The organism is Actinokineospora inagensis DSM 44258 (assembly GCF_000482865.1).
In the GTDB taxonomy this organism is placed as follows: Bacteria; Actinomycetota; Actinomycetes; order Mycobacteriales; family Pseudonocardiaceae; genus Actinokineospora; species Actinokineospora inagensis.
Genome location: NZ_AXWW01000007.1, coordinates 113,779 through 156,925 on the forward strand (window position 1 = coordinate 113,779; position 43,147 = coordinate 156,925).

General features: G+C 70.3%; 35 protein-coding genes and 1 pseudogene (1 of these 36 cut by a window edge). 21 read left to right on the plus strand and 15 right to left on the minus strand.

Annotated features, from left to right (window positions below):
• On the plus strand, positions 1 to 1,808 hold the 3' portion of the coding sequence (locus H504_RS0102695; protein WP_026421506.1) for a fumarate reductase/succinate dehydrogenase flavoprotein subunit. Its footprint begins 103 nt before the window's first position; the window shows 1,808 of its 1,911 coding nt (coding positions 104-1,911); its start codon lies beyond the left edge, outside the window; the stop codon is at positions 1,806 to 1,808.
• A gap of 4 nt (positions 1,809 to 1,812) precedes the next feature.
• Entirely contained in the window at positions 1,813 to 2,565 is a 753-nt protein-coding gene (locus H504_RS0102700) for a succinate dehydrogenase/fumarate reductase iron-sulfur subunit (RefSeq protein WP_026421507.1), read from the plus strand.
• Between the two features lie 69 nt (positions 2,566 to 2,634).
• Here the strand turns inward: H504_RS0102700 and H504_RS0102705 are convergent, their stop codons facing one another.
• From H504_RS0102705 to H504_RS0102720, 4 genes are all read right to left on the minus strand, one after another.
• On the minus strand, positions 2,635 to 3,513 hold the full coding sequence (locus tag H504_RS0102705) for an amino acid ABC transporter permease (protein ID WP_026421508.1): 879 nt from the start codon (positions 3,511 to 3,513) through the stop codon (positions 2,635 to 2,637).
• The gene (locus tag H504_RS0102710; protein ID WP_026421509.1) at positions 3,510 to 4,160 is read right to left on the minus strand and encodes an amino acid ABC transporter permease; all 651 of its coding nucleotides are present in this window, start codon (positions 4,158 to 4,160) and stop codon (positions 3,510 to 3,512) included. Before H504_RS0102710 ends, H504_RS0102705 begins: the two co-directional genes overlap by 4 nt.
• A gap of 70 nt (positions 4,161 to 4,230) precedes the next feature.
• The gene (locus H504_RS0102715; RefSeq protein WP_026421510.1) at positions 4,231 to 5,115 is read right to left on the minus strand and encodes a glutamate ABC transporter substrate-binding protein; all 885 of its coding nucleotides are present in this window, start codon (positions 5,113 to 5,115) and stop codon (positions 4,231 to 4,233) included.
• Positions 5,116 to 5,180: 65 nt separating this feature from the next.
• Positions 5,181 to 5,909: an amino acid ABC transporter ATP-binding protein gene (locus H504_RS0102720; protein ID WP_157440170.1), complete on the minus strand. Its 729-nt coding sequence runs from the start codon at positions 5,907 to 5,909 to the stop codon at positions 5,181 to 5,183.
• A 187-nt stretch (positions 5,910 to 6,096) separates the two neighbouring features.
• Here H504_RS0102720 and H504_RS0102725 point away from each other — a divergent pair, with 187 nt between their 5' ends.
• Together H504_RS0102725 and H504_RS0102730 are read left to right on the plus strand one after the other, a co-directional pair.
• Positions 6,097 to 6,774, plus strand: coding sequence for a response regulator transcription factor (locus H504_RS0102725; protein WP_026421512.1), 678 nt, complete (start codon positions 6,097 to 6,099; stop codon positions 6,772 to 6,774).
• Between the two features lie 39 nt (positions 6,775 to 6,813).
• Positions 6,814 to 8,223 (plus strand): sensor histidine kinase, encoded by a 1,410-nt coding sequence (locus tag H504_RS0102730; protein ID WP_026421513.1) that lies wholly within the window; start codon positions 6,814 to 6,816, stop codon positions 8,221 to 8,223.
• Here H504_RS0102730 and H504_RS0102735 read toward each other — a convergent pair.
• Positions 8,220 to 9,179 (minus strand): TAXI family TRAP transporter solute-binding subunit, encoded by a 960-nt coding sequence (locus tag H504_RS0102735; RefSeq protein ID WP_035303107.1) that lies wholly within the window; start codon positions 9,177 to 9,179, stop codon positions 8,220 to 8,222. The genes H504_RS0102730 and H504_RS0102735 overlap by 4 nt on opposite strands.
• Before the next feature lie 114 nt (positions 9,180 to 9,293).
• On the opposite strand from H504_RS0102735, the gene miaB reads away from it, so the two are divergent.
• Together miaB and H504_RS0102745 are read left to right on the plus strand one after the other, a co-directional pair.
• Complete coding sequence (gene miaB / locus H504_RS0102740) at positions 9,294 to 10,754, plus strand: tRNA (N6-isopentenyl adenosine(37)-C2)-methylthiotransferase MiaB (protein ID WP_026421515.1); 1,461 nt, start codon at positions 9,294 to 9,296, stop codon at positions 10,752 to 10,754.
• On the plus strand, positions 10,751 to 11,233 hold the full coding sequence (locus tag H504_RS0102745; protein WP_026421516.1) for an Rv2732c family membrane protein: 483 nt from the start codon (positions 10,751 to 10,753) through the stop codon (positions 11,231 to 11,233). The genes miaB and H504_RS0102745 overlap by 4 nt, the downstream gene beginning before the upstream one ends.
• A 695-nt stretch (positions 11,234 to 11,928) precedes the next feature.
• Here H504_RS0102745 and H504_RS32985 read toward each other — a convergent pair.
• The gene (locus H504_RS32985) at positions 11,929 to 13,242 is read right to left on the minus strand and encodes a DUF349 domain-containing protein (protein WP_084467329.1); all 1,314 of its coding nucleotides are present in this window, start codon (positions 13,240 to 13,242) and stop codon (positions 11,929 to 11,931) included.
• 594 nt (positions 13,243 to 13,836) lie between these two features.
• On the opposite strand from H504_RS32985, the gene H504_RS0102755 reads away from it, so the two are divergent.
• The 6 genes from H504_RS0102755 to H504_RS0102780 all read left to right on the plus strand — a co-directional run bounded on the left by H504_RS0102755 (position 13,837) and on the right by H504_RS0102780 (position 20,009).
• The gene (locus tag H504_RS0102755; protein WP_026421517.1) at positions 13,837 to 14,559 is read left to right on the plus strand and encodes a class III extradiol ring-cleavage dioxygenase family protein; all 723 of its coding nucleotides are present in this window, start codon (positions 13,837 to 13,839) and stop codon (positions 14,557 to 14,559) included.
• The gene (miaA, locus tag H504_RS0102760) at positions 14,556 to 15,677 is read left to right on the plus strand and encodes a tRNA (adenosine(37)-N6)-dimethylallyltransferase MiaA (protein WP_026421518.1); all 1,122 of its coding nucleotides are present in this window, start codon (positions 14,556 to 14,558) and stop codon (positions 15,675 to 15,677) included. Before H504_RS0102755 ends, miaA begins: the two co-directional genes overlap by 4 nt.
• Positions 15,678 to 15,855: 178 nt before the next feature.
• Entirely contained in the window at positions 15,856 to 16,686 is an 831-nt protein-coding gene (gene dapF / locus H504_RS0102765; protein WP_211239242.1) for a diaminopimelate epimerase, read from the plus strand.
• 114 nt (positions 16,687 to 16,800) lie between these two features.
• Positions 16,801 to 17,304 carry an ArsR/SmtB family transcription factor gene (locus H504_RS0102770; protein WP_026421520.1) on the plus strand — a complete coding sequence of 168 codons (504 nt, stop codon included), beginning with the start codon at positions 16,801 to 16,803 and terminating at the stop codon, positions 17,302 to 17,304.
• 97 nt (positions 17,305 to 17,401) lie between these two features.
• Positions 17,402 to 18,853, plus strand: a complete 1,452-nt coding sequence (gene hflX / locus H504_RS0102775; RefSeq protein WP_026421521.1) for a GTPase HflX — start codon at positions 17,402 to 17,404, stop codon at positions 18,851 to 18,853.
• 136 nt (positions 18,854 to 18,989) lie between these two features.
• Positions 18,990 to 20,009: a hypothetical protein gene (locus H504_RS0102780; protein WP_157440165.1), complete on the plus strand. Its 1,020-nt coding sequence runs from the start codon at positions 18,990 to 18,992 to the stop codon at positions 20,007 to 20,009.
• A 6-nt stretch (positions 20,010 to 20,015) separates the two neighbouring features.
• Here the strand turns inward: H504_RS0102780 and lexA are convergent, their stop codons facing one another.
• Positions 20,016 to 20,708 carry a transcriptional repressor LexA gene (gene lexA, locus H504_RS0102785; protein WP_026421523.1) on the minus strand — a complete coding sequence of 231 codons (693 nt, stop codon included), beginning with the start codon at positions 20,706 to 20,708 and terminating at the stop codon, positions 20,016 to 20,018.
• Positions 20,709 to 21,025: 317 nt separating this feature from the next.
• Between lexA and H504_RS38320 the strand changes: the two genes are divergently transcribed.
• From H504_RS38320 to H504_RS0102800, 3 genes are all read left to right on the plus strand, one after another.
• Positions 21,026 to 21,517, plus strand: coding sequence for a LysM peptidoglycan-binding domain-containing protein (locus H504_RS38320; protein ID WP_051385423.1), 492 nt, complete (start codon positions 21,026 to 21,028; stop codon positions 21,515 to 21,517).
• Between the two features lie 661 nt (positions 21,518 to 22,178).
• Positions 22,179 to 22,655, plus strand: a complete 477-nt coding sequence (gene nrdR, locus H504_RS0102795; protein ID WP_026421524.1) for a transcriptional regulator NrdR — start codon at positions 22,179 to 22,181, stop codon at positions 22,653 to 22,655.
• 121 nt (positions 22,656 to 22,776) lie between these two features.
• On the plus strand, positions 22,777 to 25,581 hold the full coding sequence (locus H504_RS0102800) for a vitamin B12-dependent ribonucleotide reductase (RefSeq protein WP_026421525.1): 2,805 nt from the start codon (positions 22,777 to 22,779) through the stop codon (positions 25,579 to 25,581).
• A gap of 60 nt (positions 25,582 to 25,641) precedes the next feature.
• Here H504_RS0102800 and H504_RS42785 read toward each other — a convergent pair whose 3' ends face one another.
• Positions 25,642 to 25,968, minus strand: coding sequence for a hypothetical protein (locus tag H504_RS42785; protein ID WP_245614043.1), 327 nt, complete (start codon positions 25,966 to 25,968; stop codon positions 25,642 to 25,644).
• Between the two features lie 39 nt (positions 25,969 to 26,007).
• Positions 26,008 to 26,307: pseudogene (locus H504_RS43945) on the minus strand (HNH endonuclease); the annotation flags it as partial.
• A gap of 247 nt (positions 26,308 to 26,554) precedes the next feature.
• On the opposite strand from H504_RS43945, the gene H504_RS42790 reads away from it, so the two are divergent.
• The 3 genes from H504_RS42790 to H504_RS33000 all read left to right on the plus strand — a co-directional run bounded on the left by H504_RS42790 (position 26,555) and on the right by H504_RS33000 (position 28,868).
• Positions 26,555 to 27,010 (plus strand): hypothetical protein, encoded by a 456-nt coding sequence (locus H504_RS42790; RefSeq protein WP_245614044.1) that lies wholly within the window; start codon positions 26,555 to 26,557, stop codon positions 27,008 to 27,010.
• A gap of 22 nt (positions 27,011 to 27,032) precedes the next feature.
• Positions 27,033 to 27,734 (plus strand): SDR family oxidoreductase, encoded by a 702-nt coding sequence (locus H504_RS0102815; RefSeq protein ID WP_026421527.1) that lies wholly within the window; start codon positions 27,033 to 27,035, stop codon positions 27,732 to 27,734.
• Positions 27,735 to 27,959: 225 nt separating this feature from the next.
• Positions 27,960 to 28,868: a neutral zinc metallopeptidase gene (locus tag H504_RS33000; RefSeq protein ID WP_051385424.1), complete on the plus strand. Its 909-nt coding sequence runs from the start codon at positions 27,960 to 27,962 to the stop codon at positions 28,866 to 28,868.
• Here the strand turns inward: H504_RS33000 and H504_RS0102825 are convergent.
• The 4 genes from H504_RS0102825 to H504_RS0102840 form a co-directional block, all read right to left on the minus strand.
• Entirely contained in the window at positions 28,861 to 29,913 is a 1,053-nt protein-coding gene (locus H504_RS0102825) for a DUF2293 domain-containing protein (RefSeq protein ID WP_026421528.1), read from the minus strand. The genes H504_RS33000 and H504_RS0102825 overlap by 8 nt on opposite strands.
• A gap of 12 nt (positions 29,914 to 29,925) precedes the next feature.
• Entirely contained in the window at positions 29,926 to 30,732 is an 807-nt protein-coding gene (locus H504_RS0102830; protein WP_035303112.1) for an SWIM zinc finger family protein, read from the minus strand.
• Positions 30,725 to 33,694 (minus strand): DEAD/DEAH box helicase, encoded by a 2,970-nt coding sequence (locus H504_RS0102835; RefSeq protein ID WP_245614045.1) that lies wholly within the window; start codon positions 33,692 to 33,694, stop codon positions 30,725 to 30,727. The genes H504_RS0102830 and H504_RS0102835 overlap by 8 nt, the downstream gene beginning before the upstream one ends.
• A gap of 198 nt (positions 33,695 to 33,892) precedes the next feature.
• Positions 33,893 to 35,947, minus strand: coding sequence for a prolyl oligopeptidase family serine peptidase (locus tag H504_RS0102840; RefSeq protein WP_026421531.1), 2,055 nt, complete (start codon positions 35,945 to 35,947; stop codon positions 33,893 to 33,895).
• Here H504_RS0102840 and H504_RS0102845 point away from each other — a divergent pair.
• Positions 35,946 to 36,914, plus strand: a complete 969-nt coding sequence (locus H504_RS0102845) for an LLM class flavin-dependent oxidoreductase (protein ID WP_281173583.1) — start codon at positions 35,946 to 35,948, stop codon at positions 36,912 to 36,914. The genes H504_RS0102840 and H504_RS0102845 overlap by 2 nt on opposite strands.
• Before the next feature lie 22 nt (positions 36,915 to 36,936).
• On the opposite strand, the gene H504_RS0102850 is transcribed toward H504_RS0102845, so the two are convergent.
• Together H504_RS0102850 and add are read right to left on the minus strand one after the other, a co-directional pair.
• Entirely contained in the window at positions 36,937 to 38,529 is a 1,593-nt protein-coding gene (locus tag H504_RS0102850) for a mucoidy inhibitor MuiA family protein (protein ID WP_026421533.1), read from the minus strand.
• 9 nt (positions 38,530 to 38,538) lie between these two features.
• Positions 38,539 to 39,591 carry an adenosine deaminase gene (add, locus tag H504_RS0102855; RefSeq protein ID WP_084467324.1) on the minus strand — a complete coding sequence of 351 codons (1,053 nt, stop codon included), beginning with the start codon at positions 39,589 to 39,591 and terminating at the stop codon, positions 38,539 to 38,541.
• A gap of 273 nt (positions 39,592 to 39,864) precedes the next feature.
• Here add and H504_RS0102865 point away from each other — a divergent pair, with 273 nt between their 5' ends.
• Both H504_RS0102865 and H504_RS33005 read left to right on the plus strand, forming a co-directional pair.
• Positions 39,865 to 41,682, plus strand: coding sequence for a Xaa-Pro dipeptidyl-peptidase (locus H504_RS0102865; RefSeq protein ID WP_026421535.1), 1,818 nt, complete (start codon positions 39,865 to 39,867; stop codon positions 41,680 to 41,682).
• A 298-nt stretch (positions 41,683 to 41,980) separates the two neighbouring features.
• Entirely contained in the window at positions 41,981 to 42,979 is a 999-nt protein-coding gene (locus tag H504_RS33005) for a DUF4192 domain-containing protein (protein WP_035303116.1), read from the plus strand.
• The last annotated feature ends 168 nt before the right edge of the window (positions 42,980 to 43,147 follow it).

Genomic DNA, 43,147 nt, shown 5'->3' on the forward strand with positions numbered 1-43,147 from the left:
CCGTGGTGTGCAAGTCGCTGTTCGGCAAGGCGCACACGGTGATGGCCGAGGGCGGCTGCGCCGCGTCGATGGGCAACGCGAACTCCAACGACAACTGGCAGGTCCACTTCCGCGACACGATGCGCGGCGGGAAGTTCCTGAACAACTGGCGGATGGCCGAGCTGCACGCCAAGGAAGCCCCGGACCGGGTGTGGGAGCTGGAGACCTACGGCGCGTTGTTCGACCGGACCGCGGACGGCCGGATCAGCCAGCGCAACTTCGGCGGGCACACGTACCCGCGGCTGGCGCACGTCGGTGACCGCACCGGTCTGGAACTGATCCGCACCATGCAGCAGAAGATCGTGTCGCTGCAGCAGGAGGACTTCCGCGAGTCCGGCGACTACGAGGCCCGGATCAAGGTCTTCGCCGAGTGCACGATCACCGAGCTCGTCAAGGACGGCAACCGGATCGCGGGTGCGTTCGGGTACTGGCGGGAGTCGGGTCGGTTCATCCTGTTCGAGGCGCCCGCGGTCGTGCTGGCCACCGGTGGCATCGGCAAGTCGTTCAAGGTCACCTCGAACTCCTGGGAGTACACCGGTGACGGGCACGCGCTGGCGCTGCGCGCGGGCGCGACCCTGATCAACATGGAGTTCGTCCAGTTCCACCCGACCGGCATGGTGTGGCCGCCCAGCGTGAAGGGCATCCTGGTCACCGAGGGCGTGCGCGGCGACGGCGGGGTGCTGAAGAACTCCGACAACAAGCGGTTCATGTTCAACTACATCCCGGACGTGTTCAAGGGCCAGTACGCCGACGGCGAGCAGGAGGCCGACCGCTGGTACACCGACCAGGAGACCAACCGCCGCACCCCGGACCTGTTGCCCCGCGACGAGGTGGCCCGCGCGATCAACTCCGAGGTCAAGGCCGGTCGCGGCTCACCGCACGGCGGCGTGTTCCTGGACATCGCCAGCAGGCTGCCCGCCGAGGAGATCAAGAACCGGCTGCCGTCGATGTACCACCAGTTCAAGGAGCTGGCCGATGTCGACATCACCGCCGAGCCGATGGAGGTCGGCCCGACCTGCCACTACGTGATGGGTGGCATCGAGGTCGACCCGGACACCGCCGCGGCGACCGTGCCCGGCCTGTTCGCCGCCGGTGAGTGCTCGGGCGGTATGCACGGCTCGAACCGGTTGGGCGGCAACTCGCTGTCGGACCTGTTGGTGTTCGGCCGCCGCGCGGGTCTGGGCGCCGCGTCCTACGTGGAGTCGCTGACCGAGCGCCCTGCGGTTGCCCAGTCCGATGTGGACACCGCGGCGGAGTTCGCGCTGGCGCCGTTCGAGCCGCCCGCCAACGGCGTCGAGGAGAACCCGTACACGCTGCACAACGAGCTGCAGCAGTCGATGAACGACCTGGTCGGCATCATCCGCAAGGCGTCGGAGGTCGAGCAGGCGCTGGCGAAGCTGGCCGAGATCCGCTCCCGCATCGGCCAGGTCGTCGTCGAGGGCCACCGCCAGTACAACCCCGGCTGGCACCTGGCCGTCGACCTGCGGAACATGCTGCTGGTCAGCGAGTGCGTTGCGCGCGCCGCGTTGACCCGCACGGAGAGCCGCGGCGGCCACACCCGCGACGACTACCCGATGATGGACGCCCAGTGGCGCAACACGCTGCTGGTCTGCTCGACCGAGGGTGACGCGCTGGTCCCGGACGTCGCGGTCACCCGCAAGGAGCAGGAGCCGTTGCGCCAAGACCTGCTGGAGCTGTTCGAGCTGACCGAGCTGGAGAAGTACTACACCGACGGTGAGCTGAACACCCACCCGGCACGAAAGGACTGAGGAGTTGCCGTACAAGGCGAAGTTCAAGGTCTGGCGCGGCGACGTCGAGGGCGGTGAGCTGCGGGACTTCCTGGTGGAGGTCAACGAGGGCGAGGTCGTGCTCGACATCATCCACCGCCTGCAGGCCACCCAGGCGCCCGACCTGGCGGTCCGGTGGAACTGCAAGGCGGGCAAGTGCGGCTCCTGTTCGGCCGAGGTCAACGGCAGGCCCCGGTTGCTGTGCATGACCCGCATGTCGACCTTCACCGAGGAGGAGACCGTCACGGTCACCCCCATGCGCACCTTCCCGGTGATCCGCGACCTGGTGACGGACGTGTCGTTCAACTACACCAAGGCCCGCGAGATCCCGTCGTTCACCCCACCCGCCGACCTCGCCCCCGGCGATTACCGCATGCAGCAGGTCGACGTCCAGCGCTCGCAAGAGTTCCGCAAGTGCATCGAGTGCTTCCTCTGCCAGAACACCTGCCACGTCGTCCGCGACCACGAGGACAACAAGGACGCCTTCTCCGGTCCCCGCTTCCTCATGCGCGCCGCCGAGTTGGAGTTCCACCCGCTCGACACGGCCGACCGCGTCCCCGCCGCGCAGGAGGCCAACGGGCTCGGCCTGTGCAACATCACCAAGTGCTGCACCGAGGTCTGCCCCGAGCACATCCGCATCACCGACAACGCCCTCATCCCCATGAAGGAACGCGTCGCCGACCGCAAGTACGACCCGATCGTGTGGCTCGGTTCGAAACTCTTCCGCCGCACCAAGTAGGCGGTCTTCAACGTGATGCCCGCAGACCCCAGGGGTCTGCGGGCATCACGTCGAGTACGACCGTGCGGGTCAACCGCCCCCACCCGCTCCGGCACCCGCCGGATCTGTGGCCGACAACGTCGCCGCGGCCTTCTTACCCCGGCTCAGCCGCCGCTCGACGTACACCGCCAAGCGGCTTACCCCGTAGTTCACCGCGATGAACAACGCGGCCACGACCAGGTACACCTGGATCGGGTTGCCCAGGTTCTGGATGATGATGCCCGCGGTCCGCACCGTCTCCTCGTAGCTGATGATGAACCCGAGCGAGGTGTCCTTCAGCACCACCACCAGTTGGCTGATCAGCGCGGGCAGCATCGCCCGGAACGCCTGCGGCAGCAGGACCAGCCCCAGCACCTGCGCCCGGCGCAGGCCGAGGGACTCCGCGGCCTCCCGCTGCCCGGTCGGCAGCGAGTTCACCCCGGCGCGCACGATCTCCGCGATGATCACCGAGTTGTACACGGTCAGCCCGATGACCAGGAACCACAGGTTGTCCAGGTCGACGCCGAGGGTCGGCAGCACCCGGGCGGCGAAGAAGATCGAGATGACCACCGGGACACCGCGGAACAGCTCGATGAACCCGACCACCAGCCAGCGGTACCACCGGGACGCCGTGATCCGCAGCACCGCCAGCAGGGTCCCGATCACCAGCGAGAACGCCATCGCCAGCGCGGCCGCCACCAGCGTGTTGACCAGCGCGCCGCCCAGCAGGTTCCACACCTGGTCGAACGTGTCGGACGACGGGTTGACCAGCGGGTCCCACTTCTCGGCGCTGAACTGGCCCTTCTCGTCGAGCCGGGAGCCGACGACGGCCAGCACGGCGACGACCAGCAGCCCGGCCAGCACGCTGCCGACCAGCGTCCGCCGCCGCGTGCGCGGTCCGGGGGCGTCGTAGAGCACGGACGTGGTCATCGCGCGATCGCCACCTTCCGCTCCAGCAGGCCGAGCAGCAGGCCACCGGGGATGGTGATGGCCAGGTACCCGAGGACGACCCCGGTCAGCACCGGCAGCGCCGCCTCACCGCGGGCGGAGGTGAGCGTGTCGCCGACGGCGAACAGGTCGCCGCCGACGCCGAACGCGCCGACGATGGCCGAGTTCTTGATCATCGCGATGATCACGCTGCCCAGCGGCGGCACCACCGTGCGCAGCGCCTGCGGCAGCACGACCGACGTCAGCGACTGGCCGAACGTCAGCCCGACCGCGCGCGCCGCCTCCGCCTGCCCGGCGGGCACCGAGTTGACACCGGCGCGGACCGCCTCGCAGACGAACGCCGAGGTGTACAGCACCAAACCGGTGACACCGAACCAGAAGTAGGCGCCGTTGACGCCGATCTCCGGCAGCCCGAACGCGCAGAAGAACAGCACCACGGTCAGCGGGCAGTTGCGGAACACGGTGACCCAGGCGGTGCCGACCCAGCGCAGCGGCGGGACCGGTGATACCCGGAACCCGGCGACGACCGTGCCGAGCACCAGTGCGCCGACCGCGGCGAGCGCGCAGATCTTCAAGGTCTGCAGGAACCCGTCGCGGTAGAGCGAGAAGTTGTCGAGGATGACGTTCACGGGGTCTCCCAGCCCGGTAGGGCGGCGGGGTGCCCGCCACGGACCGCGGCGGGCACCCCGAGTGCGCCGATCAGCTACAGGTGTCCAGGTCCGGCAGCTTCGGCGCGTCCGGCGCCACCTTGCCCGCCGTGTCCTGCCACGCCTTCTCGTAGCTGCCGTCGCCCGCCGCCGCCTTGAGCGTGTCGTCGATGAACTGGCAGAACTTCGTGTCGCCCTTCTTGATGCCGATGCCGTAGGGCTCGGTGGTGAACGGCTTGCCCACCAGCTTGAACGCGCCCGCGGACTTGTCGACCAGGCCGAGCAGGATGACGTTGTCCGTGGTGACCACGTCGACCTGGTTGTTCTTCAACGCGTCCGCGCACTTGGAGTACACGTCGAACAGGACCACGTTCGCCGGGTCGACGTACTTCTTGATGGTCTCGGCGGGGGTGGACCCGGTCACCGAGCACACCCGCGCGTTGGCCGCCTTCAGCGACTCCGGGCCGGTGATCGCGGAGTTGTCCTTCTTCACCATCAGGTCCTGACCCGCCTCGTAGTACGGGCCCGCGAAGGAGATCCGCTCCTTGCGCTTGTCGTTGATGGTGTAGGTCGCCACGATCAGGTCGACCTTGCCCTGCTCGATGTACTCCTCGCGGACCTTGGACTGGGTCTCCACCCACTCGATCTTGTCCGCGCCGACGCCGAGCTTGGCCGCGACCAGCTTGGCGATCTCCACGTCGAACCCGGTCGGCTTGTTGTCCAGGCCCTTCAGGCCGAACAGCGGCTGGTCGAACTTGGTGCCGATGCGGATCTTCCCCGCGTCCTTGAGCTTGGCCATGGTGGTCCCGGCGTCGAACGTGGCCGAGGTGTTCACCGGCGGGTTCGACGAGCCGGTGTCCTTGCCGCCACCGCAGGCGGCCACCGTGCAGGCCAGTGCGGCGGCCGCGGTGCCGAACATCAGGCGCCGGAGTCGCATGTGTGCTCCCTCGTGTCGCAGGCTGGGCACGCCAGCCCGTTCGGTTGTCGGTACGGGCGAACGCGTCAGTGGGTGAGGATCTTGCCCAGGAAGTCCTTGGCGCGCGCGGACTTCGGGGCGGTGAAGAACTCGGCGGGTGTGCCGTCCTCGACGACCTCGCCGTCGGACATGAAGATCACCCGATGGGCGGCCTTGCGCGCGAAGCCCATCTCGTGCGTGACCACCAGCATGGTCATCCCGTCGGCGGCCAGCGCGGTCATCACGTCCAGCACCTCTTGGACCATCTCGGGGTCCAGCGCCGAGGTCGGCTCGTCGAACAGCATCACCTTGGGGCGCATGGCCAACGCGCGGGCGATCGCGGCGCGTTGCTGTTGCCCACCGGACAACTGCGCCGGGTACTTGTCGGCTTGGTCGGCGATTCCCACGCGCTCAAGCAATTCCAGCCCGGTCTTGCGCGCGTCCGGCACGGCCTGCCCGCGCACCTTGACCGGTGCCAGCGTGACGTTCTCCAGGATCGTCTTGTGCGCGAACAGGTTGAACGACTGGAACACCATGCCCACCTCGGCGCGCAGCCGGGCCAGGTCGCGGCCCTCCGACGGCAGCGGGCGCCCGTCCACCTCGATCACCCCGGAGTCGATGGGCTCCAACCGGTTCACCGCCCGGCACAGCGTCGACTTCCCGGAGCCGGAGGGCCCCAACACCACCACGACCTGGCCCTTCGGCACGTCCAGGCTGATCTTCTTGAGCACGTGCAGTTGACCGAAGAACTTGTCGACCGCGGCCATCCGGATCATCGGCCGATCGGTGGTCTCCTCGCTCATGGTCTCCTCCGTGCGCGGTGCTCTCGCGGTGCGCGTCAGGGGTCTGCGGGTGCGCGTTGGCGGAAACCTACCCCGCGGGGCCACCACTCCCCCCGGCCTTGAGCAACACTTAGGGTCTCAACTCTGTCACACGGGAGCCCTGGGGACCATGGAGGTGCGCGTGCGGGTGCTGCTGGTGGAGGACGACGACCGGGTCGCGGACGCGTTGATCCCGGCCCTGGCGCGGCGGGGTCTCGCGGTGCGCAGACTCGCTTCCGGCGCGGGCGTGCTGGGCCTGGTACCGGAGGTCGACGTCGTGCTGCTCGACCTCGGGCTGCCGGACGTGGACGGGGTGGTCCTGTGTCGACAGATCAGGGCGGCCAGCGACGTCGCCGTCATCGTGGTGTCCGCGCGCGGCGAGGTCGACGACCGCATCATGGGATTGCGTGCGGGCGCCGACGACTACCTGGTGAAGCCCTATGACGTGGACGAGTTGGTGGCGCGCGTGCACGCCGTGCGCAGACGCCGGTCCGACCGCGGCGGCGCGCCCGCGGGCGTGGTGGAACTCGACGGTGTGCGGGTGGACTTCGACCGGCACGAGGTCACTGTGGACGGTGAGCCGGTGCCGCTGTCCCGCAAGGAGTTCCAGGTGTTCGCGCTCATCGTCGACGCGCGGGGCGCGGTGTGCGGGCGGGAACAGATCCTCGGCGAGGTGTGGGGACAGCCGGGCGCGGCGGAAAACCGCTCGCTGGACGTGCACGTGGCCACGCTGCGCACCAAACTCGGCAGGCCCGCTCTTATCGAGACCGTTCGGGGGGTCGGTTACCGCCTGTCGGGGCAACCGGGCAGACTCGCGTAAGAGACCTGCCAGTCCCACCGGCATCGCGGGGGAGGTGTGATGCGCACTCGGCTGCTCGGCATGGTGCTGTTCCTGGTGGCGTTGCTCGTGTTCGGGCTCGGCCTGCCGTTGGCGCTGTCGGTGGCCGGTTCAGAGCAGCAGAAGATGTTCCTGGACCGCCTTGCGGACACCAACCGCTTCGCGTCGATGGCTCAGACACCGCTGACAGACGGCACTCCCGACTTGCTGCAAGAGGAACTAGGCCGTTACTACGACCTTTACGGCATCCGTGTGCTCATCGTCGACCAAGACGGTTCGCCACAAGTGAGTTCCGGGCCGCGCAACCAGCCCGCCCCGGTAAACCTCACCGACGACGACGTGCGCCAGCAGATGCAGCGCGCGCTCGCGGGCAGGCGACCGGAACCGGGGTCGTTGCTGCTGCCGTGGGACGACCGGCCGATGGTGCTGGCCGGTCCGGTGCTGGTCGACGGCGAGGTGCGCGGCGCGGTCATCACCGTCTCACCCACCGACAGCGGCCGCACCCGGGTCACCTGGTGGTGGCTGGGCATCGTGGTCGGCGGGGTGGTGGCGTTCGGCATCGCGCTGTTGCTGGCGGTACCGGTGGTGCAGTGGATCCTGCGGCCGGTGCGCAGGCTGGACGAGGCCACCGGGTCGCTGGTCGCCGCCGTGGTCAGCGGCAGGCAGGCGGACCGGGTCGGCGACGAGCACGGGCCGCCGGAGCTGCGGAAACTGGTGCGCTCGTTCGACCAGATGGCGTCCAGCGTCGGCGACGCCCTGGCCGCCCAGCGCGCCTTCGTCGCCGACGCGTCGCACCAACTGCGCAACCCGCTGACCGCGCTCAAGCTGCGGCTGGTCAACCTGGAGGGCCACGTCGACGTCGAGGCCGAGGACCACCGGGTCGCCGCCGCCGCCGAGGCCAACCGGCTCAACCAGATCCTCGACGAGCTGCTCGCCATGGCCAGGGCGGAGAACGCGGGCGGCGAGCTGCTGCCGGTCGACGTGGACGAGGTCGTCGCCGAGCGGGTCGCCGACTGGCGCGTGGTCGCCGCGTCCCGCGACATCACCCTCGACACCGAGGGGTCCGCAGGCACGGTCCGTGCACTGGCACCGGCGCGTGGTCTGGACGGAATCCTGGATGCCTTGCTGGACAACGCCCTCAAGTTCACCGAACGCGGTAGCGCTGTCCGCGTCTCTATCTACGTCGATCGGTCTAGCGGTTCCGTTGTGCGCGTAAGCGTGCGGGACCACGGACCGGGCCTACGGGCAGACGAGTTGGAACGCGCCACGGACCGGTTTTGGCGCAGCAACAGCCATCAGAACGTGCCCGGCTCCGGGCTGGGTCTCGCGATCGTCAGCCGGGTTGTCGCGCGCGCGGGGGGCCACCTGCGCCTAGACCTACCCGAAGACGGCGGCCTCCGCGTCTCGGTAGACCTACCGGCGCAGGACTAAACTTTCTCGCCCCTATAGAACTTCTCCGCTCCAGGGTGGAGCCTCACCGGGTCGGTCTCGATCGCGGACTGCATGTCTATCGCCAACGCCGCCGGGGTCTGCTTGGCCAGGTCCGGCAGCGCGGCGAACAACTCCCGCACCAAACCCTCCGCCAAGTCGTCGGACATCTGGTCGGTCACCAGCAGGAAGTTCGGCACCGCCAGCGTGTTCACCGGCGCGCCCGCCAGGTGGTACACCGACGCCGGGATCGACGCCGTGTTGTACACCGGGAACTGCTTGCGCAGTCGCGGGATCTCCGCCGCCAAGTCCAACAGCCGGAGTGGCAGCACCTGCTCCAACGTCGAGATCGACGGGGTGGGCAGCCCACCGGACCAGAAGAACGCGTCGATCTGGCGGTTCTTCAACGCCTCGATCGACTGCCCCAGGTCCATCGACCGCTCGGTCAGCAGCCCCGGCCCGTCCAACCCGGTCAGCGCCAGCAGCCGCTTGGCGATCAACTCCACCCCGGAGTCCTTCGCGCCGACCGCCACCCGCATCCCGCGCAGGTCGGCGATGTCCTGGATGGGGCCGTCGTCGCGCACCACCACGTGCAGGTAGTCGTCGTAGATGCGGGCCAGCGCGCGCGGCGACCGCGGTCCGGACGTCGGCTGCGCGGCCACGTCCGCGGCGCTGAACGCGATGTCCACGTCGCCGGAGAGCAGCCGCTTCACGTTGTCCGGCGACCCGCCGGTCTCCAGTACCACCGGCTTGCTGTCCATCCCCAGCCGGTTCTGCCACGTGCCCGCCATGAACTGGGCGATCGTGCTGTACACCCCGGACTTGTTGCCCGCCGCGATCCGCAGCCGCGCCGTCGGGAACTGGGCGTCGCAGCCCGCCACCGTGACCAGCGGGACCAGCGCGACGAGGACCGCGACCACGGCCGCGAACACCCTGCCGGTCGACCTGCCGCGCGCCATTGCACGATGGTGCCAGAGCCCAGCCGCGCGCCGTGCGGTCAACCGGGAAACCGCCACCGGGTGGCCGGGCAGTATCGGCCGGGTGCCCGGCCGGGCGTACCCTCGGACACCGAGATGAGCGCGCGCACCTACCAAGTCCGCACCTACGGGTGCCAGATGAACGTCCACGACTCCGAGCGGCTGTCCGGCCTGCTGGAGGACGCGGGCTACGTCGCCGCGCCCGAGGGCGCCACCGCCGACGTCGTCGTGTTCAACACCTGCGCGGTCCGGGAGAACGCCGACAACAAGCTGTACGGCAACCTCGGCCACCTCGCCCCGGCGAAGACGGCCAACCCGGACATGCAGATCGCCGTCGGCGGCTGCCTCGCCCAGAAGGACCGCGGCGAGATCGTCCGCCGGGCGCCCTGGGTGGACGTCGTGTTCGGCACGCACAACATCGGCTCGCTGCCGACCCTGCTCGACCGCGCCCGGCACAACCAGCGCGCCGAGGTCGAGATCCTGGAGTCGCTCGAGGTCTTCCCGTCCACGCTGCCCGCCCGCCGCGACTCCGCGCACTCCGGCTGGGTGTCGATCTCGGTCGGCTGCAACAACACGTGCACCTTCTGCATCGTCCCCGCGCTGCGCGGCCGCGAACGCGACCGCCGCCCCGGCGACGTGCTGGCCGAGGTGTCCGCCCTGGTCGCCGAGGGTGTCCTTGAGGTCACCCTGCTCGGCCAGAACGTCAACTCGTACGGCGTGGAGTTCGGCGACCGTTTCGCCTTCGGCAAGCTCCTGCGCGCCTGCGGCGACGTCGACGGCCTGGAGCGGGTCCGATTCACCTCCCCGCACCCGAAGGACTTCACCGACGACGTCATCGCCGCCATGGCGGAGACGCCGAACGTGTGCCACCAGTTGCACATGCCGCTGCAGTCCGGGTCGGACCGGGTGCTGCGCGAGATGCGCCGCTCGTACCGCACCCAGCGCTACCTGTCGATCATCGACAACGTGCGCGCCGCCATGCCGGACGCCGCCATCACCACCGACATCATCGTCGGCTTCCCCGGCGAGACCGAGGCGGACTTCCAGGCCACCCTGGACGTCGTCGAACGCTGCCGGTTCACCAACGCGTTCACCTTCCAGTACTCCAAGCGCCCCGGCACCCCGGCCGCCACGATGCCCGACCAACTGCCGAAGGAGGTCGTGCAGGAACGCTACGACCGCCTCATCGCGCTGCAGAACGACATCGCCTGGCAGTTGAACAAAGAACAGGTCGGGCGGACCGTCGAGGTCGTCGTCGCCACCGGCGAGGGCCGCAAGGACGCCGACACCCACCGCCTCAGCGGCCGCGCCCGCGACCACCGCCTGGTCCACTTCGCCCCCGGCGACACCCCCGCGATCCGCCCCGGCGACGTCGTCGAGACCGTGATCACCTACGCCGCCCCGCACCACCTGGTCGCCGACGGCGCACTCGTCAGCCACCGCCGCACCCGGGCGGGCGACAACCACGAGGCGGGCATCCGCCCCAAAACCGCGGGTGTCAGCCTCGGCCTCCCCGCCTTCGGCCAACCCCCCACCACCGCCGGAGGCTGCGGATGACCGAAGACCAGGACCTCGCCACCCTCAAACGCGACATCGACGCCGTCGAACGCGCCGCCCCGGTGGACCTGGGTCTGCGCGCCATCATCCTGGCCATCGCCGTCTTCGTCCTGATCGTCGGCTACGTCCTCCCCTGGATGGGCTCCGCCGCGGGCTGGCAGGTCCTCCTCGCCGCGGGCGACGCCACCGGCAAGGCGGGCGCCGTCCCCCGCCTGTTCGCGGGCACCTCGCTGGCTTTCGGCATCCTCGCCTCCGCCATCGCCCTGATCCTGCGCCGCTGGACCCTCACCTGGATCGCCGCCCTCGGCGGCTGGTTCGCCGCCGTCGACGGCCTCCTCGCCATCTGGACCCGCCAATCCACCTCGGGCACCCACTCGCCCGGCCCCGGCATCGGCTTGATCATCAGCGAGATCGCCATCATCACCCTCGCCGCCCTCTGGTTCAAGACGACCTGGTCCCGCCCCTACCAGAAGCGGTAACCCCTCCCGTTCCCAGCAGCCCCCGAATCAATCCTGCCTGCTCGCACCCACATTCCCCGGCAATCACCCGTCCCCTGTGGACAACTCGCGCCTGTGTGCACCCTCAATCGCCCCTTTGTGCACCCCCATCGCTCTCTTCTACACCCCGAGCCATCCACATTCCCCACAGCCATCCCCCGTCGCCCAATCAGACTCCCCACCCAACCCCACCACCCCCTAGGCTTGATTCGGGGGCTGCTCACCACGCCCATCCACCGCCGCGGCGGCCCGTTGTTCGCCGATCCCGAGTCGCACCAAATGATCGCCGACGCGCACCAGGCCTTGGCGTCAGCAGCAGTGGCACTCGCCCCTGACGTTATCCACATCCCTCACCGCCATTCCCAACCAACAAGTGCTGCTCGCCGCCGCCTGCGCCGACCACCTAGGCTCGGATTCGGGGGCTCTTCAACCCGGCCACGACTGTTTCCCCTGGTCGCGTGAATCCCACTGTGCCAACCGCGCAATCCGAGTTGTCCACATGTCGCTCGGTGGCCCCCAACCCGCTATCGGCGCCGGTCGTGTATCGCCTACGAGGTCCAGGCTTGATTCGGGGGCTGCTCGATTCGAAGATCTTTTGTCCGAAACCAATAGCGGGTGGGAAAAGCGAACGACCCCCGAGCCGCGAGCGCGGACGGGGGTCGTTCGAGGGTGACGCGTCAGCGGGTGGCGACGGCCTGTTCGGCGGCGGCGAGCCATTCGCGCCACTGGGCGGCCTGGGCCTCGGCCTGGTCGGCGCGGCGGTTGTCGCCCGAGGCGCGGGCCTTGGCGGCCTGCGCCTCGAACTGCTCGACGCGTTCGCGGAACTGGGCCGCGCGGGCCTCGGCCTCGGGGTCGGTGCGGCGCCACTGGGCGTCGGCGGCCGTGCGGACCCGGTCCTCGATGGCGCGGAGCTTGCCCTCCAGGTCGCGGATGCGTTCGCGCGGGACCTTGCCGATCGCCTCCCAGCGTTCCTGGATGCGGTGCAGGGCCGCGCGGGCCCCGTCCAGGTCGGAGCCGGGGTTGATCTTGTCGGCCTCCTGGAGGAGCTCCTCCTTCTTGCGCGCGTTGTCGGCGAACTCGGCGTCGCGTTCGTCGAAGACGGCGGAGCGGCGGGAGAAGAACGCGTCCTGGGCGGCGCGGAACCGCTGCCACAGGGCGTCGTCGGCGTCCTTGGGGGCCCGGCCCGCTGCCTTCCACTCCACCATCAGGTCCTTGTACCGACCGGCGGTGGCGCCCCAGTCGTCCGACTCGGCGATGCGCTCGGCCTCGTCGACGATCTCCTGCTTGCGGGTCTTGGCGGTGGCGCGCTGGCGGTCCAGGTCGGCGAAGTGCGAGCCGCGCCTGCGGTTGAACGTGTCGCGCGCCTTGGAGAACCGGCGCCACAACTGCTCGTCGGTCTTGCGGTCGACGCCCTTGATCGTCTTCCACTCGTCCAGGACGGCGCGCAGCCGGTCACCGGCGACCTTCCACTGGGTCGACTCCTCGGCCAGCTTCTCGACCTCGTCGACCAACTCCTGCTTGCGCGCGACCGACCCGGCCCTGGCCTCTTCGCGGGCGTGCTTGGCCGCCTCGACCGCGACCGACGCGTTGCCGAGCACGTAGTCGATCCGCGCCTCAAGCGCCACCAGGTCACCGACCACGTGCGCCTCGGCGAGGCTGTCCTTGATGTGCCGGGCGTTGGTCGCCGCCTGCTTCGGGTCACCCGACCCGGACGCCAACCGGGTCGCGAGCAACTCGACCTCGGTCCGGATGTCGTCGAACCGGCGGGCGTAGTGCGCCAGCCCCTCCTCGGGCTCACCGGCCTGCCACGACCCCACCGGGCGCTCGCCGTCGGCGGTGCGCACGTAGACCGTGCCCTCCTCGTCGACCCGGCCCCACTTGCCCGGCTCAGCCGACGCCACCGCGACCTGGGGCGCCCCCGCGTCCTGCACGGGCACCACCGCGGCGGACTGGCGCGACACGACCTGGCTGGGCGGCGGAACCGCGTCCATGGGCGTCACGTCCGTGACCGTGACCACCAGTCTCGGCGCGTCCGTGGCGGACGAGGTGTTGGCGGTCGAGTCCTGCTCCTGGGTGTCTGCCGCGGACGGCGTTTCGCTGGTCTGGGCCGCGTCCTGGTCCGGAGTGCTCGCCACCGGAGGCGTTCCACCGGTTGGGGTCGGGGCCGGTTCCGGGGTGGCCGCGGTGGGCGGCGTGGTGGCGGTCAGGTCCGGGTTCTGCTCCGGGGTCTCCCCAGCGGACGGCGTTTCGGGGGCGGTCGGGTCCGGGTCGGTCTGGGCGGCCGGTGCCTGTTCCGGCTCACCCGCCTGCCCCGCCACCGCCGCGACGCTCTCGTCCTTGTCCGTCATCGCCGACTCCTCCTGCCTGCGTGCCCGCGTCTGGCGCGGACGCCCCGCTCACGCGGGGCCCAGCACTGTGCGAACGGCCCTCGGGCCGTGCGGCATCTCCATACCCGCGCGCATTCAAACAGGTCATGAGGCGCCTGGGTACTCCGGAGGGCCGCAGTGGTCATCATGGTGCCGCAAAAGGTGCTGTCCGTGGGCCGTCAGCGCCAACTTTGTTCGACGGACAGTAACCTCGGCGCCGTGATCCGCCGTGTTGCTGTGTTGCCGCATCCGCCCCTGATCGTGCCGGAACTGACCGGGGGCGGCGACCGGGACGCGTCGGCCCTGCGCGCCGACTGCCTGGCCGTGGCCCGTTCGCTCGCCGCCGCCGCCCCGCGCTGGCTGGTGGTCGGCGCCGGAGACCGGCCGGGGCGGTACGGACCCGAGGCGGCGGGCACGTTCCGCGGCTACGGCGTGGACGTCCGGGTCGGACTCGGCCCCGCCGCCGACCTCGCCTTCGCCGACCCGATGCTGCCGCTGCCCGCCCTGGTCGCGGGCTGGCTGCGCGGGCAGGTGGCCGCGGGCGACGTAACCGTCCACGTTGTGCCGGTCGGCCTCCCGCCCGCCGCGTGCGCCGCCGAGGGGACGCGGTTGGCCGCCGAGCCGGCCGGGCCGGACCCGGTCGGCCTGCTCGTCCTCGGCGACGGCTCACACCGGCACGGCGAGCGGTCCGTGGGCAAGCCGGACGACCGCGCCACGGCGTTCGACGCGGACGTCGCCCAGGCGCTGGCCACCGCCGACCTGGACGCCCTCGACCGGCTCGACCCGGCGGTCGCGACCGAACTCGGCGCCGTCGGCCGCGCCCCGTGGCAGGTGCTGGCGGGCGTGGCCCGCGCCGACGGCAGGCAGTGGCGTCCGGTCGAGTCCAGCGTGTCCACCCCGTTCGGCGTGGCCTACCACCTGGCCGTGTGGGACCCCGCGTGACGCTCGCCGTCGCCGTCGTCGGCCCCACCGCCACCGGCAAGTCCGACCTGGGCATCGCCATCGCCGAACGCCTCGGCGGCGAGGTCGTCAACGCCGACGCCATGCAGCTCTACCGGGGCATGGACATCGGCACCGCCAAGGTCACCCCAGCCGAACGCCGCGGCGTCCCACACCACCTGCTCGACGTGCTCGACGTCACCGAGACCGCGTCCGTCGCCGCCTACCAGCGGCACGCCCGCGCCGTGGTCGAGGACCTGTTGGCCCGCGACCGGGTCCCGGTCCTGGTCGGCGGCTCCGGCCTGTACGTCCAGGCCGTCGTCGACGACCTGGAGTTCCCCGGTACCGACCCGGCCATCCGGGCCCGCCTGGAGTCCGAACTGGCCGAGGTCGGCACCGGCCCGCTGCACGCCCGCCTGACCGAGCTCGACCCGATCGCCGCGACCGCTGTGCTCCCCGGCAACGGCCGCCGGATCGTGCGCGCCCTGGAGGTCATCGAACTGACCGGCCGCCCGTTCTCCGCGACCATGCCCAAACCCGGCCCCGCCCGCTACGACATGGTCATGATCGGCCTCGACCGCGACCCCGCCGCCCTCGACACCCGCGTCGACCTCCGCGTCGACCGCATGTTCGCCACCGGCCTGGTCGACGAGGTCCGCGCCCTGGAACGCCTCGGCCTCCGCGACGGCAAGACCGCCCCCCGCGCCCTCGGCTACCAGCAGGTCCTGGCCGCCCTCGGCACTCTCGACAACCTCGACGCCCTCGACAACCTCGGCACCCTGGACCCCAAGGGCTCTCCACCGGGCGCCGCCGACATGGCAGGCCACCTGGACACCGCGCACCACGGTGCCCGGGAAACCGCCTCGGCCAGTGCCCTCGACCCCGTCCTCGATCCTGCCTTCGCCGCTGCTGCTGCCGGGACCGCTCTCGACCCCGCTCTCGCCGCTGTCGGGACCGCCCTCGACTCCGTGCTCGCCGCTGCCGCCGCCGAGACCGCTCGCGCCACCCGCCGCTTCGTCCGTCGCCAACGCTCCTGGTTCCGCCGCGACGCCCGCATCACCTGGCTCGACGCTGCCCGCCCAGACCTGCTGGACGCCGCCCTCGCCCTGCTGCGCCGGTAACTCGCGCCGCCGCGCGGTAACTCGCGCTGCCGCGCCGGTACAACGGTCAGGGTGCGCACGAGGTCGCCGACAGGCCCGACCGTCCACTCAGGTCGTGGTGCGCTGTATTCAGTTGTGGGTGAGGGTTCCTCCGCTACCTCCGTCTTGGTGGGGTGTGTGGTCGCCGTAGGCTGGTGGGGTGGCTATTCCGTTCCTCAAGGGGCACGGCACGGAGAACGACTTCGTGCTGCTGCCCGATCCCGACGGCGAACTCGATCTGACCGCGGCGCGGGTGCGGGCCCTGTGCGACCGCCGCCGGGGACTGGGCGCGGACGGCGTTCTCCGCGTGGTTCGGACGAAAGCGCTGCCGGACGCACCTCCTGGGATCGACGGGGACGTGTGGTTCATGGACTACCGGAACGCGGACGGGTCCGTGGCTGAGATGTGCGGTAACGGTGTTCGCGTGTTCGCCCGGTACCTCAAGGACGCGGGCCTGGTGGACTCCGCTGAGTTCCCGGTCGGGTCGCGGGCCGGTTTGCGGCCTGCGACGGTCCACGCCGACGGTGCGGTGACCGTGGACATGGGCGCGGTCCGGCGGCTCGGCCGTTCGTCAACAACCGTGGCCGGGGTGACGTTCACCGGGTTGGGCATCGATGTGGGCAACCCCCACCTGGCGTGTGTGGTGGACTCGGTGGACGCGTTGGACCTGACCGTGCAGCCCGGGTTCGACCCCGGGTTCTTCCCCAACGGGGTGAACCTGGAGTTCATCCAGCCCACAGCCCCCGGCGAGATCCGGATGCGGGTGCACGAACGCGGCGTTGGCGAGACGCGGTCCTGCGGCACTGGCACGGTGGCCGCCGCTGCCGCCGCCCTGGCCGCTCGCGACCAGGAGACCGGCGCCGTGACCGTGCACATCCCCGGTGGCACCGTGCTGGTCACGATCTCGGCGGTGACCAGCACCCTCACCGGTCCCGTGGCGTTCGTCGCCGAGGGAACCCTCACCGGGAGTTGGTGGGCTGCCCTGGCCTGAGTCTGGTCGGCACGCTGTTTCGTCGTCATGGGACCAGGATCCCGAAGTGGTTGGAAACGGTCAATCGGTTGTCCACAGGGCCGCGTTTACGCTGGTGTGGTGAGCGACGACCCGATACCGACCCGCCGGGTGGCGACGGCGGCCGAACTGGAGACGCTGGGGTCGGCCGTCCGGCTGCGGATCATCCGGTTGACCTACCAGCGGCCGCTGACCAACAAGGAGATCGCCGAGAGGCTGGACAAGGACCCGGCGACCACGCTGCACCACGTCCGCAAGCTGGTCGCGGCCGGTTTCCTGGAGCCGCAGCCCGCCCGGCGGGGCAACCGGGGCGCCAAGGAGATCCCCTACGTGTCCTCGGGGGTGATCTGGCAGTTGGGTTACGACCACGGCGACAAGGTGGGGCTCGCCGAGGCCATGCTGCAGGCCTACCTGGCCGAGGTCGCGGGCACGGACCTGGGCGAGTTGACCCAGACCCGGCTGGTCGTGCAGGTCGACGCGGCCGAGCGGACCGAGTTCATGGACCGGCTCGGCGCCCTGCTCGACGAGTACCGGTGTAGGCCGCCGCGACCGGGGGCCGAACGCACCGCCGTCTACGTCGCGTGGTATCCGGGGGAATAACTGGGTCGAATCCGCCGCTGCACCGTGCGACGATAGACGTACCGCGACACCGGAGGGGTGCCGTATTTCGCAACAAACCGAAGGATGGGTTCACCAGGTGACAGAGGAAATCACTCAGCACGGTTTTGACGGCGCGTTGTCCGACCCGGCTGACCTCTCCCTGGGCGAACTCGAACTCGAGGAACGGTCGTCGCTGCGGCGCGTCGCCGGGCTCTCCACCGAACTCGAGGACATCACCGAGGTCGAGTACCGGCAGCTCCGCCTGGAGCGGGTCGTGCTGGTCGGCGTGTGGACCGAGGGGACGGCGCTGGAGTCGGACGCCTCGCTGGCGGAGCTGGCCCGGCTGGCCGAGACGGCGGGCTCGGAGGTCCTGGAAGGGCTCGTCCAGCGGCGGGACCGACCGGACCCGGCCACCTACGTCGGTTCCGGCAAGGTCTTGGAGCTGGCCGAGGTCGTGCGCGCCACCGGCGCGGACACGGTCATCTGCGACGGCGAGCTCTCACCCTCGCAGTTGCAGCAGTTGGAAGCCCGGCTCAAGGTCAAGGTCATCGACCGCACGGCGCTGATCCTGGACATCTTCGCCCAGCACGCCCGGTCCCGGGAGGGCAAGTCCCAGGTCGAGCTGGCGCAACTGCAGTACCTGCTGCCCAGGTTGCGCGGCTGGGGCCAGACGCTGTCCCGGCAGGCCGGTGGTCGAGCGGGTGGTGCCAACGGCGGCGTGGGTCTGCGCGGCCCCGGTGAGACCAAGCTGGAGACCGACCGCAGGCGCATCCGGGCCAAGATCTCCAAGCTGCGCAAGGAGATCACGGCCATGGGCACGGTCCGCGACACCAAGCGGGGTCGGCGCACGGCCAACGAGGTGCCCAGCGTCGCGATCGCCGGTTACACCAACGCGGGCAAGTCCAGCCTGCTCAACGCCCTCACCGGGGCGGGTGTGTTGGTCGAGGACGCGCTGTTCGCCACCTTGGACGCGACGACCCGGCGGACGCGAACCCCGGAAGGCCACACGTACACGCTGACCGACACGGTCGGGTTCGTCCGGCACCTGCCGCACCAGCTCGTCGAGGCGTTCCGGTCCACGCTGGACGAGGTCGCCGACGCCGACCTGGTGCTGCACGTGGTCGACGGCGCCGACCCGATGCCGGAGTGGCAGGTCAACGCGGTCCGCGAGGTGCTGCACGAGATCGGCGACCGGCGCGGCACGGCGATGCCACCGGAGCTGGTGGTGGTCAACAAGGTCGACGCGACCTCCGAGTTCGCCCTGGCCCGGCTCCGGCACCTGCTGCCCGGCGCGGTGTTCGTCTCCGCGCACGCCGGGACCGGCATCGAGGAGCTGCGCGAGCGGGTCGCCGGGCTGCTGCCCCGGCCGGAGCGGGAGGTCGACGTGCTCGTGCCGTACGTGCGCGGCGAGCTGGTCGCCCGGGTGCACCGGGAGGGCGAGGTGCTCTCCGAGGAGCACACCGAGGCGGGCACGCAGTTGCGGGCCAAGGTCAAGCCGGACCTGGCGGGGGTGCTGGAGGCCTTCGCGGTCGACCACACCACCGTCTGAGACACGTCTGAACGGGCCCCGGGCGAGACAGCCGTCTCACCCGGGGCCCTTCGCGTGAACGCGCCGGTGCCCACGCGCGTCCGCACCTGTGGCGCCGCGACGCGGCTACGGTGGATGTGACAGGGGGAGGTGGCCGGTGCGGCGGTTGGCGACGACGGCGTTGGTCGTGTGGTTGTGCACGGTGGGGATTCCCAACGCGTCTGCCGACCCGCAGGCGCCCACGGAAGCGTGCGTGCAGAACGACAAGCGGCTCAACGAGCTGTCCGGCCTCGCCACCGACGGGGAACACTGGTTCGCCATCAACGACGGCGGCACCAAGTCGACCGTGTTCGTCCTCGGCCACGACTGCAAGGTGCAGAAGGTCATCAACGGCCCGATCGACCCGTACGACGTGGAAGACGTCGCCCGAGCGGCCGATGGCACGTTCTGGTTGGCCGACACCGGTGACAACAACAAGAAGCGCGACACGATCGCGCTCATCGAACTGACCCCCGCGGGCAAGACGACCCTGCACCGGTTGACCTACCCGGACGGTCCACATGACACCGAAACCCTCTTGCTGGACAAGAAGGGTGTCCCCTACCTGGTGACCAAGAGCCCGTTCGGGGTATCCGAGGTCTACCGACCGAAGGGGCCGCTCGGCACCCCCGGTCCGACCGCGCTGGAGAAGGTCGGCGAGGTGCAGATCACCAGCACCGACACCCAGGGCGGCCCGATCAACCAGCTCATCGGCTCGATGATGGTCACCGGTGGCACCGTCAGCGCCGACGGCACCACCATCGCCCTGCGCACCTACACCGACGCCTACCTCTACCCCGCGCCGGACGGCGACATCATGGCCGCCCTCAAGCGCAAACCCACTCGGGTGCCACTACCGGGTGAGCGCCAAGGCGAGGCGATCGCGCTGGAGGCCGACGGCACCATCGTCTCCGGCTCGGAAGGCGTCGGCACCCCGATCCGCCTGGTCAAGGGCGCCACGGCGCAACTGCCCGCGACGACGGCACCGGCCGAGCCCGGCACCGCGTCCGCCACCTCGGGCGGCGGGGGCGGCGACGAGTCCGGCGGCATGTCCACCGTGCCCGCCATCGGCCTCGCCGCCGTCGCGGTCGGCGGCGCGTTGTTCCTCATGCACCGCCGATCCGCCAAGCGGTCCTAGCGCCCCTCAGAGCCTGCGCAGGACCGCGACCACCTTGCCCAGGATGGTCGCCTCGTCACCCGGGATCGGGCTGTACGCGTCGTTGTGCGGCATCAGCCAGACGTGCCCGTCGCGCCGCTTGAACGTCTTCACCGTGGCCTCGCCATCGATCATCGCGGCCACGATGTCGCCGTTGTCCGCGGTCGGCTGCTGGCGCACCACCACCCAGTCGTCGTTGGCGATCGCCGCGTCGATCATCGAATCGCCCGCGACCTTCAGCATGAACAACGCGCCCTCGCCGACCAGCTCCTTGGGCAGCGGGAACACGTCCTCCACCGCCTGCTCGGCCAGGATCGGCCCACCGGCGGCGATCCGGCCGACCACCGGGACGTACGTCGGGGTGGGACCCGCCTCGGCCGGTTCGATCAGCACCGGTGCCACCTGCTCGCCGCGCAACTGCGCCTGCGACGCGTCCGCCGGGAGCACCCCGATCGCGCGCGGCCGGTTCGGGTCGCGGCGCAGGTACCCCTTCTCCTCCAGCGCGCGTAGCTGGTAGGCCACCGACGACGTCGACGTCAGCCCGACCGCCTCGCCGATCTCCCGGACGCTCGGCGGGTAACCGTGCCGCTGCACCCAGGACCGGATCACCTCGAGCACCTGCCGCTGCCGCTGCGGCAGGTCGGCGGGGTCCACGTGCGCCGACTGCGGGAAGCTGCGCACGTTGTCACCCGGCGCGGGCTTCTTCTTCTGCGGCCCCGCGGGCTTGCGACCACTCGTGCCTGCCACTTGCCTGCCTCCCTGCGGTGCCGGGCGGACCCGGTGCACCTCGATGCCGACTCGGAAGCCGGGCCGAGCCGACTTCGATCTTCTGCGGATTCCGACGTTAGCCCGCCGACCAGCGCAGATCAAACACCTGTTCGAGCGACACGCCGAACGGGTCTCGATTTTGTCGGTGCGGGGTGGTAGACACCTCTCGCACGGGCGTTCGATCGAACGGAAGTTCGAACGCAAGCGGTTCGGTGGTACTTGGAGGCGCCATGGCAGCGCGGACGGCGGTCCGGTCAGCGGTGTGGTCGGCGGAGACCCTGCCAGCGGAAACAGCGGTCGACCGGCGGTTGCGGCTGGTCCCCGACGCCCCGGCGCGCACCGGGCGGGTGGTGGGCCAGGGCAGGCTCCGGCCGCCGACCCGGCGGCGGGACCCGGCGGCGGCGCACGTGGTCGCCGCGGCCGAGTGCGGGCCGCGGAAGGCGCCGATGCCGGTCCTGGTGATGATCGCGGTCGCGGTCGCCGTCGCGGCCGTCGTGTACGGGATCGGGCTGGCGGCGAGCTCGATGGCGGGGCGGCCGGAGATCCCGTCGACGACGACCGTGGTGCGGGTGGCGCCGGGGGAGTCGCTCTCGGAGATCGCGGTGCGGATGGTGCCGGACGGCGACCCGGGGGACGTGGTGCGGCGGATCCAGGACCTGAATGGACTGTCCGACCCGACCGTCCGACCTGGGCAGGCGTTGACGGTGCCGACCTCGGGTTGATCAACCGTCTGGAGTGGACGGTGTCGCGCGACCGCCGACGGGACGTGGCCGCGCTCGTGGTGGGTCTGCTCCCGAGGGGTGCTCGGGCCGCTGAACGCGGTCCGCGTGGTGTCGACGGCCTTGTCGAGTAGCGCTTGGGTCGCGTCGGGTGACGATGCGTGTTCCCGGGGTGTTGACCACCCCCGGGTGTAGCCAAGATCAACTGCCGGTGTTCATGATCACTCGGCTGGGTGAGGTCCGCGTGTGCGGCGGGTGAGGTTCGCGCCGGGTGAGTTCGGCGGGGTGCGCGGCCGGGTGGTTTGCCGGGGAGCGCCGGTGGGGACCGCCGGGGTATGGGGGAACCGCCGCGTTGGACCGGATGGCTGAATGCCGGTTCGGACGGACGAGTGACGCGGGCCGTTCACCCGGTGGTTGGAATCGGACGGTGCGGCGGTGACCGCGTTGCGTGGTTGTCGAGTCGATTCGGCGTGTCCGAGTTGCGTCCATGTAGGGTCTCGACATACGGTCCACCCCAACATCTAGTGGTCACACCGTTGTAAGTTGTCCACAGGTTGGGGTGGGTTGTCCACCGACCAACCACCAGTTGTCCACAGATTGATCACCAAGCGTGCCTGACCGGCTCCGCCGGACGGAGGACACGCGGGCGTCCGGGGAGAAGGCAATGCGCTGTCCGTTCTGTCGGAACTCCGATTCGCGGGTCGTCGACTCGCGGGAGGTCGACGACGGCCAGGTGATCCGCCGCAGGCGGGCCTGCGCGCAGTGCAGCCGCCGGTTCACCACGGTCGAGGAGGCGGTGCTCGCCGTCGTCAAGCGCTCCGGGGTGACCGAGCCGTTCAGCCGGGACAAGGTCGTGCGCGGGGTGCGCCGGGCCTGCCAGGGGCGACCGGTCGAGGAGGACCGGCTGCAACTGCTCGCCCAGCAGGTCGAGGACGCGGTCCGGGCGACCGGCAGCGCCGAGGTACCCAGCCACGAGGTCGGGTTGGCCATCCTCGGCCCGCTGCGCGAGCTCGACGAGGTCGCTTACCTGCGGTTCGCCAGCGTGTACCGGTCCTTCTCCTCGGTGGCCGACTTCGAGAAGGAGATAGCCGACCTCCGGGCGGTCACCGCCAGGGAGGCGGCGCACGAGGATGGGCAGTAGGCGTCAGACCAGGCGTCCCCGGGGCGGGGAACGCCGATTCCGACTTGGGCCGCATCGGACGGGGAGCCCGGACGTGGCCACACCAGCACAAGGCGTAGTTGACGAGGGAGAGGGAGCGGTCATGACCGAGACCGTGGAGACCGCGGCGGACGGACCGACGGACACACCGCGGCGCGGCCTGCGGGTGCAGCGCGTCTACACCACCGAGGGGGTGCACCCGTACGACGAGGTCACCTGGGAACACCGCGACGTGGTGATGACCAACTGGCGCGACGGCTCGGTGAACTTCGAGCAGCGCGGCGTGGAGTTCCCCGACTTCTGGTCGGTCAACGCCACCAACATCGTCACCAGCAAGTACTTCCGCGGCGCGGTCGGCACCACCATCCGGGAAAGCTCGCTGCGGCAGCTCATCGACCGGGTCGTCCGCTCCTACGTCGCGGGCGGCGTCGAACACGGCTACTTCGCCACCACCACCGACGCCGAGGTCTTCGAGCACGAGCTGACCTGGATGCTGCTGCACCAGGTGTTCAGCTTCAACTCACCGGTCTGGTTCAACGTCGGCACCAGCTCCCCCCAGCAAGTCTCGGCGTGTTTCATCCTGGCCGTCGACGACACGATGGACTCGATTCTCAACTGGTACAAGGAAGAGGGGCTGATCTTCAAGGGCGGGTCCGGGGCGGGGTTGAACCTGTCGCGCATTCGGTCGTCGAAGGAGTTGCTTTCCTCCGGTGGTACCGCGTCCGGGCCGGTGTCGTTCATGCGGGGGGCGGACGCGTCGGCGGGGACCATCAAGTCCGGGGGGGCTACTCGGCGGGCGGCGAAGATGGTCGTGCTCGATGTGGACCACCCGGACGTGGAGGAGTTCATCGAGACGAAGGCGCGGGAGGAAGCCAAGATCCGCGTGCTGCGCGACGCGGGTTTTGACATGGACCTCGGGGGCGCCGACATCACCTCGGTGCAGTACCAGAACGCCAACAACTCGATCCGGGTGTCCGACGAGTTCATGCACGCCGTGGAGTCCGCGGGCCAGTTCGGGCTGCGGTCGCGCACCAGCGGCGAGGTCATCGAGCGGGTCGGCGCCAAGGACCTGTTCGGCAAGCTCGCCAAGGCCGCCTGGGAGTGCGCCGACCCGGGCATCCAGTACGACGACACGATCAACGCCTGGCACACCTGCCCCGAGTCGGGCCGGATCACCGCGTCCAACCCGTGCAGCGAGTACATGCACCTGGACAACTCCAGTTGCAACCTGGCGTCGCTGAACCTGATGAAGTTCCTCGCCGACGACGGGTCGTTCGACGCGCCGACCTTCGTCAAGGCCGTCGAGCTGGTCATCACCGCGATGGACATCTCCATCTGCTTCGCAGACTTCCCGACCGAGCCGATCGCCGACACGACCCGCCGGTTCCGCCAGCTCGGCATCGGCTACGCCAACATCGGCGCGCTGCTGATGGCCACCGGCCACGCCTACGACTCCGAGGGCGGCCGCGCGCTGGCCGCCGCCATCACCTCGCTGATGACCGGCACCGCCTACCGCCGCTCCGCCGAGCTCGCGGGCATCGTCGGCCCGTTCGACGGGTACGCCCGCAACGCCGAGGCGCACCAGCGGGTCATGCGCAGGCACGCCGCCGCGAACGACCTCGTCCGCACCTACCACGCCAACGACGCCGCGGTGCAGCGCGTCGCGACCCGGGAGTGGCAGTCCGCGCTGGAGGTCGGCGGCCGCAACGGGTGGCGCAACGCGCAGGCCAGCGTGCTCGCCCCCACCGGCACCATCGGCCTGATGATGGACTGCGACACGACCGGCATCGAACCCGACCTCGCGCTGGTCAAGTTCAAGAAGCTGGTCGGCGGCGGCTCCATGCAGATCGTCAACCAGACCGTGCCGCGCGCCCTGACCGCGCTGGGCTACCAGGGCGAGCAGGTCGAGGCCATCGTCGAGTACATCGCCGAGCACGGCCACGTCATCGACGCCCCCGGCCTGCGCCCGGAGCACTACGAGGTGTTCGACTGCGCCATGGGTGAGCGGTCCATCGCCCCCATGGGCCACGTGCGGATGATGGCCGCGGTGCAGCCGTTCATCTCCGGCGCGATCTCCAAGACGGTCAACATGCCGGAGTCCGCCACCGTCGCCGAGGTTGAGGAGATCTACTTCCAGGGCTGGAAGCTGGGCCTCAAGGCGCTCGCCATCTACCGGGACAACTGCAAGGTCGGCCAGCCGCTGTCCGCGGGCAAGGGCGCCAAGGAGACCGCCAAGGCCGAGACGGTCGTCGAGTACCGCCCGGTCCGCAAGCGCCTCCCCAAGAAGCGCCCGTCGCAGACCGTCTCCTTCACCGTCGGCGGCGCCGAGGGCTACCTGCACGCGGGCTCTTACCCCGACGACGGCCTCGGCGAGATCTTCGTCAAGCTCGGCAAGCAGGGCTCCACCCTCGCCGGTGTGATGGACGCCTTCTCCATGTCCATCTCGGTCGGCCTGCAGTACGGGATCCCGCTGGAGTTCTACGTCTCCAAGTTCCAGAACCTGCGCTTCGAGCCCGCGGGCATGACCGACGACCCGGACGTCCGCATCGCCACCAGCGTCCTGGACTACCTGTTCCGCAGGCTGGCCCTGGACTACCTCCCGTACGACAAGCGCGCCCAACTCGGCATCTTCACCGCCGACGAACGCTCCGCCCAGGTCGCCGCCGACTACGGCCCACCGTCCGATGTGGACCTCGAAGGCATGCGTTCCTCCGTCGAGGCGACCCCACGCACCTCGGTCGCGGCGTCCCCGGCACCGGTCGCGGCGCACAGCTCGACGGAACTGCTCGAACTCCACCTCGGCAAGGCCGCCGACGCGCCGCTGTGCATGACCTGCGGCACCAAGATGCGCCCGGCAGGCTCGTGCTACGTGTGCGAGGGCTGCGGATCGACGTCCGGTTGTAGCTGATCAAGGCCCTTTGACGGGGTGTCCGCCGACCTGGCGGACACCCCGTCGTGGTTTCTCGTCTCAGATCCCCCACGGTCCGGTGCGCGCCCTGGTCGCGGGCGGGTCGGGAAGGGTGATGCCGAGGCGGGTGGCCAGCTTCTGCTCCAGTTCGGCGATCATGCAGGCGATGGTGGCCGGGTTCCGGCGGCCCTCGCCGAAGTGGATGATGGTCTGGTCGAACTCCGCCGCCAACAGGCTGCGGTAGTCGCTCGCCGGGGAATCCTCGCCGGCGTCGGCGAAGGTGGCGAAGGGCTTGCGCCCGAACATCACCTCGAACTCCTCCCAGCCCCGGACGGTCCAGTAGGTGTCGTAGAGCGGCACGCAGGTCGCTCGGAGCCACTGCCACATGTATTGGAGGTTGGAGTGGTTCGGCGCTTCGCGGTGGCAGCGACTACAGAGCAGAACCAGGTTGTCGGGGGTGGCGGTTCCGCCGAGGGACGCGGGCACGATGTGGCACTTCTCCAGGCGGGCGCGGTAGGCGCAGCGCCGGCACCGTTCGTGGGCTTCTTCCCAGTCGACGGCCAGGCTGGATTCGTCTTCGCGGTCTGACCAGTGGGCAACGACTTGCTTGGCGGTTGGTGGCATGGGGTCTCCGAACGTCGAGATTCGTGGTGGGTGGTGGAGGTGTGCGCTCGGACTGGTGAGAGAACGGTGAAGCGCGCGTCGGAACGGGTCTGGGCGGGGCATGGTGGGTGGTGTGGATGATGAGCGGTGGTTGCGGGAGTTTCGGGAAGAGGCGGTTCGGCGGGGGAAGCGGGTGGAGCCGGATTGGGGGGTGGGCGCCGAGTTGGATCCGGTGGTTGTTCGGAGTGTGCAGAAGTTCCAGGTCGGGGAAGACGGTGATGGGGCGAATCTGATTGAGAAAGCCGGGGGCGGCGCGTATGGGGAGGCCGTCAGGTTGTTCGTCAAAGAGGAGCAGAATCACGCTCGGATGTTGGGGAAGTTGCTCGCGGCTGCCGGGGCGGGGACGGTGGCGTCGCACTGGAGTGATGAGGTGTTCGTCCGGTTGCGGCGGGCGTTGGGGCTGCACCTTGAGTTGATGGTGTTGATGATCGCCGAGGTGGTGGCGTTGGGGTATTACCGGGTGTTGCGGGACGGGGCCGGTGATCCGCTGACGGCGGTGGTGGCGGGGCGGATCTTGGCTGATGAGCGGCGGCACGTGCCGTTTCACATGGATCGGTTGGCCGGGGTGCTGTCGGGGGTGGGGCTGGCCGCCTGGCGGGTTTTGTTCCTCGCTGTTGTACTCGTGGTGGCGGTGGACCACGGGGCGGCGTTGCGGGCGTTGGGGGTGACGCGGGTCGGGTTCGTCCGGGAGGTCGTGGCGGAGTTCACAGCGGCGACCCGGCGGCGGGGTGTCACGGTTCGGGAGGCTGCCTCGTCTTCCGCGTGACCTGACGAAACCGGGAGGCGTTGTGTCCGTTCTTGTGACTGGTGGTACCGGCACGCTCGGTCGGGATGTGGTGCGGCTGCTGCCCGGTTCGCGGGTCTTGACGCGGTCCGGTGACGGGGTGCGCGGTGATCTGCTCACGGGTGCGGGGTTGACGGAGGCTCTTACCGGTGTCGACACCGTCGTGCACTGCGCCACGACGCTCGGTCGCAGGGACGTGGACGCCACCGCGAAGCTCATCGAGGCCGCGAAGGACAACCAGCACCTGGTTTACATCTCGATCGTCGGGGTTGATCGGGTTCCGCTGCCGTACTACCGGGCGAAGTTGGCGGCCGAGCGGCTGGTCGAAGGGTCGGGGCTGCCGTACACGATCTTGCGGGCCACCCAGTTCCACCAGTTGATCGCCAAGTTGTTCTCCGCTCAGCGGTTCCTGCTGTTCTACCCGGCGTTGCGGTTCCAGCCGGTGGACACGGGGACGGTGGCGGGGCGGTTGGCCGAGTTGGCGGGTGGGCAGGCGCGTGGGCGGGTCCCGGACCTCGGTGGGCCGACGGTGTGGTCGGCGCGTGAGCTCGCCGGGCAGTACCTGGCCGCGACGGGGCGCAGGGCGGCGCGGGTGCCGGTCAGCCTGCCGGGCAAGACGTTCGCGGCGTACCGGAGTGGCCACCACCTGGCCCCGGAGCACGCCGAGGGCACCGTCGAGTTCGCCGATTTCCTCGCGGGGGCTTGACCTCCACCAAGGTCAAGGTCGCAGGCAGGTACGCGCTCGGTCGCGCTGGGTGACCAGTCGGGTGCTGGGTGGTCTCGGCAGGCTGGGGGTCGGTCGAGATCGGGCCGCCCGCGCGGAAGCACTGGATGTCAAGGGTGCTGCGGACGGCTCAGCCGCTCTATGATGGTGGTACGCGTGGCTCGGGGGGCCGGTCGCCCCGCGGTTCTTCGGGTACTGGGGGCAGTTGTGCACGGGCAGGATCCGCGGTTCGGCGGCATGTCGCCGATCGCCGTCGCGACCATCGGGCCGCCGCGTGGGCGCGCGGGCAACCGGCCGGTGGTGGTGTTCGCGGTCCTGGGCCTGGTGGTGTTGGCGATGCTCGGGTTGAGCGTGGTCAACCGGGCCGTGCGCGGGCCGAAGACGGTCTCCGGCCACGCGTACGCCGTCGGCGACGACCAGCCGCAACCATCCACTGTGGTCGGTATTTCGTCGAACCGGTTGCTCAACCCGGGGCGGGCACTCACCGCCGTTCCGTGCGCACTCCCCGTGGTCGGCCGGACCGCGGCGCAGGTGGAGGCGTTCTACCGGGCCGCGCTGACCTGCCTGGGCCAGGCGTGGCAGCCCGCGCTCGAAGCCGCGGCCAAGCCGTTCAACTCGCCGAAGCTGTCCGTGGTGGACGATCCGAAGGCCAAGTGCGGCAAGTCGCCCGGCGAGGACGAGGCGATCGCCTTCTACTGCTACCGCGACCGCACCATCTACATGCCACACTCCCGTTTAGCCAGGGCGGCGGGGGAGTCCGCGCCGTACCACCTCGCCGTTCTCGCGCACGAATACGGTCACCATGTGCAGGCCCTGAGTGGGATCCTCACGGCGTCCGCGACGCAGGAGTCGAAAGCCGGGGAACCGGAGGCGATGGAGTTGTCCCGTCGCACCGAGTTGCAGGCGAACTGCTTCGCGGGGTTGTTCCTGAAGACCGAGACCGCGGCGCTCACGCAGCGGTTCGTCACCCAGGCCATCACCAGCTTCGGCGACACCGAGGACTCCGACTCGCACGGCACCGCCAAGAACCAGACCGCCTGGGCAGAGCGCGGGGTCACCGGTGCCTCGACCGCCGCGTGCGACACGTGGTCGGCGGACACCGACGACGTCAAGTAGCGGGCCGCCGCCACCGGGCCAGCACGCGGTCGATGTCGTCGCGGATGCGTTCGCGGGCGGTGGCCCGGGGGACGCCCGCCATCAGCATGGCGTCGTAGTCGGTTTCCTCGTGCCGGATGGCGGCGACCACGGCCAGGGTCACCGCGTTCTCGTCGAACGCCCGGCCCGCGGCGGAGCGGCCCACCCGGCCGCTGCTGCGGGTCCCGGCGTGCTCGGCGATCGCCAGGGCGCGCTCGGTCGCCAGACCGGGGAACAGCACCCGGATGTGCTCGGCGAACTCGGCCTGGAACTCGACGTCCTGGGCGGCCCGCCGCACCCGGTCTCGGGCTTTGCGCCGCTCGCGCAGTTCCCCGTCGGCGAGGCACTGCTCCTCGGCGGCCTCCAGCGCGGCTTGCTCGACCAGGATGCCGCGCCGGTCGAAGCGTTTGCGCGACTTGCTCCACCGCGCCACCACGGCCGCCAACCCGCTGGCCTTGCGGGCCCGGCGGGTGAGCGCGGCGTCCCCGGCGGGCAGGTACACCAGGTGCCCCATGTCGGCGCAGTCGAGGCAGAGCGGCTTGTCGTCCTCCAGGAAGTGGAACTCGCCGGTCGCGCCGCACAGCGAACAGGTCCACCGCTTGTCGGAGCTGATCACGACCAGGTCCGGCGCCTTGGCCTGCCGCTGGGTCAGCTTGGCGCGTCGTTCCGGGGTCAGCGCCGGATCGGTCCACTGGGTGCGGAAGGCCAGTTCGACGGCCGGGTCACCGGTGCGGCTGAACCGCAGCGCTCGCCGGTCCCTGGTGGCCGCCACGTAGTCCACTTCGGACCGGAGCAGGCCGTTCGCGGCGGCCCACTCGTGCAGCAGGGTCAGTGCCTCGGCGAGCCGGTCCGGGGCGACCGAGGCGAGGCTGTCCAGTTGCGGCTCACGGCCCAGCTCCCACGACTGCACCGAACGGCTGCCCAGCCAACCCAGACCGGTGAGCACGTCCAGCGGGGCGACGACCCGCTTGCGGCGCAGCAGGTCTTCCGCCACGGTCGTCACCCGCCGGTCCAACCGTCCGCTCACCCGAACTCCCGCTCACTCGGTGTCTGTGTCGACCAGCGCCCGGTAGGCGGGTCGCAACCATTCCACCAGAGGGCGTCCGGCGACCGTCAGCGGTAAGGGGCCAAGTTGGTCGAGCACGGCGTCCGGCGCCGTCTGCGTGGTTGACACGACCGGCACGGTCACCGCGGTTCCCCAGTACTCGGACAACAAGTCGGTAAGAGGCTCCTCGTGGGTGGTTTCCGCGGGTTGTGCACCGCGTAGTCCGTCCAGCAGTTGCTGTCTGGTCCTACCGCGCCAGGTAAGGATGTCGAACGGGTCCGCGTCGAACCTCTCCGCGAGCAGGTAGCACGCTGCGGCAAGGTGTTTGCACGGCACCTGCCAGTCTGGGCACGTGCAGTCCATCGACAGCTCTTTGGTGCTGTCGGGGAAAAGCCGCAGACCCGCGGCGGCGAACACGTCCTCGATGTCGCGCGGCAGCTCACCAGCGAGCAGCTTGGCGAGGTACAACGCTTGTCCGGCAAGCGCTTTCTCCACCTCTTGCCACTCATCGGCGGTGAACGCCTTGATGCCTATCCGCACGCGGTAGGGCTCCGGGTGCGATCCCTGGACGGTGGCTACGACGATGCTGGTCGACAGGGACATGCTCAATATCTGCCCCGCGCGCGCGTAGCGCCTACCGCGCTCCAACCGGCCACCGAGCCCCAGGACCTCCAGCGCCTCTATGAAGCGACGAGACCACCACGTGCGCGCTATGTCACCGCGTTGACTACGTGTCCGCAGTCCATCTTCCACCGGGATCGTCTTGGCGGTGGCGTCCCGCCACCACTCGTCGTCACTCACCGACGGCCTCCGACGACAGCGTCACCAGTTCACGCAGTTCGTTGTTCGACAGCTCGGTCAGCCAACTCTCGCCGGTGCCGACCACCAGCTTCGACAGCGCCCGCTTGTCCTCGATCATCGTGTCCACGCGCTCCTCCAGCGTGCCGATGCAGACGAACTTGCGCACCTGCACGTTCTTGCGCTGCCCGATCCGGAACGCCCGGTCGGTCGCCTGGTCCTCCACCGCCGGGTTCCACCACCGGTCCAGGTGGATGACGTGGTTGGCCGCGGTCAGGGTCAGCCCGGTGCCGCCCGCCTTGAGCGAGAGCAGGAAAATCCCCGGGCCGTCGCCGGACTGGAACCGCTCGACCATGGCGTCGCGCTGCCGCTTCGGGGTGCCGCCCTGCAGGAACAGCACGTCCGTGTCGAACCGGGCGGCCAGGTGCGGCACCAGCAGCGCCCCGAACTCGGTGTACTGGGTGAAGCACAGCGCCCGCTCACCCTCGGCCAGCACCTGCTCCAGGGTCTCCTCCAGCCGGGCCAGCTTGCCGGAGCGACCGGGCACCCGGGACCCGTCGCCGAGGAAGTGCGCGGGGTGGTTGCAGACCTGCTTGAGCTTGGTCATGGTGGCCAGCACCAACCCCTTGCGCTGCACGCCCTCCGCCTCGTCGACCTTGGCGAGCATGTCGTCGACCACGGCCCGGTACAGCGAGGCCTGTTCGGTGGTCAGGTTGCAGAGCTGGCGCATCTCGAACTTCTCCGGCAGGTCGTCGACGATGGCCGGGTCGGTCTTCAGCCTGCGCAGTACGAACGGTCCGGTCACCCGCCGCAGCCGGGTCGCCGCGCCCTCGTCGCCGTGCCGCTCGATCGGCACCGCGTAGCGGGCGCGGAACCGGGCCAGCGGGCCGAGCAGGCCGGGGTTGGCGAAGTCGAGCACCGACCACAGCTCGGCCAGCCGGTTCTCCACCGGGGTGCCGGTTAGCGCGACCCGGTGCCTGGCGGGCAGCGACCGCACCGCCCTGGACTGCAGGGACGCGCTGTTCTTGATGTTCTGCGCCTCGTCGAGGACGATCCGGTCCCAGGTCAGCGCACCGAGCAGCGGGGCGTCGCGGGTGGCGATGGCGTAGGTCGTGACCACCAGGTCGGCGTCGCCAACGGCGTCGGCGAGGTCGATCCCGGCGAGCCGGTCGGCGCCGTGGTGCACGTGGACCCGGAGCGACGGCGCGAACCGTTCGGCCTCACGCTGCCAGTTGCCCACCAACGACATCGGGCAGACCAACAGCGTCGGCGGCTTCTTGTCCCGCGCGCGCGATATCGCTTCAAGCGCCAAGAGCTGAACTGTCTTACCGAGGCCCATGTCGTCGGCGAGGCAGGCTCCCAGGCCGACCCTGTCGAGGAAGGCGAGCCAGGCGACACCTCGTCGCTGATAGGGCCGTAGCTCGGCGGTGAAGTCCTCGGGCGTGTCCACCGGCTCCAGGTGCCCGTCGACCGCTCCGTTGAGCATGTCGGCCAGCCAGCCCGTGCCGCCCAGGCCGACGATCGGCACCGGCAGGCGCTCGATCTCGTCCTCCGGGGTCCAGGCCAGCTCGAGCACCTCGCCGACCGTCATCTCCCCGGACCGGCTCCGCTCCAGGAACGCCAGCCCCTCGGCCAGGCGCCGCTGGTCGACCTGCACCCACTTGCCGCGCACCCGGACCAGCGGCACCTTCGCCTCGGCCAGCTCGCGCAGCTCCGCCTCGGTGAGGGTTTCCTCGCCCAGCGCCAAGTCCCACCGGTAGGCCACCAACTCGTCCTTGCCCAACTGCGAGGTGCGGCTGACCACACCAGCCGCCCCCTGGCTGCTGGTGCTCAGCCGCAGCCCGATCTCGGCGGACCGCCAGCCCGACGGCAGCAGCACCCCGAAACCGGCCTGGTCGAGTCCGGCGGCGCCGGTGAGGAAGCGGTACGCGCCCTCGGCGTCCAGCCGCAGCCCACTCGGGGTCGACTCGCGCAGGCAGGCGTCCAGCTCGGGGTACACCCGCGCCGCGCGGCCCAGCTCGGCCAGCAGCAGCTCACTCGGCCGGGGCACCCAGCGGCGCAGTACCAGGCCGCCGTCGCCCCGCCACACCTGCTTGGCCGGGACCAGCACGCTCGGGTCGTCGACCGCGCGGAGCAGGAACTCCAGCGTCCAGTCCGGGTCGTCGTCCTCCGGGGCGCGCAGCCGGAAACAGGCCCGCACCGGGCCGTCGAAGTCGACGCCGGACCGCCAGGAGTCCAGGCTGGCGGCCAGCCGCGCGGCCTGGTCGGCGGGCGCGTCGAGCAGCGGGTCGTCGGTCAACGCGGTCAGCAGCGCCCGGGAGGCCGAGCCGTTGCGGCCCGCGGGGCCGAGCCGGACACCCGCCAGCCGGGACCGGGCCGTCGAGTCGACGAAGGCGTCCAGCACCGGCCGCAGGACGTCCTCGGCCCGCCTGCCGGTCAACCCCTCGACCTGGGCGGCCCGCAGCACCGGGGGCAGCGCGTCGCGCAACCGGGCGTAGCGGGCCGAGTCGGTGCCGGAGAGCACCGGGCGCCACCGGGCGACCGGCCCGTCCTCCTCCTGGGCGATCGACGGCAGCACCCGACCCCGGTCCACCAGGTCCTCGGCGAACGCGACGACCGCGGTGAGGAACCGCAGGCTGACCCCGGTCCGCACATCGCCCAGCCGGGGGATGCCGTGCCGGGCGAACACGGCCGGTGACATCCTGGACACGGGCACCCGCCACGGCGTCAGCCGCACGTCACCTCGCGGCGCCGCCTGCTTGGCCAGCGGGTCCCGCACCAACTCGGGGGAGGCCACCGGGCCCGCGGGGTACGAGGGCAGCAGCACCGGCACCTCGTCGGGACTGCCCACGACCAGCCCCGCCAGCGCGCGGGTCGGTACGGCGAACGGGTGCGTGGCCACGGCCTTGGTCGCTCGACCCGCCCTACGAGCCGGTCGAGCGGAGTCCTCAGCCCAGAGCGCCACCTCTCCGGCAACCGTAACCAGACAATGCAGCGCCAACAAGGTGTCTATTCCTTCCCGCCGCCCGCCCCCTCGTCCCCGCTCGGCATCGTTCCCGACCTGGTCGGTTGGCCGCCGGTGGGTGGCTGGGTGTGCTGTGTGCTTCCCGCCCGCCTCCGACCGGTCGGTTGGGGACGGCTGGTGTGGGGGGCGTGGTACAGCTTAGGCGAGGGTGCGGAGGAGGAACTCGTACACGATGGCGGACATGAAAGCCCGCTGCGCGTTGTCGGCGGCGGCGCCGTGGCCGCCCTCGATGTTCTCGTAGTAGTGGGGCGAGTGGCCGAGCTCGATCATGCGGGCGGCCATCTTGCGCGCGTGTCCGGGGTGCACGCGGTCGTCACGGGTCGACGTGACGAAGAAGACCGGTGGGTACTTTGCTCCACTGTGGATGGAGTGGACGTTGTGGTACGGGGAGAAGGTCTTCAGGTAGGCCCAGTCGTCGGGGTTGTCCGGGTCGCCCCACTCGGCCATCCAGGACGCGCCCGCCAGCAGTTGGTGGTACCGGCGCAGGTCGAGCAGCGGGACCTGGCTGACCACGGCGCCGAAGAGGTCCGGGTAGCGGGTCAGCATCACGCCCGCCAGGAGGCCGCCGTTGCTGCCGCCCTGCACGCCCAACCGCTCCGGGGTGGTGATTCCGCGCGCCACAAGGTCTTTCGCCACGGCGGCGAAGTCCTCGTAGGCGCGGGGCCGGTTCGCGCGCAATGCTGCGCGGTGCCACGCCGGACCGTATTCACCGCCCCCGCGGATGTTGGCAACGACATAGGTACCGCCGTGTTCCAGCCAGCCTCGACCGAGACCACCGCTGTAGCTCGGGGTAAGAGACACCTCGAACCCGCCGTAGCCATAGAGCAAGGTGGGGCCACTCGTGTCCTCGCCGTGTACGACAAAGTACGGCACCTTGGTTCCGTCGTCGGAGGTCGCGAAGTGCTGTTCGACGGTCAGCCCGTCCGTGTTGAAGAACGACGGCGCCTGCCGCAACGTCTCCAGATCGCCGCCCACCTCGCCGCGCAGCAACGTCGAGGGCTGCAGGTATCCGCTGACGTTGAGCATGTACTCGTCGCTGTGGTCGGGATCGGTGCCAACCACGTCCGCGGACCCCACCTCCGGCGCACCGGGCAGTTCCGCGCGACGCCAACCGTCCGGCCCCGGGGTAAGAACCTCCAAGCGGGTCTTCACGTCGGACAGCTCAACCAGGATCAGGTGATTCTTGGTCCAAGACATGTCGCTTAGCGAGGTGTGCTCATCGGGCTCGAACAGGACCGTCAGGTTCCGCTCGCCGGCGAGGTAAGCGTCGAAGTTGGTGATGAGCAGCGAACCCGAGCGGTAGGTCGTGCCCGCCACGGTCCAGTCCGACCGAGGGGTGATGAGCAGCCATTCCCGGTGCACGTCGACATTCGCGTCGTCGGGCACCTCGATCCGCCGCGGCCCCTCCGGCGTCAGCAGGAACTCCTCCGAGGTGAAGAAGTCCGGGAACCGGCCGACCAGGTGCCGTTCGAACCCCGGTGTGCGGTCGTGGTACGCGTACGCGGTGACGTCCTCGGGCTTGCCCTCGTAGACCGTCTCGGCCTCCGCCAACGGTGTGCCGCGGCGCCACTTCTTGACCACCCGCGCATACCCGGACGTGGTGAGCGACCCCTCGCCGAAGTCGGTGCCGACGTAGATCGTGTCCTCGTCGATCCAGCTCACCCGGGTCTTCGCCTCCGGGACGGTGAAGCCGTCGGTGACGAAGGTCGCCGTGCGTAGATCGAACTCGCGGACCACCGTGGCGTCGGCACCGCCGCGGGACAGCTCCACCAGCGCCAGGTCGTAGTCCGGCTTGAGCACCGACGAGCTTTTCCACACCCAGTTCTCGTCCTCGGCCGCGGCGAGCGCGTCGAGGTCGAGCAGCACCTCCCACGCGGGTGACCCCGTGCGGTACTCGTCGAGGGTGGTGCGCCGCCACAACCCGCGCGGGTGGGCCGCGTCCTGCCAGAAGTTGTAGAGGAACTCGCCGCGCCGCCGCGGGTACGGGATGCGGTCGTCGGCGTCGAGCACCTCCAGCAGCCTGGTCTTGGTCGTCGCGAACCGCTCGCCGTCGGTGAGCACGGCGGCGGTCTCGGCGTTGCGGGCCCGGACCCAGTCCAGGGCCTGCTCGCCGGTGACGTCTTCGAGCCAGAGGTACGGGTCGGCCGTGCCTTGCGGGTTGGCGGCGTGCGGGTCGGCGGCGTCGTCGGTCATGCGCGCCAGTCTGCCGGCGGTCCATTACTTTGGGGGTGTGGAGCTGGGAATCGCGGTGCCCGTGTCGGGTTCATGGGCCACAGTCGACAATGTCGTGCAAGTTGCCACCCGGGCGGAGGAGCTGGGCTACCGGTCGTTGTGGACGATGCAGCGCCTCTTGTCCCCGCCGGACGGCAGTTGGGGAGAGGCCTACCGCAGCGTCTTGGACCCGGTGGTCACGCTCTCGTACCTGGCTGCCCGCACCACTCGGGTCCGGCTGAGCGTAGCGGTCATCAACATGCCGTTCTACGCGCCCGCGCTGCTGGCCAAGCAGCTCGCCACGGCTGACCTGCTCTCCGGCGGCCGGGTCGACGCCGGGCTGGGCATCGGCTGGTCGGACGAGGAGTACGCCGCGGTCGGCGTCGACAAGGCCCGCCGGGGCAAGCGCGCCGACGAGTACGTGCCGCTGCTGCGCCGCCTCTGGAGCGACGACGTCGTCGACCACGACGGCGAGTTCTACCGCGTCCCGGCCAGCCGGATGGATCCCAAGCCCACCCAGGTCGGTGGGCCGCCGATCCTGCTCGGCGGAGCGGCCGAACCGGCCCTGCGCCGCGCGGGACGGATCGCGGACGGCTGGATCAGCAGCAGCCGCACCGACCTGACCACGATCGGCGCGTCGGTCCGTGTCGTCCGGGCCGCCGCCGAGCGCGCGGGCCGCGACCCGGACCGGCTGCGGATGGTCTGCCGCGGTGTCGTGCTCGTGCGGCCCGACCAGGCAGCGGGCGCCGATCGACGCCCGCTGACCGGCACGGTCGAGCAGATCCGGGGCGATTTCGCCGGGCTCGCCGAGCAGGGCGTCACCGAGCTGTTCATCGACCTGAACTTCGACCCGACCATCGGCACCCCGGACGCTGACCCCGCCGCGTCCATGGCTCACGCGGAATCCGTGCTCACCGCGTTCGCGCCGAGCTTTAACCGGGCCAGGTAGAGCTACCTGGCCCGGTTAGCCGCTAGTCACGGCCGCCGAACAGGGTGGAGCCCTTGGCCACGTCGACCCGGAACGAGATGGTGATCTCGGTGGTCTGGCCCTGCGGCACGTCGAGCTTCCAGGTGACCTCACCCAGGTCGGTCTGCTCGGCGGGCTGCGGCCGCAGCGACACGTCCCGCACCTGCACCGACTCGCTGCGCGACACCGGCACCTGGTCGACCACGGTGACCTTGGCCGCTCGCGGGCCGAAGTTGCCCACCTTGATCCGGTAGGCCGACTCCTGGCGTCGGCTGCCACCCAGCACGGCCTTGGTCGTCGACCGCTTCACCAGCTCGCGCTCGATCCTAAGACGGTCGTCGATGCCCAGGGTCAACTCGACCTCTTCGCTCGGCGCCCACATCGCCAACGTGGTCGTACCTACGAACTCGGCGTCGTGGAAGATCGAAGCCTGCCCGGGTCGGAGTGTGTGTTCGGACGTGTTTGTCACCGTCGCGCGCAAGTAGGCCTCAGGACCGACCAACGGCACGGTCACGTAGTCCACCTCCGCCGAGAACTCTATGGTCGCCACCGTGGTGCGGTGGGCAATACCGTCCGTCGGTACCGCTACCGGCCGCGATGGGCGGTACACGGCCGCGGCCTCGCCGTGCTCAACGGTCGCGACGGCCTGAACGAGCGGCGCCGCCAGGGCAGCACCACCACCGCCGGGGGCAGCGGCGGCCATCATCGGTGCGGCGCCGTACGCCATGTCCGCCGACGACCGCGCCATGGGCTTGGGCATCGGCCGTTCCACGTCCAGGAACCACGGGGCGAGCTCCGGCACGTCCACGCTGGTCGCGGGCCGGGCGGTGGACAGCCGCAGGTCGCACTCCGGCCAGTCCTCGCCGCTGTGCTGGGTGACCAGGCCGTACCAGGTCAGCGCGAGCGTCGAGCCCACCAGCCGCAGGTCGTAGCGGGACTCCCAGGTGGCCGAGTCGACCAGGTAGGAGACGTCCAGCTCGACCTCGCCCGGCTCGGACACGGCCAGTTCCACCTCGATCGCGGTGCGGTCCGGCGGCTGGTGGCCCTGCCGGTCGGCGATGCGTCGCTGGACCTCCGACAGCTCGTCCTGGACGGTCCGCATCGCCGTGGTCAGCTCACGGCGCCGGGTGTGCACGTCGGTGAGCTGGTCGGCCAGCGCGTCGCCCACCTGGGCCACCCGACCGGGGTCGGTCTCGTTCTTGGCCAGCGCCTGGGCGAACGTGCCACCCGCGCGCCGGGCCAGGGTGGTGATCAGCTCGACGCGCGCGGACAGCACGTTGTGCCGGTCGGCCAGCTCGTCCAGGTCCGCCTGCAGCGCGTCGCGGCGGTCCTCCAGCTCACCCAGCGCCGCGTCCGGGGTCTGCGGGTTGCGCTGCGCGAGCACCCCGACGCCCAGCACCGAGGCGGGCCCGCGCCCGGCCACCCGCACCGAGTCGGCGTGGATGTACTGCGGCAGCCCGCCCACCAGGACCCGGTGCTCGCCCGCGGGCAGGGACACGGTGCCGCGGCGGGTGATCCGCGCCTGTCCCGGGTAGACGGTCACCGCGACGATCACGGCGTCGAGACCTGTGTCGGTACCTGCGTCAACTGTGGTCACGCCGCGAGGCTACTCACCGGACCGCGCTACGGCATCAATCCCGGTCAGCAGCTCCGCCCTGAGGTCCGGCGGGCAGAACGCGGACCGCACCCCGGTTCGCGCGATGTCGGCCAGCTCGCCCCGCCCCAGGCCGAGGACCTCGTGGCAGAGCAGGTACTCGCGGTTGAGGTCGGTGTGGAACATCCCCGGGTCGTCCGTTGCCAACGTGACCGGTACCCCCGCGGCCAACAAAACTGGCAACGGGTGATCGCGTAGGTCGGTGACCGCGCGCGTGCACAGGTTGGACGTCGGGCACACCTCAAGCGGAATGTTCTCGTGGGCCAGATGCCGCAACAAGTCCCGGTCGCGGACAGCGCTAACTCCGTGTCCTACCCGCTCGGCGCCCAACTCCCGTAGTGCCGCCCAGATCTCTTCCGGTCCAACGGTCTCACCCGCGTGGGGAACCGAGTGCAAACCGGCTTCCCTTGCCCGGTCGAAGGAGCGTCGGAACGACGCGCGCGGCATCCGGTGTTCCTGCCCACCGACCCCGAAGCCGATAGAGCCCTCGGGCAGGTACCGCAACACCCAGTCGACCGTCTTCTCCTCGCTGAAGTGCTCCAGCCCGGCCGGGATGTCGAACACCCACGCGAGGACGACGCCATGCTCGGCCAGCGCGCGCTTTCGCCCTGCCGTCAACGCCTCGGCCAACTCCGCCGGATCGATCCCACTGACGAGGTGGCTGTACGCGGTGACGGTCACCTCGGCGTAGTGGGCGTTGGTGGCGGCAAGATCCCGGGCGATGCCAACGAGCAACGTGACGATGTCGGCGCCGGTGCGCACGAGGTTGGCCACGGAACCGTAGACGGTGATGAAGTGCGTGAAGTCGCTGAACTCGTAGAACCGCACCAACTCGTCGCGCTCGACCGGGACACCGCCGTCGGGGTGGCGGCGGGCCAACTCCAGGACGGAGTCGAGCGGGGCGGACCCGACCAGGTGCAGGTGCAGTTCGACCTTCGGCAGGGCGCGGATGTAGGTGCGGATGTCGGTGGACGGGGCGTGCTCGGGCACGGGTGAAGTGGACACGACGAGACCTCTCGACTTCTCGGCTGGGTGAACGGACGGCGCGGAACGGGCGCGCGCGTCACCAAGCGAGGTCGCCGCGCTCGTGGTCCTCCCCGTACAGGGGAAGCGGCACCAACCAGCCGAGGACCACGGACACGCCGCCGAGTCTGGCCGAGTCCGCGGGTGCCGTCAAGCCGACCATCCCTTGTGGACGGTCCGGATGGCCCTTGACACCCGTTCCGCGCCCGGGTGAAGGTGCGTCGCAGGTCCCCCTGCGAAGAATGTGGAGAACCCGTGAGACAACCCAAGCGACGCGCGCGATCCGCCGTCGCCAGTGCCGTCACCGCCCTGCTCGCCCTGCCGCTGGTGGTCGCACCGGCCGCGGCGCAGGACGAACCGCCCGCCCCCGTGTTCGTCGACGGGCAGGCCCAACCCGTGTTCAGCCCCACCGACGTGGTGCGCCAGTCGTTGTGGGTGAGCGCGCCGGTCGACAGCGACAACGACGGCAAGGACGACCTGGTGCACGTCGAGGTCGTCCGGCCCAAGGCGACCGAGCAGGGCTTGAAGGTTCCCGTGGTGTACCAGGCCAGTCCGTACTACGCGGGTGGCAATCCCATCGTGAACCACAACGTTGACGTCGAACTCCACGTGCCCGACAACCGTCCTGGGCCGAAGGCGGCGCAGGCCGGTCTCGACGGTCCCAGCCCGCAGATCACGTGGTCTTACGAGCAGTACTTCACCGCGCGCGGTTTCGCGGTCGTGTACGCGGAGTCGTTGGGCTCAGGGCAGTCCACCGGGTGCCCCACCTCGGGTGGCCGCAACGAGACCATCGGCGCGCGGTCGGTCATCGATTGGCTCAACGGTAGGGCTGCCGCGCGCGATGTCGCCGGTGCGCCTGTCGCGGCCGGTTGGACCACCGGCAAGGTCGGCATGATGGGCGTGTCGTACAACGGCACCTTGCCCAACGCGGTAGCCACAACGGGTGTGCAGGGGTTGGAGACGATCGTGCCGATCTCCGCCATCTCCAGTTGGTACGACTACTACCGCGCGGACGGCGCTGTCGTCGCCCCTGGCACCTATCAAGGTGAAGACCTCGATGTGCTCGCCAACTACGTGCACACCCGCGCGGACCGTGCTCCCTGCACCCCGGTGATCGACGACATCACCGCCGAGCAGGACCGCGTCACCGGCGACTACAGCAACTTCTGGGATGAGCGCAACTATCTCGACGACGTCGCCAACGTCCACGCGTCGGTTCTCGCCGTGCACGGCCTGCACGACTGGAACGTGAAGGTGAACCAGGTCGCCCAGTGGTACGAGGCGCTTAAGGCGCACGGCGTCGAGCACAAGATCTGGCTGCACCAGTCCGGCCACACCGACCCGATCGGCCTGCGCCGCGACGTGTGGCTGGCCACCCTCAACAAGTGGATGTCGCACTACCTCTATGGCATCGACAACGGCATCCAGAACGGCCCCCGGTTGACCATCCAGCGCGAGGACAAGTCCTGGGTCGACGAGCCGGAGTGGCCCGCCCCGAGCGCTTCGCCCGCCACCCTCTACCCCGGCGCGGGCGGGTCCACCTCGGGGCCGCTGACCATCGGGCGGCCGGACCGCCGGGTGGTCGAGTCGCTGACCGACGACGCCACCAAGCTCGCCGGTGACCTCGCCAACGCCCCGTCCTCGCCCAACCGGCTCGCCTACCTCAGCCGCCCGTCGACCACCCCGCTGCGGATCAGCGGCAAGGTCGAGGCTTACCTGCGGCTGTCGTTCACCCGGCCCGCGGCGAACGTCACCGCCCTGCTGGTCGACCGCGGTCCGGACGGCAAGTCGACCATCGTCACCCGCGGCTGGACCGACCCGCAGAACCGCAAGACCATCAGCCGCACCGAGCCGATCACCCCGGGCAAGGCCTACGACCTGCGGGTCGACCTGGTGCCCAACGACTACGTGCTCCCGGCGGGCCACCAGTTCGGCCTGGTCGTGCTCTCCAGCGACAACGAGTTCACCCTGCGCCCGGCCCCGGGCGCGGGCATCTCGGTCGACCTGAAGGGCAGCGACCTGGAGCTGCCGGTGGTCGGCGGGCTCGCCGCGCTGACGGCGGCGGTGGGGTAGCCGTGATCCGGGGTTGGGGGGTGTTCGCCCACCAACCCCGGTCGACCTGGATGATTTCAGGCCGAATGACGGCGACTTCGACCTGACTTCGGATCGATTTAGTACTAGGCTGAGCCGGTCGTCCGGGCCGCCGCCGACAAGTGCGTGACGTGGGGTGGCTCGGTCGGCTCGGAAACCAACACCCAGTGGTGACGAGCACTGCGGCTGTGTTGTGGATGATTTGTCCACAACCCCCGGATGAGTCCACCGTCGACTCGTCCACCCGCCGCGGACCCGTCGACCCCGCGACAGTGGACCCATGGCAACCACCAACCTGCACCACGCCGACCAGATCATCGCCGCGCTCCCGTACCTCATCGGGTTCGCCCCGGCGGACTGCCTGGTCGCGCTCACCATCCGCGACACGACCGAGATCGGTCCGCTGGTCCGGGTCGACCTCCCGAGCCCGGAGAACCAACAGGCGATGGCCGACCACCTCGCCGACATCCTCGTCGGGCACAACCTGGCGGCGGCCGTCCTGGTCGTGGTCGGTGGGGGTGAACCCCTGGGCCACCGGTTCTTCGTCGACACCGTCACCGACGCGCTCGTCGGGGTCGGCATCTCGGTCGAACACACGCTCTGGACCGCCACGGTCGCCGTGGGCGAGCCGTGGCGGTCGTACACCGACCCCGAGCAGGCCGGGACGGTCGCCGACCCCACCACGTCCGCGCTGGCCGCTCAGTTCACCGTGCAAGGTGTCGTGCCGTACTCGTCCCGGGAGGCGATGGCGGCTAGTTTGGGGTCGGATCCACCGGAAGACCTGGCGCGTCGGGGTGAGCTCATCCGCGCGCGGGCCGCGGTGGAGGAGGCCGGGGTGCCCGAGAAGGTGGCGCGGGTGCTGGCGGTGGTGGATCGGTTCGCGGGGGAACAGGCTGATCCCGAGTTGACCGAGGACGACGTGGTGGGGCTGGCGGTGGCGCTGGTTGATCCGGCGGTGCGGGAGGCGTGTCTGGAGATACCGCTGACGGCGCGAGATCGCGGGGCGGCGCGGTTGTGGACCCGGTTGGCGCGGGTGTTGCCGGGGCCGTGGCGGGCGGAGCCCGCGTTTCATGTGGCGATGAGTGCCTATTTGCAGGGGGATGGCGTGTTCGCGCGGGTGGCGCTGGGGGTGGCGTTGGAGGCGGAACCGGAGCACCGGTTGGCGGCGTTGTTGGACTCGGCGGCGCATCATGGGGTGCCGCCGGGGGAGGTGCGGGTGATTATTGATGAGGTGCGGGGGAAGGGGACGCCGGTGGAGGGGGGTATTTGGTCGGGGTGAGGGGGGACACTGGGCCTCGGCTGCGCCTCGGGTTTCGGCCTGGTCGCCTTCGGCGACGCCGGCCTCGGGCGCCAGATTTTGCGGGCTGTGCCCGCTGGGGTGAAGTTGTTTTGTTTGGGGCCCCTAGCGGCAGCCTGGGTAAGGCTAAAAGGCGGGGCCACTGGAAAG

Coding starts and splice junctions, on each gene's coding strand:
- H504_RS0102840 (WP_026421531.1), bottom strand. CDS start 35,947: ATGACCGACGACGCCGCCGACCCGCACGCCGCCAACCCGCAAGGCACG.
- H504_RS42785 (WP_245614043.1), bottom strand. CDS start 25,968: ATGTGGCAGTGGCTCCGAGCGACCTGCGTGCCGCTCTACGACACCTAC.
- H504_RS32985 (WP_084467329.1), bottom strand. CDS start 13,242: ATGGACGCGGTTCCGCCGCCCAGCCAGGTCGTGTCGCGCCAGTCCGCC.
- H504_RS0102845 (WP_281173583.1), top strand. CDS start 35,946: ATGCGCGCCAGTCTGCCGGCGGTCCATTACTTTGGGGGTGTGGAGCTG.
- nrdR (WP_026421524.1), top strand. CDS start 22,179: ATGCGCTGTCCGTTCTGTCGGAACTCCGATTCGCGGGTCGTCGACTCG.
- H504_RS38320 (WP_051385423.1), top strand. CDS start 21,026: ATGGCAGCGCGGACGGCGGTCCGGTCAGCGGTGTGGTCGGCGGAGACC.
- H504_RS0102705 (WP_026421508.1), bottom strand. CDS start 3,513: ATGACCACGTCCGTGCTCTACGACGCCCCCGGACCGCGCACGCGGCGG.
- H504_RS0102730 (WP_026421513.1), top strand. CDS start 6,814: ATGCGCACTCGGCTGCTCGGCATGGTGCTGTTCCTGGTGGCGTTGCTC.
- H504_RS0102745 (WP_026421516.1), top strand. CDS start 10,751: ATGACCGAAGACCAGGACCTCGCCACCCTCAAACGCGACATCGACGCC.
- miaB (WP_026421515.1), top strand. CDS start 9,294: ATGAGCGCGCGCACCTACCAAGTCCGCACCTACGGGTGCCAGATGAAC.
- H504_RS0102800 (WP_026421525.1), top strand. CDS start 22,777: ATGACCGAGACCGTGGAGACCGCGGCGGACGGACCGACGGACACACCG.
- H504_RS0102735 (WP_035303107.1), bottom strand. CDS start 9,179: ATGGCGCGCGGCAGGTCGACCGGCAGGGTGTTCGCGGCCGTGGTCGCG.
- H504_RS0102715 (WP_026421510.1), bottom strand. CDS start 5,115: ATGCGACTCCGGCGCCTGATGTTCGGCACCGCGGCCGCCGCACTGGCC.
- H504_RS0102720 (WP_157440170.1), bottom strand. CDS start 5,909: ATGATCCGGATGGCCGCGGTCGACAAGTTCTTCGGTCAACTGCACGTG.
- H504_RS33005 (WP_035303116.1), top strand. CDS start 41,981: ATGGCAACCACCAACCTGCACCACGCCGACCAGATCATCGCCGCGCTC.